General features: G+C 72.7%; 57 protein-coding genes. 14 read left to right on the top strand and 43 right to left on the bottom strand.

Translation table 11 applies throughout. The features are described from left to right. Nucleotides 1-306: 306 nt before the first annotated feature. From KBX63_RS16960 to KBX63_RS16940, 5 genes are all read right to left on the bottom strand, one after another. Entirely contained in the window at nt 307-3,498 is a 3,192-nt protein-coding gene (locus KBX63_RS16960) for a UvrD-helicase domain-containing protein (RefSeq protein WP_210912206.1), read from the bottom strand. Between the two features lie 61 nt (nt 3,499-3,559). Continuing rightward, nucleotides 3,560-4,804 (bottom strand): metallophosphoesterase, encoded by a 1,245-nt coding sequence (locus KBX63_RS16955; RefSeq protein ID WP_210912205.1) that lies wholly within the window; start codon nt 4,802-4,804, stop codon nt 3,560-3,562. 13 nt (nt 4,805-4,817) lie between these two features. After that, a complete protein-coding gene (locus KBX63_RS16950) occupies nt 4,818-5,072 on the bottom strand; it encodes a MoaD/ThiS family protein (protein ID WP_210912204.1) in 255 nt (84 codons plus the stop codon). Nucleotides 5,073-5,075: 3 nt separating this feature from the next. Continuing rightward, nucleotides 5,076-6,089, bottom strand: coding sequence for a GTP 3',8-cyclase MoaA (gene moaA, locus KBX63_RS16945; protein WP_210912203.1), 1,014 nt, complete (start codon nt 6,087-6,089; stop codon nt 5,076-5,078). Further along, complete coding sequence (locus KBX63_RS16940; RefSeq protein WP_210912202.1) at nt 6,086-7,000, bottom strand: fructosamine kinase family protein; 915 nt, start codon at nt 6,998-7,000, stop codon at nt 6,086-6,088. Before KBX63_RS16940 ends, moaA begins: the two co-directional genes overlap by 4 nt. Before the next feature lie 194 nt (nt 7,001-7,194). Between KBX63_RS16940 and KBX63_RS16935 the strand changes: the two genes are divergently transcribed. Continuing rightward, nucleotides 7,195-8,241: a DUF4192 domain-containing protein gene (locus KBX63_RS16935; protein WP_210912201.1), complete on the top strand. Its 1,047-nt coding sequence runs from the start codon at nt 7,195-7,197 to the stop codon at nt 8,239-8,241. A 122-nt stretch (nt 8,242-8,363) separates the two neighbouring features. Further along, nucleotides 8,364-9,071, top strand: coding sequence for a GAP family protein (locus KBX63_RS16930; RefSeq protein WP_210912200.1), 708 nt, complete (start codon nt 8,364-8,366; stop codon nt 9,069-9,071). Nucleotides 9,072-9,082: 11 nt separating this feature from the next. Here KBX63_RS16930 and fdhD read toward each other — a convergent pair whose 3' ends face one another. Continuing rightward, nucleotides 9,083-9,949, bottom strand: coding sequence for a formate dehydrogenase accessory sulfurtransferase FdhD (gene fdhD / locus KBX63_RS16925; RefSeq protein ID WP_210912199.1), 867 nt, complete (start codon nt 9,947-9,949; stop codon nt 9,083-9,085). 94 nt (nt 9,950-10,043) lie between these two features. On the opposite strand from fdhD, the gene KBX63_RS16920 reads away from it, so the two are divergent. The 3 genes from KBX63_RS16920 to KBX63_RS16910 all read left to right on the top strand — a co-directional run bounded on the left by KBX63_RS16920 (nt 10,044) and on the right by KBX63_RS16910 (nt 12,242). Then, the gene (locus KBX63_RS16920; protein WP_210912198.1) at nt 10,044-10,700 is read left to right on the top strand and encodes a molybdenum cofactor guanylyltransferase; all 657 of its coding nucleotides are present in this window, start codon (nt 10,044-10,046) and stop codon (nt 10,698-10,700) included. After that, nucleotides 10,697-10,963, top strand: a complete 267-nt coding sequence (locus KBX63_RS16915; protein WP_210912197.1) for a DUF6457 domain-containing protein — start codon at nt 10,697-10,699, stop codon at nt 10,961-10,963. The genes KBX63_RS16920 and KBX63_RS16915 overlap by 4 nt, the downstream gene beginning before the upstream one ends. Before the next feature lie 172 nt (nt 10,964-11,135). Beyond that, nucleotides 11,136-12,242, top strand: coding sequence for a hypothetical protein (locus KBX63_RS16910; protein WP_210912196.1), 1,107 nt, complete (start codon nt 11,136-11,138; stop codon nt 12,240-12,242). A gap of 8 nt (nt 12,243-12,250) precedes the next feature. Here the strand turns inward: KBX63_RS16910 and KBX63_RS16905 are convergent, their stop codons facing one another. Both KBX63_RS16905 and KBX63_RS16900 read right to left on the bottom strand, forming a co-directional pair. Next, entirely contained in the window at nt 12,251-13,207 is a 957-nt protein-coding gene (locus tag KBX63_RS16905; protein ID WP_210912195.1) for a zinc-binding dehydrogenase, read from the bottom strand. A gap of 266 nt (nt 13,208-13,473) precedes the next feature. Then, a complete protein-coding gene (locus tag KBX63_RS16900; protein WP_074315467.1) occupies nt 13,474-13,932 on the bottom strand; it encodes an Lrp/AsnC family transcriptional regulator in 459 nt (152 codons plus the stop codon). Nucleotides 13,933-13,991: 59 nt separating this feature from the next. Here KBX63_RS16900 and ddaH point away from each other — a divergent pair, with 59 nt between their 5' ends. Further along, complete coding sequence (gene ddaH, locus KBX63_RS16895) at nt 13,992-14,825, top strand: dimethylargininase (RefSeq protein WP_374102231.1); 834 nt, start codon at nt 13,992-13,994, stop codon at nt 14,823-14,825. 76 nt (nt 14,826-14,901) lie between these two features. Here ddaH and KBX63_RS16890 read toward each other — a convergent pair whose 3' ends face one another. Together KBX63_RS16890 and KBX63_RS16885 are read right to left on the bottom strand one after the other, a co-directional pair. Beyond that, nucleotides 14,902-16,089 (bottom strand): ABC transporter substrate-binding protein, encoded by a 1,188-nt coding sequence (locus KBX63_RS16890; RefSeq protein WP_210912194.1) that lies wholly within the window; start codon nt 16,087-16,089, stop codon nt 14,902-14,904. 80 nt (nt 16,090-16,169) lie between these two features. Next, the gene (locus KBX63_RS16885; RefSeq protein WP_210912193.1) at nt 16,170-16,967 is read right to left on the bottom strand and encodes a S9 family peptidase; all 798 of its coding nucleotides are present in this window, start codon (nt 16,965-16,967) and stop codon (nt 16,170-16,172) included. A gap of 84 nt (nt 16,968-17,051) precedes the next feature. On the opposite strand from KBX63_RS16885, the gene KBX63_RS16880 reads away from it, so the two are divergent. After that, a complete protein-coding gene (locus KBX63_RS16880; RefSeq protein ID WP_210912192.1) occupies nt 17,052-17,654 on the top strand; it encodes a bacterial proteasome activator family protein in 603 nt (200 codons plus the stop codon). Between the two features lie 10 nt (nt 17,655-17,664). On the opposite strand, the gene KBX63_RS16875 is transcribed toward KBX63_RS16880, so the two are convergent. The 3 genes from KBX63_RS16875 to KBX63_RS16865 all read right to left on the bottom strand — a co-directional run bounded on the left by KBX63_RS16875 (nt 17,665) and on the right by KBX63_RS16865 (nt 20,252). Further along, complete coding sequence (locus KBX63_RS16875; RefSeq protein ID WP_210912191.1) at nt 17,665-18,477, bottom strand: Cof-type HAD-IIB family hydrolase; 813 nt, start codon at nt 18,475-18,477, stop codon at nt 17,665-17,667. Continuing rightward, nucleotides 18,477-19,298 carry an HAD family hydrolase gene (locus tag KBX63_RS16870; protein WP_210912190.1) on the bottom strand — a complete coding sequence of 274 codons (822 nt, stop codon included), beginning with the start codon at nt 19,296-19,298 and terminating at the stop codon, nt 18,477-18,479. Before KBX63_RS16870 ends, KBX63_RS16875 begins: the two co-directional genes overlap by 1 nt. 210 nt (nt 19,299-19,508) lie before the next feature. Next, nucleotides 19,509-20,252: a hypothetical protein gene (locus KBX63_RS16865; protein ID WP_210912189.1), complete on the bottom strand. Its 744-nt coding sequence runs from the start codon at nt 20,250-20,252 to the stop codon at nt 19,509-19,511. Between the two features lie 131 nt (nt 20,253-20,383). Between KBX63_RS16865 and KBX63_RS16860 the strand changes: the two genes are divergently transcribed. The 3 genes from KBX63_RS16860 to KBX63_RS16850 all read left to right on the top strand — a co-directional run bounded on the left by KBX63_RS16860 (nt 20,384) and on the right by KBX63_RS16850 (nt 22,151). Beyond that, a complete protein-coding gene (locus KBX63_RS16860; protein WP_121656729.1) occupies nt 20,384-20,815 on the top strand; it encodes an OsmC family protein in 432 nt (143 codons plus the stop codon). 151 nt (nt 20,816-20,966) lie between these two features. Further along, entirely contained in the window at nt 20,967-21,314 is a 348-nt protein-coding gene (locus KBX63_RS16855) for a metallopeptidase family protein (RefSeq protein ID WP_210912280.1), read from the top strand. A gap of 114 nt (nt 21,315-21,428) precedes the next feature. Continuing rightward, a complete protein-coding gene (locus tag KBX63_RS16850; protein ID WP_210912188.1) occupies nt 21,429-22,151 on the top strand; it encodes an AIM24 family protein in 723 nt (240 codons plus the stop codon). Nucleotides 22,152-22,199: 48 nt separating this feature from the next. Here KBX63_RS16850 and pheA read toward each other — a convergent pair whose 3' ends face one another. The 5 genes from pheA to KBX63_RS16825 form a co-directional block, all read right to left on the bottom strand. Next, entirely contained in the window at nt 22,200-23,156 is a 957-nt protein-coding gene (gene pheA / locus KBX63_RS16845; RefSeq protein WP_210912187.1) for a prephenate dehydratase, read from the bottom strand. 10 nt (nt 23,157-23,166) lie between these two features. Continuing rightward, nucleotides 23,167-23,673 carry a hypothetical protein gene (locus KBX63_RS16840; RefSeq protein ID WP_210912279.1) on the bottom strand — a complete coding sequence of 169 codons (507 nt, stop codon included), beginning with the start codon at nt 23,671-23,673 and terminating at the stop codon, nt 23,167-23,169. A 193-nt stretch (nt 23,674-23,866) separates the two neighbouring features. Beyond that, complete coding sequence (locus tag KBX63_RS16835; RefSeq protein WP_210912186.1) at nt 23,867-24,256, bottom strand: ACT domain-containing protein; 390 nt, start codon at nt 24,254-24,256, stop codon at nt 23,867-23,869. A gap of 75 nt (nt 24,257-24,331) precedes the next feature. Continuing rightward, nucleotides 24,332-24,790, bottom strand: coding sequence for a hypothetical protein (locus KBX63_RS16830; RefSeq protein ID WP_210912185.1), 459 nt, complete (start codon nt 24,788-24,790; stop codon nt 24,332-24,334). 167 nt (nt 24,791-24,957) lie between these two features. After that, the gene (locus tag KBX63_RS16825) at nt 24,958-25,698 is read right to left on the bottom strand and encodes a hypothetical protein (RefSeq protein ID WP_210912184.1); all 741 of its coding nucleotides are present in this window, start codon (nt 25,696-25,698) and stop codon (nt 24,958-24,960) included. A 163-nt stretch (nt 25,699-25,861) separates the two neighbouring features. Here KBX63_RS16825 and KBX63_RS16820 point away from each other — a divergent pair, with 163 nt between their 5' ends. Continuing rightward, entirely contained in the window at nt 25,862-27,079 is a 1,218-nt protein-coding gene (locus KBX63_RS16820; RefSeq protein ID WP_210912183.1) for an arginine deiminase, read from the top strand. Nucleotides 27,080-27,094: 15 nt separating this feature from the next. Here the strand turns inward: KBX63_RS16820 and KBX63_RS16815 are convergent, their stop codons facing one another. From KBX63_RS16815 to KBX63_RS16715, 21 genes are all read right to left on the bottom strand, one after another. Continuing rightward, nucleotides 27,095-27,982 (bottom strand): DUF5926 family protein, encoded by an 888-nt coding sequence (locus KBX63_RS16815; RefSeq protein WP_210912182.1) that lies wholly within the window; start codon nt 27,980-27,982, stop codon nt 27,095-27,097. Nucleotides 27,983-28,043: 61 nt separating this feature from the next. Continuing rightward, nucleotides 28,044-28,487, bottom strand: a complete 444-nt coding sequence (locus KBX63_RS16810; protein WP_307871736.1) for an ATP-binding protein — start codon at nt 28,485-28,487, stop codon at nt 28,044-28,046. Nucleotides 28,488-28,515: 28 nt separating this feature from the next. Next, nucleotides 28,516-29,970, bottom strand: a complete 1,455-nt coding sequence (locus KBX63_RS16805; RefSeq protein ID WP_210912180.1) for a PAS domain-containing sensor histidine kinase — start codon at nt 29,968-29,970, stop codon at nt 28,516-28,518. Nucleotides 29,971-30,026: 56 nt separating this feature from the next. Beyond that, nucleotides 30,027-30,815: a glycerophosphodiester phosphodiesterase family protein gene (locus KBX63_RS16800; RefSeq protein ID WP_210912179.1), complete on the bottom strand. Its 789-nt coding sequence runs from the start codon at nt 30,813-30,815 to the stop codon at nt 30,027-30,029. Between the two features lie 11 nt (nt 30,816-30,826). Further along, nucleotides 30,827-31,162 carry a rhodanese-like domain-containing protein gene (locus tag KBX63_RS16795; RefSeq protein ID WP_210912178.1) on the bottom strand — a complete coding sequence of 112 codons (336 nt, stop codon included), beginning with the start codon at nt 31,160-31,162 and terminating at the stop codon, nt 30,827-30,829. A gap of 58 nt (nt 31,163-31,220) precedes the next feature. Then, entirely contained in the window at nt 31,221-32,183 is a 963-nt protein-coding gene (locus KBX63_RS16790) for an LCP family protein (RefSeq protein WP_210912278.1), read from the bottom strand. 213 nt (nt 32,184-32,396) lie between these two features. Further along, the gene (locus tag KBX63_RS16785) at nt 32,397-33,650 is read right to left on the bottom strand and encodes an LCP family protein (protein WP_210912177.1); all 1,254 of its coding nucleotides are present in this window, start codon (nt 33,648-33,650) and stop codon (nt 32,397-32,399) included. Between the two features lie 208 nt (nt 33,651-33,858). Continuing rightward, nucleotides 33,859-35,094, bottom strand: coding sequence for an LCP family protein (locus tag KBX63_RS16780; RefSeq protein WP_210912176.1), 1,236 nt, complete (start codon nt 35,092-35,094; stop codon nt 33,859-33,861). A 76-nt stretch (nt 35,095-35,170) separates the two neighbouring features. Continuing rightward, nucleotides 35,171-36,148, bottom strand: a complete 978-nt coding sequence (locus tag KBX63_RS16775; RefSeq protein WP_210912175.1) for an NAD-dependent epimerase/dehydratase family protein — start codon at nt 36,146-36,148, stop codon at nt 35,171-35,173. Nucleotides 36,149-36,240: 92 nt separating this feature from the next. Further along, nucleotides 36,241-37,932: a cation acetate symporter gene (locus KBX63_RS16770; RefSeq protein WP_210912174.1), complete on the bottom strand. Its 1,692-nt coding sequence runs from the start codon at nt 37,930-37,932 to the stop codon at nt 36,241-36,243. After that, on the bottom strand, nt 37,910-38,275 hold the full coding sequence (locus tag KBX63_RS16765) for a DUF485 domain-containing protein (protein WP_210912173.1): 366 nt from the start codon (nt 38,273-38,275) through the stop codon (nt 37,910-37,912). Before KBX63_RS16765 ends, KBX63_RS16770 begins: the two co-directional genes overlap by 23 nt. Nucleotides 38,276-38,460: 185 nt before the next feature. Next, nucleotides 38,461-38,994 (bottom strand): flavin reductase family protein, encoded by a 534-nt coding sequence (locus KBX63_RS16760; protein WP_210912172.1) that lies wholly within the window; start codon nt 38,992-38,994, stop codon nt 38,461-38,463. Next, nucleotides 38,975-39,262: an alpha/beta fold hydrolase gene (locus KBX63_RS16755; protein WP_210912171.1), complete on the bottom strand. Its 288-nt coding sequence runs from the start codon at nt 39,260-39,262 to the stop codon at nt 38,975-38,977. Before KBX63_RS16755 ends, KBX63_RS16760 begins: the two co-directional genes overlap by 20 nt. 190 nt (nt 39,263-39,452) lie before the next feature. Beyond that, the gene (locus tag KBX63_RS16750; RefSeq protein WP_210912277.1) at nt 39,453-41,144 is read right to left on the bottom strand and encodes an ABC transporter permease; all 1,692 of its coding nucleotides are present in this window, start codon (nt 41,142-41,144) and stop codon (nt 39,453-39,455) included. Then, on the bottom strand, nt 41,141-41,905 hold the full coding sequence (locus tag KBX63_RS16745; protein ID WP_210912170.1) for an ABC transporter ATP-binding protein: 765 nt from the start codon (nt 41,903-41,905) through the stop codon (nt 41,141-41,143). Before KBX63_RS16745 ends, KBX63_RS16750 begins: the two co-directional genes overlap by 4 nt. Before the next feature lie 193 nt (nt 41,906-42,098). Continuing rightward, complete coding sequence (locus KBX63_RS16740; RefSeq protein WP_210912169.1) at nt 42,099-43,739, bottom strand: cation acetate symporter; 1,641 nt, start codon at nt 43,737-43,739, stop codon at nt 42,099-42,101. 1 nt (nt 43,740) lies between these two features. Next, nucleotides 43,741-44,154 carry a hypothetical protein gene (locus KBX63_RS16735; protein ID WP_210912168.1) on the bottom strand — a complete coding sequence of 138 codons (414 nt, stop codon included), beginning with the start codon at nt 44,152-44,154 and terminating at the stop codon, nt 43,741-43,743. A 44-nt stretch (nt 44,155-44,198) separates the two neighbouring features. After that, the gene (locus tag KBX63_RS16730) at nt 44,199-45,947 is read right to left on the bottom strand and encodes a DUF4153 domain-containing protein (RefSeq protein WP_210912167.1); all 1,749 of its coding nucleotides are present in this window, start codon (nt 45,945-45,947) and stop codon (nt 44,199-44,201) included. Continuing rightward, nucleotides 45,944-47,026, bottom strand: coding sequence for a HAMP domain-containing sensor histidine kinase (locus tag KBX63_RS16725; RefSeq protein WP_210912166.1), 1,083 nt, complete (start codon nt 47,024-47,026; stop codon nt 45,944-45,946). The genes KBX63_RS16730 and KBX63_RS16725 overlap by 4 nt, the downstream gene beginning before the upstream one ends. Continuing rightward, nucleotides 47,023-47,700 (bottom strand): response regulator transcription factor, encoded by a 678-nt coding sequence (locus tag KBX63_RS16720; RefSeq protein ID WP_210912165.1) that lies wholly within the window; start codon nt 47,698-47,700, stop codon nt 47,023-47,025. Before KBX63_RS16720 ends, KBX63_RS16725 begins: the two co-directional genes overlap by 4 nt. 140 nt (nt 47,701-47,840) lie before the next feature. Further along, entirely contained in the window at nt 47,841-48,491 is a 651-nt protein-coding gene (locus tag KBX63_RS16715) for a DUF5701 family protein (protein ID WP_210912164.1), read from the bottom strand. Between the two features lie 138 nt (nt 48,492-48,629). Between KBX63_RS16715 and KBX63_RS16710 the strand changes: the two genes are divergently transcribed. Both KBX63_RS16710 and KBX63_RS16705 read left to right on the top strand, forming a co-directional pair. Further along, a complete protein-coding gene (locus tag KBX63_RS16710; RefSeq protein WP_307871735.1) occupies nt 48,630-49,121 on the top strand; it encodes a SigE family RNA polymerase sigma factor in 492 nt (163 codons plus the stop codon). Nucleotides 49,122-49,136: 15 nt separating this feature from the next. After that, complete coding sequence (locus KBX63_RS16705; RefSeq protein ID WP_210912162.1) at nt 49,137-49,970, top strand: hypothetical protein; 834 nt, start codon at nt 49,137-49,139, stop codon at nt 49,968-49,970. 54 nt (nt 49,971-50,024) lie between these two features. Here KBX63_RS16705 and KBX63_RS16700 read toward each other — a convergent pair whose 3' ends face one another. The 4 genes from KBX63_RS16700 to KBX63_RS16685 form a co-directional block, all read right to left on the bottom strand. Beyond that, nucleotides 50,025-50,786, bottom strand: a complete 762-nt coding sequence (locus tag KBX63_RS16700; protein WP_109815705.1) for a LytTR family DNA-binding domain-containing protein — start codon at nt 50,784-50,786, stop codon at nt 50,025-50,027. Nucleotides 50,787-50,817: 31 nt separating this feature from the next. Then, on the bottom strand, nt 50,818-52,044 hold the full coding sequence (locus tag KBX63_RS16695) for a sensor histidine kinase (RefSeq protein WP_210912161.1): 1,227 nt from the start codon (nt 52,042-52,044) through the stop codon (nt 50,818-50,820). A gap of 38 nt (nt 52,045-52,082) precedes the next feature. Continuing rightward, the gene (locus tag KBX63_RS16690; RefSeq protein ID WP_210912276.1) at nt 52,083-53,654 is read right to left on the bottom strand and encodes a sugar transferase; all 1,572 of its coding nucleotides are present in this window, start codon (nt 53,652-53,654) and stop codon (nt 52,083-52,085) included. Nucleotides 53,655-53,918: 264 nt separating this feature from the next. Then, complete coding sequence (locus KBX63_RS16685; protein WP_210912160.1) at nt 53,919-54,779, bottom strand: Fpg/Nei family DNA glycosylase; 861 nt, start codon at nt 54,777-54,779, stop codon at nt 53,919-53,921. Nucleotides 54,780-54,803: 24 nt separating this feature from the next. Between KBX63_RS16685 and KBX63_RS16680 the strand changes: the two genes are divergently transcribed. After that, entirely contained in the window at nt 54,804-56,075 is a 1,272-nt protein-coding gene (locus KBX63_RS16680) for a glycosyltransferase (RefSeq protein ID WP_210912159.1), read from the top strand. Nucleotides 56,076-56,100 lie beyond the last annotated feature (25 nt).

Raw genomic sequence — 56,100 nt, 5'->3', positions numbered from 1 at the left:
CCCGCGGCTGGCCTGCCGCTGGGCCACCGCGGACCGTCGCTGGGCCCCGCCCAGCTGCCAATCTCACTCGGGGTGACGCCACCAGCGGCACTCGCCTTGGATAGCGTTATACCTCAGAGTCATAAATATGACTCTGAGGTATAACGCTCATTGGACCTACCCGCCCTGACCGGCGCCGGGCGGATCGTCGCGGGACGTCGGTCGCCGCGCATCGCTGTCGCTGCGGGCCGTCGCCGCGTCGCCGCCTGGCCCGCCGCTGGTGTGGTCAGTGCGAGTCGCAGGTCGCCGTGACGGGAGCGGGGATCGTCAGATGAGGCGGAGCTGGCGGTCCTTCGGTCGGCGCGGCTCGGTTTCGCCGAACCGCTCGAACAGCCCCGGGTCGATCGCTCCGAGGAATGGCGACGGCGCACAGTCGCGCTCGACGCCGTGGCGGGTACGGCGGGCGGCGTGCGTGACGTACAGCCGGTCCTGGGCCCGGGTCAGGCCGACGAAGAGGAGCCGCCGCTCCTCGGCGACCGCGTCCTCATCGGGTGTCGAGCCCGGCCAGCGCAGCGGCAGCAGCCCGTCCTCGGCACCGACCAGGAAGACCACCGGGAACTCGAGGCCCTTCGCGGCGTGCAGCGTGAGCAGGGTGACGGCCTCCGCCCGCGGATCGAGCGCGTCCACCTCCGCGCCGGTGGCCAGCTGTGACAGGAACGTCTCCAGGTCGTCGCCGCACCGCCGGGCCAGCGGGGTGAGCAGATCCACCGCCGAGCGGACGTCCTCGGGACGGCCCGCGCCGGCACCGTCCAGGGTTGGCACGGCGAAGCGCTCGGCGACCACCTGGCCGGCCAGCCGCACCCGGGCGGCGAGCGAGCCGGCCAACCCGTCCGCGTGCCGCAGCTCGCGCGCGATGGCCGCCACCCCGGGCCGGTCCCGCAGCCGGTCGTGTGAGCGTTTCTGGACCGGGATGTTGGCCCGGGTCAGGGCGTCCACGATCGGTGCGGCCTGCGCGTCGGTGCGGTACAGCACGGCGATGTCGGAGAACGACAGCGAGGTGGACCGGCCGTCGATCCGACCCGAGTCCAGCGACCGGTGGGACAGGCCCCCGACCAGCTCGTCCACGGTACGGACCACGAAGTCGGCTTCCTCGGCGACGGAGGCTGCGGGGTAGCGACCGACCAGCGGTGCCTCCGGATCGAGCCGGGCCGGATCGAGCCGCCGGCCACGGACCAGCGAGGACGGAGCGATGGCCTGTACGGCGGCGGCCAGGATGGGTGCCGAGGAGCGGTAGTTGCGGTTGAGCCGGACCAGCCGGGCGTCGGTGAAGTCCTGGGAGAAGCGCAGGAAGTAGCCGACGTCCGCGCCCCGGAACGAGTAGATCGCCTGGTCCGGGTCGCCGATCGCGCAGAGGTTGCCGTCGGCCGGGCTGAGCAACCGCAGCAGCTCGTACTGCACCGCGTCGACGTCCTGGTACTCGTCGACGAAGATCCACCGCCAGCGGTCCCGGTACCGCCCGACCAGCGCCTGGTCGGCCCGCAGCACCTCCACCGGCAGGCTCACCAGCTCGTCCAGGTCGACCAGATCCTGCTTGCGCAGCAGCGCGGTGTAGCTGGACCGGTCGTTGCCGGCCTCCGACCGGGCCGCCGCCCGCTCGGCGTCGTCGGCGATCCGGAAGTCCACCGGCAGGCCCGCCGCGTCGGCGTTCTCCCGCAGGATGGTCAGCCCCAGCGCGTGGAAGGTGCCCACGGTGACGTCCTCGGCGACCGGCCCGAGCAGGCCGTCGAGGCGGTGCTGCAGCTCCTCGGCGGCCCGGCGGGTGAAGGTGATGGCCAGGCAGTGCTCGGGAAAGACGTTCAGCTCCGCGCAGAGGTATGCGATCCGGTGCGTCAGCGTCCGGGTCTTGCCGGTGCCCGGGCCGGCCACGATCAGCAGCGGGCCGCCGGGCGCGGACGCGGCGACCCGTTGCATCGCGTCCAACCGGTCCAGCAGGCCGGTGCCGACCTCCTCCATGCCCGCGAGCATCGGCTCGAACGGCTCGTGCGGTGACGGCGGCGATGCGATCGGTGGGGCGGGTGGTGGGGCCGTCCTGCGCTTCGGCTCCGCCTTCGCCGCTGCGGGACGCTTGGCCGCCGCCCGAGCTGCCGGCTCCGTGGGTCTACGCTGCGCCGGCACCGGTACGTCGAACAGCGTCTCCTGCGCCGTGCCGGCGCCGGCGCCCAGCTCCGCCGGGTCGAACAGGGTGATCACTCCGTACTCGCCGTCGTAGCCCGGCACGCGGCGCACGTCGCCGCGCCGCAGCCGCCCGACGCCCTCCGCGAGCAGCTCGCCGCCCGCCTGCGCGATGTCGGTCAGCGGCGTCGTGGTCAAGATCTCCAGCTCGGGGCCGAGCGCGGCGAGCAGCTCGTTGAGCCGCCCCTCGACCTTCTTCGACCGGGCGCCCACCCTGTTGATCTCGCCGAGGATCTCGGCCAGCGGCACCAGGTGGGTGACCTCCCGGGCATGCGCCGGCCGGTGCCCCTCCGCGCGGTCAGCCAGCTCCTCGACGCGACTGAGGACGCCCACGGTGAGCGGCTTGCCGCACTCGGGGCAGCGCCCGCCCGCGGCCCGGGTCCGCTCGGGGGACCAGTTGATCCCGCACAGCCGGTGCCCGTCCGCGTGGTACTTGCCCTCCTCCGGGAAGAACTCGATGGTGCCGGCCAGGCCGTCGCCGGTCCGCAGCGCCTCCCGGACGGCGAAGTAGTCCCGCTCGGCGGTCAGCACGGTCGCCTCCCGGCCCAGCGCGGGCGGGGAGTGCGCGTCCGAGTTGGACACCAGTTGGTAGCGGTCCAGGCTGCCGACCCGCCAGTTCATCGCCGGGTCGGAGGAGAGGCCGGTCTCCACGGCGAAGATGTGCTCGGCCAGGTCGGCGTAGCAGTCGGCGATCGCGTCGAAACCGGACTTCGAGCCCAGCGCGGAGAACCACGGCGTCCAGATGTGCGCCGGAACCAGATAGCCGTCCGGGCTCGCCTCCAGGGTGATCTCCAGCAGGTCGCGGGAGTCCAGGCCGAGGATCGGCCGGCCGTCGGAGCCGAGATTGCCGATCCGGCCGAGCGCGGCGTTGAACCGGGCCACCGCGTCCAGGTCAGGCAGGTAGATCAGGTGGTGCACCTTGCGGGTCCGGTCGTCCCGCTTGTAGATGGTGGAGATCTCCACGCTCAGCATGAACCGGACCGGGTCCGCCTCCGCCGTGCTGGCGAGTCGGGGTGGCAGCCGGTGGGCGATGTCCCGCTCCGCCTCCGGGTCGAGCCGGTAGAGCCCCGGCTCGGCCGGGCGCAGCGTCTCCCGTAGGTGGTCGTACCAGGCGGGGTGGGTGAAGTCTCCGGTGCCGAGCAGGGCGATGCCCTTGCGCCGGGCCCACCAGGCGAGGTTCGGCAGGGTGAGATCGCGGCTGCACGCGCGCGAGTACTTCGAGTGGATGTGCAGGTCCGCGACGAATGGCGAGAGGCCACCGGGGGGTACGGCGCTGAACGGGGGCACGCCGCATCCTGTCACGCTCGCCGCGCCGGCCGCCTGCCGCCACGCGCGGACGTGACGTCGGCTATGCCGAGCGCAGCTCGACCAGGGTGATCTGCGGTTCGGCCCCGACCCGCACCGGCGGACCCCAGAAACCGGCGCCGTTGGTCACGTAGACCTTGGTGCCGTCGACCTCGCCGAGCCCACTGACCACCGGCTGTTCGAGTCGGACGGCCAGGTTGAACGGCACTATCTGCCCGCCATGGGTGTGCCCGGACAGTTGCAGGTCGACGCCGTACCGCGCCGCCTCCTTCGCCGCCACCGGCTGATGCGCGAGCAGAACCACCGGTCGGCTCGGGTCGCGGTCACCGAGGGCGGCTGCGAAGTCCGGTCCGGCGGCGAGGCCGATGCCCGTGCCCGAAAGGTCGTTGACGCCGGCCAGGTCGAGCACGCCGCCCCGGGCCTGGATCTCCTGCCGCTGGTTCTGCAGCACCCGCAGGCCGAGCCGGTCCACCTCCTGGACCCACTCCTCGACCCCCGAGTAGTACTCGTGGTTGCCGGTGACGAAGAAGCTGCCGTACCGGGAGCGTAGGTCACGCAGCGGCGCGGCGGCCGACCCCAGCTCGGCGACCGAGCCGTCGACCAGGTCACCGACGACCGCGACCAGGTCCGCGTCGAGGCGGTTGATCGCGGCGACGATGCGCTCGGTGTGCGCCCGGCCGCGCAGCGGGCCGAGGTGGATGTCGGAGACGGTGGCGATGCGCAGGCCGTCCATGCTGCGCGGGAGCTTGCCGAGCGGGATCTGCACCCGGTCCAGCTGCGGCGGGCCGAGCGCGGTGCGTACCCCGTACCCCGTGATGCCGGTGGCGGTGAGGCCGGCGAAGATGGCCGCCCCGCGGGCCAGCAGCAGCCGGCGTGCCGGGTCGTGGTCGGGCGCCCGGACCGCGCTGGCGGCCGGCGGGTCGGTCGGCCCGGCGGCGCCGACCAGCACCGGCTCCGGTGCGGCGGTGGTGGGCTCGGCGGCGATGACCCGGCGGCGCAGCACCAGCCGGGTGACCAGCATCGGCACTTCCAGCACGGCGAGCAGGACCAGCAGGTAGAACATCAGCGCGAGCCAGAGGTAGCCCGGCCAGGCGAGCCAGTAGAGCCCGGCCTGCGTCCCGGTGAGGGTGGTCGGCACGAGCAGCGCCAACACCAGGGCCGCGATCGCGCCGATCCGCCGCCAGCGGCCCGGCGTGGTGGTGTCCCGGACCAGTCGCTTCCACAGGTAGAGGTGGATGAGACCGGTGACCAGCGCCAGGACGGCCACGAACCCCAGAACCGCCAACATCTGTGCGCCTCCCTCAGCCGCCCGCGAACGGGGGCAGGACATCGACCGTGGCCCCGCCTGGCAGGGGTGCCTGACGATCATGACAGGTGACGCCGTCCACGAGGAAACTCGCCACCCGCAGCACGGCGGCCATTCGGTCGCCGTGCCGGTGGGCCAGCTCGACGGCGAGGTCGTCGAGCGATCGGCCGGCGGCGGTGACCTCCTCGGAGCGGCCGGCGGCGGCGCGCGCGCCGGCGAAGTAGCGGATGATGAGTGGCGTCGGGTCCACGGCTCAGCCTCCGATCGCGGACATCGGCCGGGTCGGCTGGAGGAAGGTGGGGTCGTCGATGCCGTGCCCGGCGCGCTTACCCCACATCGCGGTGCGCCAGCGCCGGGCCAGGTCGTCGTCGTCCGCGCCGGCGCGTAGCGCGGCGCGCAGGTCCGACTCCTCGGTGGCGAAGAGGCAGGCACGGACCTGGCCGTCGGCGGTCAGCCGGGTGCGGTCGCAGTCGCCGCAGAAGGGGCGGGTGACGCTGGCGATGACACCGACCCGGGCCGGGCCGCCGTCGACCAACCAGGTCTCCGCCGGCGCCGCGCCGCGTTCGGCCGGGTCGGGGCTGAGGTCGAAGCGGGTAAGCAGGGAGGCGAGGATCTCCTCGGCGGTGACCATCGTGCTGCGGTCCCAGCCGTGCTGGGCGTCCAGTGGCATCTGCTCGATGATCCGCAGCTGGTAGTCGTGGTCGACAGCGAAGCGCAGCAGGGCCGGTGCCTCGTCTTCGTTGACGCCGCGCATCAACACAGAATTGATCTTCACGGGGTTGAGCCCGGCGTCGGCGGCCCCGGCGAGCCCGGCGAGCACCGAGTCCAGCCGGGCGCGGCGGGTGAGCTGGGTGAACCGGTCCGGGTCCAGGGTGTCCAGCGAGACGTTCACCCGGTCGAGGCCGGCCGTGCGCAGGGCCGGGGCGAGCCGGTCCAGGCCGATGCCGTTGGTGGTGAGCGAGATCCGCGGGCGGGGCTCCAGCGCCGCGACCGAGGCGACGATGCCGACCAGCCCGGGTCGGATCAGTGGCTCGCCGCCGGTGAACCGCACCTCGGTCACGCCGAGTCGCTCGACGGCCACCCGGACCAACCGGACGATCTCCGCGTCGGTGAGCAGCTCGGGACCGGCCAGCCAGGGCAGCCCTTCGGCCGGCATGCAGTAGGTGCACCGTAGGTTGCACTTGTCGGTGAGGGACACGCGCAGGTCCCGTGCGACCCGGCCGAACCGGTCGACTAGGACGCCGTCGGTCCGCGGGGCGATGCTCACCTGTCGACCGTAGCGCGCTCGGGCCCGTCCAGGGCGGCACGGGCGTTCTGGACGACCGCATCTCGGTATCCGCCGCCGAACAGCGCGGTGTGCACCAGCAGCAGGTGCAGTTGGTGCAGCGGCACCCGATCGCGCCAGCCGTCGGGGAGCGGCCAGGCCTCCTGATAGGCGGCCAGGACCCGGTCCAGGTATGGAATGCCGCCGAAGAGCGCCAGCTGGGCGAGATCCGTCTCCCGGTGCCCGCCGTGCGCCGCCGGGTCGACCAGCCAGGCCCGGTCGTCGGCGCCCCACAGCACGTTGCCCGGCCACAGGTCGCCGTGGATGCGGGCCGGCGGCTGATCCCCGCCGAACTCGCCGACCCGGCCGATCACCTGCTCGACCAGCGCGGCGTCGTCGCTGCTCAGCGCGCCGCCGTCGACCGAGCGCCGCAGGTAGGGAGCGAGTCGCCGCTGGGCGAACCACGTCGACCAGGGACCGTCGTCGGGGGTGTTGTCCTGCCCGAGCGCCCCGATGAAACCGGGCCAGGTCGCACCGAAGGCCGGTGCGCCGGCCCGGTGGAGGTCGGCCAACTCCCGGCCGAAGCGCTCGGCCGCCGCCGGCGTCGGCTCGCCGGGCTCCACCCAGTCGAGCGCCAGCAGGTCGGGCAACGCCACGATCACGTCGGGTACGGCGACCGCGCCGGCCTCCCGCAGCCAGCGCAACCCGGCCGCCTCGGCGGCGAAGAAGCCCTCCGGCACCGGCCGGCCGGCCCGCTCGGGCCACGACTTGGCGAAGACCGAGTGGCCGTCGTCCAGGGTGAGTCGGGCGGCGGCGCAGATGTCGCCACCGGCGACCGGCGTCTCCCTGATCCGCTGGTGGGTCAGGAACGTCGGCAGGTGTGCCGGGTGCGTGCGCAGATACGCCAGGTCCATCAGCGCACGGTAACCGCTCCCCACGACACAACGGCACCGCCCGAACACATCGGGTCGGCCACCGGTGCCACCGGTTCCTTTCCAGCACCTCGGGATGTGCCTTGACCAGGGACAACACGGGGAGTGACTGTGGATGAGCCGCGTGTCGTCCACAGGGGCGGCGAAGCCGGGCGAGCCCGTCGCAAGCTCGCGGCATGACCTCGACCGAACGCCCCCGGCTCGCCGTCCGCTCACCCGCCGACCTGCTCGCCGCCGTGCCGTACCTGCTCGGCTTCCACCCAGCCGACAGTGTGGTCGCGGTGGCGCTGCGCGGTCGGCGGATCATCTTCGCCGCCCGCGCCGACCTGCCCGACCCGTCAGCCGATCTGGTCGAGCGCGCCCGGCACCTGGCCGGGGTGATCCATCGCCAGGGCGCGGAGGCCGCGACCGTGGTCGGCTACGGGCCGCCCGACCGGGTGACGCCGAGCGTGGACGCGGTGCGCGCCGCCCTGGCCGGGGCCGGGTTGGAGGTGCTGGACGCGCTGCGGGTGACCGACGGTCGGTGGTGGTCCTATCTCTGCGCCGAGCCCGACTGCTGCCCGCCCGAAGGCCGGCGATATGACCCGGCGGCCAACCAGGTGACCGCCTCGGCGGTCTTCGCCGGCCAGGTCGCGCTCCCCGACCGGGCCGCCCTCGTGGCGCAGGTGTCACCGGTGGACGGCCCGGCGCGGGACGCGCTGCGCGCGGCCACCGTCCGGGCCGAGCGGCGACTGACCGAGCTGGTCGAGCGGGCACCCGCGAGCGACCTGCTCGGCGGCCGGGCTCTGCGCTCCGCCGGGGTGGCGGCGGTCCGTGAGGCGCAACGCCGGCAACGGCGCGGCGAACGGCTCGACGACGACGAGGTGGCCTGGCTGAGCCTCCTGCTGACGCACCTGCCGATCCGCGACCACGCCTGGGAACGCACCGACGGTCGGGACCGCGACATCGCCCTCTGGACCGACATGCTGCGCCGGGCCGAGTCGGAGCTGGCGGCCGCACCGGGTGCGCTGCTGGCGTTCGCGGCCTGGCGGGCGGGGCAGGGGGCGCTGGCGGCGGTCGCGCTGGAGCGCACGCTGAGCCTGCACCCCGACTACTCGCTCGCTCGGCTCCTGGACGACCTGCTCCGGCGGGGCGTGCCTCCGTCCGAGCTGGACGGCTGGCCGTCGATCGGTCTGCCCGGCGTGGTCCGCCGCCGCGGGAGGAGCCGACGTGGCCGCCGCTGACCGTCGATCGGGATGTTCGGTGTGGTCCGAACGATGTACCCGTTTCTCCTGTCTGCGGCCGACTCGGCAAAGCAGGCGCCACCGGACAATCATCAGGTGCTCCTACCCAACGAATGCCCCACATGAGCGTCGGACTGCTGTTGTCGCTCGCGGGCCTGGCCCTGGTCGACAGCACCAGCATCGGCACCCTCTTCATCCCGGTCTGGTTGCTGCTCGCGCCCGGGACGGTCAACGCCCGGCGGATCCTCGTCTACCTCGGCACGATCGCCGTCTTCTACTTCGCCGTGGGGCTGTTGCTCGCCGTGGGTGGCAGCCGGCTGGCCGACGTACTCGGCGGGGCGATTGACAACCGGCCGGTGCTCTGGGCGCAGCTCGTCCTGGGGGTCGGGCTGTTCGCGCTCAGCTTCCGGTACGACGGCAAACGACGCCCGCGCGGCGGCGGTGTGCTGCGCTGGCGGGACCGGGTCACCGCCGGCGACTCCTCGGCGCGATGGCTGGTGGGGTTGGCGCTACTCGCCGCGCTCGCGGAGGTGGCGACGATGCTGCCGTACCTCGGCGCGGTCGGCCTGCTGACCACCTCCGGGCTCGGCGCGGCGGAGATCGTGGGGCTGCTCGCCGGCTATTGCCTGGTCATGGTGCTGCCGGCGGTGCTGCTGCTGGGGGCTCGGATGGCGTGGCCGAGTCTGGTCGAGCCGGTGCTGGTCCGGCTCAACGCCTGGATCGTGCGGCACTCCGGCGGCATGCTCGGCTGGATCCTCGGCATCGCCGGGTTCCTGATCGCCCGTGACGCTGCCGTGCGGCTGGACCTGTTCGAGCTGTTCAGCCGCTGAGGAGAGGGGTTTCAGGCCGGCTGCTCGACCATGACCCGGTGCGGGCCGGCGTAGACGTTCATGGTCCGTCCGCGCAGGAAGCCGACCAGCGTCATCCCCGCCTCGTCGGCCAGCTCGGCGGCGAGGGTGCTGGGCGCGGAGACCGCGGCCAGCAGTGGCACCCCGGCCATCCACGCCTTCTGGGTCAGCTCGAAGCTGGCGCGGCCGGAGACCAGCAGCAGGTGCCCGGCCAGCGGCAGCCGCCGTTGCCGCACCGCCCAGCCGATCACCTTGTCCACGGCGTTGTGTCGGCCCACGTCCTCGCGGAGCACCACCAGCTCGCCGGCGGGCGTGAAGAGTCCCGCCGCGTGGAGCCCACCGGTCCGGTCGAAGCCGCGCTGGCCGGCGCGCAGCCGGTCGGGCAGCTCGGCGAGCAGGGCGGCCGGCACGGTGAGCGGGTCCGCCGCCACCGGAAACAGCGAACGGGTGCGGACCGCGTCGATGCTGGCCTTGCCGCAGACCCCGCAGGAGCTGGTCGTGTAGAAGTTCCGGGACGGGTCGGTGGTCGGTTCCGGCACCCCGGGGGCGAGCACCACGTCCACCACGTTGTACGTGTTCGGCGTCTCCGCGCCGGCGCAGAGCTGCGCGGTCTGCACGTCGTCGGTCGACCGGATCAGCCCCTCGGTCAGCAGGAAACCGATGGCCAGGTCCAGGTCGTCCCCGGGGGTGCGCATGGTGACCGCGAGCGGCCGCCGCCGGCCGGGACCGGCCGGGCCCACCCGGATCTCCAGCGGCTCCTCCACCGCCAGGTTGTCCGGCCGGCGGACGGGCCCGCGCCCGTCGGCCGCCGCGTCCAGGTCGATCCGGAGTACGCCCCGTCGGTCAGTCGCCCGTCCCATCCCGCCATCCTGCACCCCGCGTCGGTACGCCCGCACGGCCACCGGGCATTGGCGCCGGCCGTCGAACGGCTGGCGGCACGGCTACCGTGGCCGGATGGGGACGTACGCCGCGGTGGTGCTCGCCGGTGGGGCCGCCCGACGGATGGGCGGGGTGGACAAGCCCGCGCTCCCGGTGGGCGGCCGGTCGATGCGCGACCGGGTGCTGGCGGCTGTCGACGATGCCGCGCCGCGGGTGCTGGTCGGTCCGGCCGGCGCGGTTCCGCCCGGCGTACGGGTGACCCGGGAGGATCCGCCCGGCGGGGGACCGGTCGCCGCAGCGGCGGCCGGGCTGGCGCTGCTCGACCCGGCAACGGACCTGGTCGCGCTGCTCGCCGCCGACCTGCCGCTGCTCAGCCGCGCCGCGATCGGCGAGCTGCTGACCCACCTGGCCCCGCCCTGCCACACCGGGCCGGCCGTCCCGGCGAGCGGTTCCAGCCGCGTCGGGCCGGAGCGGCTATCCGATGGGGCGTGCTTCGTCGACGCGGATGGGCGGCGGCAGTCGCTCTGCGGGGTGTGGCGGGTTGACGCGCTGCGTGCCGGGCTGGACCGGCTGGCGGCCGAGCGGGGCGGTAGCCTCGCCGGGGCTCCGGTCCGGGCGCTGCTGGCCGGCCTCGTCGTGCGCGAGGTGCCCTGGTCCGGTGACGGCCCGCCGCCCTGGTTCGACTGCGACACTGACGAGGACGTACGCCGGGCGGAGGAGTGGGCGCGATGACGGTGATGGACGACTGGGTGACGACGGCCTGTGCCGAGCTGGGCCTGGGCCCGGCCCAGGTGCCCGTGCCGGTGGTGCTGGACCTGGCCCGCGACGTCGCCCACCAGGTGCTGCGACCGGGCGCGCCGGTCACCGCGTACCTGTTGGGGCTGGCGGTGGGCCGGGGCGCCGACCCGGCGGACGCCGCCGCCCGGCTCAGCGCCCTCGCGGCCACCTGGCCGGTCGAGCTGGGCGGCGATCCCGCCGAACCGTCGGCGGTCTGACCGCCGGGCGACCGTCGGGGCGGGGGGTGTGGAGCGCCCGGACCGGGCAGCCTCCGCACCGATGAGAACCGCCGCGGATCCGTGCCGGCCGGTGCGGTTGTCCGATCCCGGTCCGGGCTGATTCGACGTCCGGACGGCGTGGGTAGGGTGATCGTGACGGACGGAGGCGATCATGACGGCTGACCACCCCTCGGCGCCGAACAATGAGCTGCCCGGCGGTACGGCCGAGCCGGCGGAGTCGATCCTGCTCGACGAGCCGAGCACCACGGATCTGCGGGCCAAGGTGACGGAGGCGTGGCGGGAGTTCGCCCGCGCGCTCGCCGTCCGGCTGCGGGAGCTGCCCGCCGGCGCGCACCTCGAGCTGACCCTGGACCCCACCGCCTCCGGCACCGGGGACGCCGTCTACTCGATCAGCGTCGACGTGGCCGGCGACGGCGGGCTCTCCGCCCGGGCGGTCGGCAACGCCGCCCTGCCGGCGGGCTACCGGCTGGATCGCGCCGCGGTGGCGGACATGGTCGCGCTCGGTTGGTCCCCGCCCGGGGTGGTGGCCGGCTCCGGCGGCTCCTTCGGGTTGGACGGCACGACAGCGGAGGCGACCCGGATCGCGGCGCTGCTCTCCCGGACGCTGCGTGACGTCTACGGTGCCCCGCACCCGGCGTTCCTCGTCTACCTGGTGCAGGACGCCGAGGGCGAGCCGCTGACCGTGGAGGCGCTGGGCACCGCGCGTAGCGAGTTCGGTCCGGACGCCGACGTCGAGGCCGACCTGGAGGAGGCACTGGCCGAGGCGGCCGCCGCGCAGGTCGAGCGGGACGACGTGCTCGACCTGGCGGATCGGGTCCGCACCGTGGTCTCCACCATGTTGAAGTCCGACACCGACCGGTTGCAGATCGACTCGGACGGCGACATCACCATCCGCGCCGGTTCGGCGATGGTCTTCGTCCGGGTGCGGGACAACCCGCCCCTGGTGGACGTCTTCTCCCCGGTGCTCACCGAGGTGGAGCCGACCGAGCGGCTCTACGTCAAGCTCTCCGAGCTGACCAACCGGATGCCGATCGGCCGGCTCTACTGCGCCGACGACACCGTCTGGGCGTCCATTCCGGTCTTCGGCCGCAACTTCCAGGCCACCCACCTGATGTTGGCGGTGCAGGTGATGACCGGGCTCGCCGACGAGCTGGACGACCGGTTGCACGGCGAGTTCGGCGGGAAGCGGTTCTTCGGCGAGGGCGACAAGCCGGTCCGGCGCGACGAGTCCGAGCACCGCACCGGCATGTACCTCTGAGCACGGCTTCAGGAGACGACCAGCAGGGTCTTGCCGACTGTCGAGCGGGCCTCGATGGCGGCGTGCGCGTCGGCGGCGCGCTCCAGCGGGAAACGCTGCCCGATCAGGGGCCGCAGCCGGCCGGCCGCCGCCTCCGCCAGCGCCCGACCGGTGTACGCCCGCAGCCGCGCGGGCGGCACGTCCGGCCGGACCAGCGTGACCTGCCGTGTGATGGCGGCCTCCGCCGGCACCGGTGACCACTCGCCGCTGGCCAACCCGAAGCTGACCATGCGGCCACCCGGGGCCAGCAGGCCGAACGCCGTCTGGGCGACCGACCCGCCGACACCGTCGAACACCACGTCGATCCCGCCCACCGCGTCCCGGACCCGGTTCTCCCAGCCCGGCCCGCGGTAGTCGACCGCCAGATCGACACCCAGTCCGGGCAGCAGGTCCACCTTGCGTGGCCCACCGGCCAAGCCGATCACCCGCGCACCGGCCTGGGCCGCGAGCTGCACGAGCAGGCTGCCCACCCCGCCCGCCGCGGCCTCCACCAGTACCCGGTCGCCAGGGCGGACGCCGACCGCCTCGATCAGCATCGTGGCGGTACGTCCGTCGGCCAGCAGCGCGACCGCCGCGTCCAGCGCCAGCCCGGCCGGGACCTCGATCGGCGCGGACGCGTCCACCGCCGCGCGTTCGGCGTATCCGCCGGAGCCGCCCGTGGCGCTGACCACCCGTCGCCCGGTCAGTCCGGGGTCGACGTCCGGCCCGACGGCGGCGATCACCCCGCCGACACCGTTGCCGGGGATGAGCGGTGGGGTGACCCGGAACGGCCCGGGGCGACCGGCGCGCTGCTGCGTCTCGACGAAGGTGATGTTCGCGTACGCGATGTCGATCAGCACCTGGCCGGGGCCGGGCGCCGGGTCGGGTGCCGGGCCGGGCACGAGCACCTCGGGCCCGCCGAATTCACGTAACCAGACCGCTCGCATGGGATCCCCTCGGCCGCGGTGGGCGTGGTGCCCACGCTGTGCCGTCAGTTCATCTGCTCAACCGGGGTTGAGGTCAAGGGCGGGTGGGGCCCGGAAACCCCGAGAACCAGGCCCCACCCGCCGGGGAGGGAGGGTCATGCTGCGGTGGCCGGCCGTCGGGCAGGGGCCACTGCGGTTGGACGCGGCCCCGGTCGCTCCCGTTCCCGTCGGTCGTCCCGTTCCGAATTTCCGACCCGGGCCACCGTTGGCGGCCGAGGCGGATCCGGTCAGCGGGTGGAGGGACCGACGCCGGGGGACTCGACCAGCCGGGAGAGCACGATGGTGCTGCGGGTGGACGTCACGAAGGACTCGGCGCGTAGCCGCTCCAGCGCCGCCTCCAGGTGGGCGATGTCCGCGGCGCGCAGGTGCACCAGTGCGTCCGCCTCGCCGGAGACGGTGTACGCGCCGACCACCTCCGGGTGCCGGCGGGCCGCCACGCCGATCTGTGCCGGGGTGGTCCGGCCGGCACAGAACAGCTCGACGAACGCCTCGGTGGTCCAGCCGACGGCCGCCGGATCAACCACCGCCGTGAATCCCCTGATCACGCCGGTGGCGCGCAACCTGTCGACCCGGCGCTTGACCGCCGGGGCGGAGAGTGACACCCGGGTGCCGATGTCGGCGTACGACGCGCGGGCGTCGGCGACGAGCAACGCAATGATCCGCTGGTCTACCGCGTCTATCTGCAACGTTCCGCCTCTGGGAAGCAATGGTTGTGGCTGTTACCAAAGTTCAACGGTACCTACTCTTGGTGACCGTGAACCAGCAGCGAGTCCCGCGAAAGCGGACATATCTCATGTGCTCGCCCGAGCACTTCGCGGTGGAGTACGCGATCAATCCGTGGATGGACGTGACCACCCCGGTCGACCGGGAACTGGCCGTCAAGCAGTGGGACCGGCTGCGCGAGACGCTGGTCGGCCTCGGCCACGAGGTGCACCTGCTCACCCCCGAGCGTGGCCTGCCCGACATGGTGTACGCCGCCAACGGGGCCTTCATGGTCGACGGCAGTGTCTACGGCGCGCGGTTCAAGCACGAGCAGCGAGCCGCCGAGGCCGCTCTGCACCATGCCTTCCACGAGTCGCAGGGCTGGCGGTTCATCGCCCCGAGCGAGATCAATGAGGGCGAGGGTGACTTCGCGTACGTGCCGGAGGCGCACGGCGGGCTCATCCTGGCCGGGCACGGCTTCCGCACCGAGATCCCGGCGCACGCCGAGGCGCAGGAGGCGCTGGGCCGGCCGGTGGTGTCGCTGCGCCTGATCGACCCGCGCTTCTACCACCTGGACGTGGCGCTCGCCTCCATCGACGACTCGAACATCGTCTACTTCCCCGGCGCGTTCTCCGCGGCCAGCCAGCGGGTGCTCACCCAGCTCTTCCCGGACGCGGTGATCGCCGACGACGAGGACGCGATGGCCTTCGGGCTCAACCTGGTCAGCGACGGCGCGAACGTGGTGCTCAACAGCGAGGCCACCCGGCTGGCAGGCAAGCTCAAGGCCGTCGGCTACACCCCGGTCCCGGTCGAGCTGGCCGAGCTGAAGAAGGGCGGCGGCAGCGTGAAGTGCTGCATCGCCGAACTCCGGCACTGACCGGAACACCGCCCCGTACGGCAGGGGCCGGCCTCCCTTCCGGGAGACCGGCCCCTGACCTTGCTCCTGGTGGCGCTCAGCCCAGCGTGGCCAGCTCGTTGATCAGCACGTTCGACATGACCTGACCGTCGCGCTGCACCTCGCGCAGGTACCACTTCTGCTGCGGGGTGCGCGGCTGGTTGAACTGCCAGATGCCGCGCGGGCTGTCGATCTGGCCGATCTTGCCCAGCGCCAGGTTGACCTGCTGGGGGGTGGGTGACCCACCGGTCAGCTGGATCGCCTGGTCGAGCACCTGCGCCGCGTCGTACGACGCCATGGCGTAGGTGGTCGGGGTGACCTGGTACTTCTTGCGGTAGGCCGAGGCGAAGACCCGGTTGGACGTGTTGTTCAGGTCGGCCGAGTAGTTCAGCGCGGTCTGGATGCCGAGCGCGTCCCTGTCCATGCTCTCCAGCACGGTGCCCTCGGTGAGGAAGCCGGGTGCGTAAACCGGCCCGGAGAACTGGTCACGCAGCTGCTTGATGAACTCCACCGCCGCCGCGCCGGCGTAGAAGCAGACGACCGCGGTCGGCTTCTTGGTCAGCGCCTTGCGGATGTCCGCGACGTACGTGTTCTTCCCCGGGTTGGGGGTGGGGTTGGTGTTGGTCACCGGGTCGGCGATCCGCGGGTCGCTGGCGCCGAACTCCTGCCGGAAGCCGCGCACCACGTCCGGGCTGCCGACGTTCTCCGGCATGATCATCGCGATGCGGCCGTTCGACGGCAGCTGGTCGCGCAGGTAGCGACCCAGCGCCCGGCCGGCCTCGTCCAGCACGTAGGACGTCCGCCAGATGTAGAAGACGCTCTGCAGGCTGCTCGGCGAGGCGTTGGAGCCGATCAGCGGGACCCGGGCCTGCTCCACGGTGTCCCGGATGCCGACCATCACCGCCGAGTTGACCACCCCGGTGAGCGCCAGCGCGCCCTGCTTGAGCAGGTCTTCGACGGCGGCCTTGCCGGTCTTGGCGGTGTCACCCTCGTCGGCAGTCAGCAGCTCCACCGGGTGCCCGCCCAGCCGCTGGTCGTGCAGGTCGAGGAAGAGCTGGAAGCCGTTGGTGATGTCGTCACCGATGCTCTTGAAGCCGCCGGCCTGCGGCGTGATCAGACCGATCTTGATTGGGCCCCGGTCGGCGGTCGACTGGTCGTCGGTGTCGGAGCCGCACGCGGCGGCGAATCCGGTCGTACCGAGCGCGGCCAACAGTTGGAGCGCCCGCCTGCGATTCATCTGCGACACCGAGTTCCTTCCCAGGAGCGTTGCAGGGCAGAACATCGCCCCTCCGGCGTTCTACCTGCTCCGCGACGCTGCGTCAATGGCTAGTGATCATCGTGCAGGGACCGCAACATAACGAGGACCCGGGGCCAGGCCGGGGACTCCGGGTCGATCAGCCCGAAATGCTCGCATCCGGGCAGCTCAACAAGGGAGATATCGGATCCTGCGGCACGCGCCGCCGAGACGAAGGCCCGGCTCATCGTCACCGGCACCTGCTGGTCGGCCGAGCCGTGTATCACTACTGTCCGTGTCCGTATCGGCACCAATGACCGTGGATCGATCGCCGCGTACCGGTCCGGGACCTGCGCCGGACCGCCGCCGAGCAGCGCCGCCACCGCGCCCGAGTCCAGATTCTGCCGGTACGCCTCGGCCAGGTCGGCCACCGGGGCCAGGGCGAGCACGCCGCCCACCGTCGCGGGCGCGGTGGCCGCCGCGTACAGCGCCAGGTGGCCACCGGCGGAGTGACCGATGAGGATCGGGGCGGCGCGCGTCACCCGGCCGGGCAGCGCCTCGGCGGCCAGCCCGGGCAGCTCGGCGACCCCGGTCAGCACGTCGGTCATGGTGCCCGGCCACCCGCCGCCCGGCTGCCCGGTGCGCCGGTACTCCAACTGCGCGACCGGGTGGCCGGCGGCGGCGAGAGCCGCCGCCAGCGGCCCGGTGTGGCGCCGGTCGTACTCGGCCCGCCAGAAGCCGCCGTGCACCACGACGACCAACGGTCGTGCCGGGCCGGCCCCGGCCGGCTGCCGCAGGTCGGCCACCTGGTCGGGGTGGTCGCCGTATGCCACGGTCCGGTCGGGCTCCGGAGCGGGCCGGGTGAGCACGGCGCGCGGGTCGGCAGGCATGGCGCGACGGTAGCGCGCCCCGCCCGGGTGGTTCGGGCCCGGGAGTCGGTCCCGGGCGGCATGGGTTGCGCCCGCTGGGTAAAGATGGACCCCATGACCGAAGCGCACTCCGCTGCACAGAACGACGAGCCCGAAGGCGACGACTCCGGCCACTCCGGCACCGTGGTGGTGGTCGGCCCGGACGGCCGGCCGATCGGCACGGTGCAGACCGAGGAGGGGCAGGGCGAGGACCCGACCCGCCTGGTCGAGCAGCCGGCCAAGGTGATGCGGATCGGCAGCATGATCAAGCAGTTGCTGGAGGAGGTCAAGGCCGCTCCACTGGACGACGCCAGCCGCAACCGGATGCGCGAGATCCACGAGCGGTCCATCGTCGAGCTCAAGGACGGCCTCGCGCCCGAGCTGCGCGACGAGTTGGAGCGGATCTCGCTGCCCTTCACGGAGGACAAGGCCCCGAGCGAGAGCGAGCTGCGGATCGCGCACGCCCAGCTCGTCGGCTGGCTGGAGGGTCTGTTCCACGGCATCCAGGCGGCCCTGGTCGCCCAGCAGATGGCTGCCCGGGTCCAGCTGGAGCAGATGCGATCCGGCCGGCAGGCGCTGCCCAGCGGTCCCGGGGGGATCGTGCCCGGGATGCCGGGCATCGGCCAGCCGACCGGTGGCGAGGGGCACAACACCGGTCAGTACCTCTGACCCGGCCGGCTCAGCTCAACCCGAAGACCTTCTCCAGGTACGCCGCCACGCCGTCCTCGGAGTTCGCCGTGGTCACCTCGTCGGCGATCTCCAGGACGGCGCGGTGCGCGTTGGCCACGGCCACACCCCGCCCGGCCCAGGTGAGCATCGGCACGTCGTTGGGCATGTCACCGAAGGCCAGCACGTCCGCCGCGGCCACGCCGAGCCGGTCGCAGTACCAGTCGAGCCCGGCCGCCTTGGTCACCCCGGCCGCGGAGATCTCCACCAGGCCGGAGGACGACGAGTGCGTCGCCTCGGCCACGCCGGCCACCACCGCGCCGACCAGCGCCGCGAACGCGTCCGGGTCCTGCTCGCCGGCCCGCACGAGCAGCTTCACCGCCGGGACGGACAGTAACTCCTCCGGCGTCTCGACCAGCCGGATCGCCTCGTGATCGGCGTCCCAGCGCAGCGGATACAGCTTCTCGTGGCGCATCTCCCGACTGTCCAGGATCTCCACCGCGAAGGCGATCCCGGGCACCTCGGCGCGCAGCCGGCGGGCTACCTCGGCCAGGTGCTGCGGCGCGAGCGGGTCGGCCCGCAGCACCTCGTCCTCGAACGGGTCGTAGACCACGGCGCCGTTGGCGCAGACCGCCGGCAGCGGCTCGGCCAGTTGGTCGTACACCATCTTGAGCCAGCGGACGGGACGGCCGGTGACCAGCACGACCGGCGTGCCGCGCGCGGAGATCCGCGCGAGCACGTCGGCGGTGTGCGGGCTGACGGTGTGGTCGTCGCGGATCAACGTGCCGTCGATGTCGGTGGCGATGAGCCGCGGTGTCTCTCCCATCACCGGGACAGTAGCCGGTCCAGGTACACCGCCACTCCGTCGTCGTCGTTGCGGAGGGTCACCTCGTCGGCGGCGGCACGGACGGCGGGGTGCGCGTTGGCCACCGCCACCCGGGACCAGCCGGCCCACTCGAACATCGGCAGGTCGTTGGGCATGTCACCGAAGACCAGCACGTCGGCGGGGTCGACCCCGAGGGTCTGCGCGACCACCGTCAGCCCCGTCGCCTTGTCCACCCCGGGCGGGCAGATCTCGATGAAGCCGAGCCCGGCCTGGGTGAGTGTGGCGACCTGCGGCGGGACGATCCGGCGGGCCACGGCCAGCAGTTCGTCCACGTGGTGGTCGGCGGTCCGGGCGAAGGCCTTGATCACGTCACAGGAGAGGCACTCCGCGCGGGTGCGCGCCTCGAACCTGTCCTGGTAGGGCCAGCTCGCGTGGTAGTCGCCCCAGAGCGGGGCATCGTGCTCGTCGGAGGCCTCGACCATGACGGTCAGCGGGCCGACCTCGGCCTCCAGGTCGGCGAGCAGCCGGGCCAGCACCTCGCCGGCCAGTCGCTCCTCGCGGAGCACCACCGGGCCGGTCGGGTCGCTCTGGTCGACCACCCACCCGCCGCCGGCCATCACCAGGAAGTCGGCGGCCCGGATGTCGTTGCGGGTCAGCTCGGTCAACCGCGGTCCGCGCCCGGTCGCGCCGACCACCGGAATGCCGGCGGCCCGCACCCGGTCGAGCACCCCGTGGGTGTACGCGGAGACGGTGTCGTCGCTGCGAACCAGCGTCCCGTCAAGGTCGGTCGCGATCAGCTTGGGCAGTCCCGGGCGGGTCATCGTTCCTCCTTCGCCCGCCGCCGTCGCAGCCTGCCGTGCGGTACTGGTGCCGGGACCCGGCGTGACGGCGGGCAGCAACCGTACCTCGCGGAACAGGTCCCAACCATGGTTTCCAGGCGAATCGGGCGCCAACGGGCGGCGCATCGTGGTGCCCATGAATCGCAGGTCAGACGGTGCGGGCAGAGCACCCGACCGCGCTTCCGGCGCGGGTCAGGCCGGGGGTTCGGGGCGGGCGAACGGGACGGCCGAGGTGACGGTCAGGTCGGCCGGCGCGGGCGGGCCGTCCTCGTCGACCGGGTCGCGGTCCCGACGGCGGCGCCAGCCCCGTCCCGCCGCATCGTCCCCGCCCCGGTCGTCCGCCGCCGGCCCGGCCGGTGCGCCGATCGGAGCGGCCGCTGCCAACCGCAGCGCGAGACCGAGCAGCACGCAGGCGGTGAACGCCATCACCAGGCCGCGACCGTACTCGACCCCGAAACCGTCCTGGGGTGAGTAGTAGAGGCTGCGCTGACCGGGGTCGTCGAGCGTGCCCGTGGCGGCGGCCAGCAGCGCCAGCAGGGCACCGGTGAGGGTGAGCCCGGCCAACCGGGCGTTCGGCCGGACAGCCGCCGTGCCCCGCAGCGCCAGCGCGACGGTGCAGACCAGGCCGAGCAGCCCGACCAGGTAACCGACCCCCAGGCCGCCGACCTCGGAAACCCCGACGCGCACCTCGATCGTGCTGTTCCCCTCCGGGCCGCCGTTCGGCAGGGTCATCACCAGCCACTCCCCGACCAGCGACGCGACCCCGGCCACCGCGCCGAGCCCGGCGAGCAGCAGAGGCAGCCTTGGGTCCCGGGTGAGACCGGCCAGGGATCGGCCGAACCGGCGCGGCGGGGTCGGATCGTCGGCACCCCACTCGATCACGGCCGGGCCGTCGGACCGGTCACCTTGCCGGGGGATCGGCAGCTCCTCGGACATCGGCCATCCTTCCGCCGGTCACGGGCCTGCGTCGAATCATGGCACAGCAGACGCGTGGTGATGGGAATCGCAGGGCCGTTGTCCGTGCCGGTCGGTCGCTCCGCGGTCGCCTTTCCGCTAGCGTTCTGGTCATGCCTATCCGTACCGCTTCCGCACAATGGCAGGGCAATCTCACCGAGGGTTCCGGCACCGTCCGCACCGGTAAGGGCGGCCTGTCGGGCACCTACTCCTTCAAGTCGCGCTTCGAGGAGGGCGAGGGCACCAATCCCGAGGAGCTGATTGCCGCCGCGCACTCCGGCTGCTTCTCGATGGCGTTCTCGAAGGCTCTCGCCGACGCCGGCTCGACGCCCACCTCGGTCGAGACCACCGCCAAGGTCCACCTGGACAAGACCGACGCCGGGATGACCGTGACCCGGATCGACCTGGAGACCGTCGGCCAGGTGCCGGGCATCGACGACGCGGAGTTCCAGAAGCTCGCCGAGGCTGCCAAGGCCAACTGCCCGATCTCCCGTCTGCTCTCGCCGGGCGCCGAGATCACCCTCACCGCCCGCCTGGCCTCCTGAGCCGGCCGACCCGTACGCCGCACGTTCACGGACAGGGTCTCCGCCCGTACCCGGGCGGCCGCTCTCTCCGTGAACGCGCGGATCCCGGCCAGGGCCAGCTCATCGCGACCGGTCGGCCGGGACGGGGTCGGGCAGAATGGGTGGGGTGCCGGTGGAGATGACTCGCGAACGCTTCGAGGAGCTGGTCGGCGACGCCCTCGACGAGGTGCCCGAGGAACTGCTCGGCCTGATGAGCAACGTGGTGATCCTGGTCGAGGACGACCCGCCGCCGGGCGAGCCCGACCTGCTGGGCCTCTACGAGGGGCACGCGCTCACCGCCCGGGGCTGGGACTACTCGGGCGTGCTGCCGGACCGGATCTTCATCTACCGCCGCCCGATCCTGCGGATCTGCGACAACGACGAGGACGTCGTCGACGAGGTGGCGGTGACCGTGGTGCACGAGATCGCCCACCACTTCGGCATCGACGACGCGCGGCTGCACGCGCTGGGCTGGGGCTGAGCCCGGCCGGTCGCCGCCTGACCGATCCGCCGCGCCGCTCGGCCGATGGCCCGTGGTTGCCCTGGTCGCCTACCGTCGGTGCAGCGACCGCGACCTTTTCAGGAGGCACCTTTCATGCGCAGCGAGCTGTTCTCCACGGAGAATCTGGAGAAGGAGTCCGCACAGCCCGGCATGCGGCTGCAGAACTCCAAGATGTTGAAGATCGAGCTCAACGGCGAGGCGATGGCCCGGGTCGGGTCGATGGTCGCCTACCAGGGGCAGGTGCAGTTCCAGGCGCTGGGCTCGGGTGGGCTCGGCAAGTTCCTCAAGCAGAAGCTCACCGGCGAGGGTGTCCCGCTGATGAAGGTCTCCGGCCAGGGTGACGTCTTCCTCGCCGAGCTGGCCAAGGACGTGCACATCATCGACCTGGAGCCGGGCGACTCGCTCTCCATCAACGGCTCCAGCGTGCTCGCCTTCGACTCCACCCTCCAGTACGACATCCGAATGGTCGGCGGTGCCGGCATGGCCTCCTCGTCCGGCCTGTTCAACTGCGTGTTCAGCGGGTACGGCCGGATCGCCATCACCACCAGGGGCACCCCGGTGGTGCTGAACGTGGACGCCCCGACGTACGTCGACCCGCAGGCCGCGGTCTGCTGGTCGGCCAACCTCCAGACCGGCTACCACCGGGCCGAGCAGCTCGGCCTCGGCACGCTCCTCGGGCGACGCACCGGCGAGTCCTTCACGATGAGCTTCGCCGGCCAGGGCTTCGTGGTCGTACAGCCCTCCGAGGAGCCGCCGATCATGGGCAGCGGCGCGCAGCAGCAGGAGGGTGGCCTGCTCGGCGGTCTGCTCAGCTGACCACGAGGTGCCGGCGTTCCCGCTCCCGGGTGCGCCGGCGCCGTCCGATCAGCTCAGCTCGCCGCTGCGCAGCCGGGCCAGCCAGGCCGCCGCGTCGGCGTAGTCGACGTCGGAGAGGCCGGCCGGCGCCGGCACCGGCCGCTCGCCCGCCGCGTCCGCCCAGCGGTGCCGGGGGTACGAGCCCAGGAAGCGGACGTCGGCGCAGACCCGACGCAGGCCCTGCAACGCCTCGCCCAGCCGCACGTCGGCCACGTGCCCCGTGCAGTCCAGGAAGAAGACGTACCGGCCCAGCGCCTCGCCGGTCGGGCGGGACTCGATCCGGGTCAGGTTGACCCCTCGCACGGCCAGCTCCATCAGCACCGACAACAGCGCGCCGACCCGGTCATGGGCGATGTAGACCGCGAGCGAGGTGAGGTCGTCGCCGGTCGGCGGCGGGGGCGGCCCCGGGCGGGAGACGAGCACGAACCGGGTCACCGCGTCGGGATGGTCGGCGATCTTGTCGGCGAGCACCGCGAGGCGGTGCCGAGCCGCCCCGATCGGCGCACAGATCGCGGCGTCGTGCTCGCCCGCCCCGGCGCCGGCGGCGGCCGCACCGTTGGAGAGCACGTCGACCACCACCGCGTCGGGCAGGTGGTCGCGCAGCCAGCCCCGGCACTGGGTGGACGCCTGCGGGTGAGCCGCCACGGTGCGGACCGAGGTCAGCGAGGTGCCCGGCCGGGCACCGAGCACGAACTCCACCGGCAGGATCACCTCCCGGGTGATCACCAGCGGCTCGCCCTCGGCCATCTCGTCCAGGGTGACACCGACCGCGCCGCCGATCGAGTTTTCCAGCGGCACCAGCGCGGCGTCGGCGTCCCCGGCCCGGACGCTGTCCAGCGCCTCCCCGACGCTGCGGGCGGGCGTACGGTTGCCGCGCTCGGCGGCGGGAACGGTGCGCAGCGCCTGTTCGGCGAAGGTGCCCTCCGGGCCGAGGTAGACGAAGCGCGTCGGCGGTGTTCCTGGCATGCGGACCAGCCTACGCACCCGGCCCGACGACCGGCCCGGCGTCGCAGGCGAGCGTCCGGATCCCCACCGGACCGGTGGCACGTACCTCGATGGTGCACACGTCGGTGCCGGCGGTGACCAGCTCCGGCGCGGCGGCCCGACCCCGGGTCACGACCTGGAGTTCCTCGTGCCCGGTCACCTCCAGCACGGTGTACTGCCAGTCGGCGGCGCAGAGTGGCCCGGTGCGGACCCGGACCCGGACGTTGTCCGGAAGCACGGCGCCACGGCCGCGCACCAGCTGCACCACCCGCTGCCCGCTCGGTCCGTTCCGGCAGGCCGTCGCGACCAGCCCGGCGTCCGGGGTGGCCGTCGCGGTGCCGACCGGCGGGGTGGCGGGCGGGGTGCTCGGGGTGCCGGTCGGGCCGGGTGCCGTCGGGGCGCCGGTGCCGTTCGGGGGGCCGGACGGGTCCCGCAACTCGGGTGGGGCGCCGCAGCCCGTCAGCACGCCGACGGCGAGTAGCGCGAACGCTGCCCGCAGGACCCGGAGCGTGGGTAGCGCGCGGGTCGCCGGATCGTTGGTCGCCGGTGGGGCGTGGGTCGTCGCCCGCGGTGGGATGGACGCGCGGCGGGGCGGGGTGAACGGCACGGGCCGATCCTCGGGACATCGGAGAACGTCGTCGTGGCCGGGGTGGCCGAGCCCATCGTAGGGGGAGCGGCCGCGTGGGTGAAGCTCAGCCGAGGACGCGGTGCCCGGCACGCTCCAGCGCGGCCGTGCCCTCGGTCAGTCGCACGGCCGGCACCAGCAGGTAGTCGGTATCGAAGGTGGAGAACGTGACCACGCTGACCCGGGCCTCGGTGAGCGGGTCGACAAGCGCGGCCAGGGTGCCGGTGCCGACCGCGTCCACCGGGCTGACGACCCGTAGGCAGCGCCAGACGGTCTCCACCACGGCCTGAGCGGGCGCCCGTTCGGTCGGGCAGATCACCGAGATCCCGTCGGCCGTCCAGCTCACGGTGACCACGTCGGCGCAGCCCAGCCCGCTCGACAACGCGTACGGCAGGGTGGAGCCGGCGGCCAACCGGCACACGGCGTACTCCCCCGGCAGCAGAGCGATATCGAGCATGAGGGCACCTTACGGCCTTGGTGCGGGCCCACCCCAGCATCGCCGCGTGCGGCGAACGACACACTCCGTCGCAGGTCAGACCTCGGAGAAGAAGGTGAGCGAGCCGGCCACGGCACCGTCGGCGAGCACCGGGGTGGAGATCGCGTCCACGGTCGCGTCGGAGCTGTCCGCCGACGCCGCCTGCACCCGGAGCAGACCGCGGGCGAGCCGGCCGGACGAGAGCGCCAGCAGGGGCGGAATCTTGTCGGTCTCGGCCTCGGTCAGCTCGCCCCGGTTGGCGGTGAAGTCCAGCAGACGCAGCCCGCCGTCGAGCAGCGGCCGCCCGATCAGGCCGTCCGGCTCACCCAGGCAGAGCAGCTCGCAGCCGGCCGTGGAGATCGCCACCACCCGGGTTTCGGCGTCGATCAGCAGGCACGGCTCATCGGCCCGGCCGACCGTCGAGGACCACTGGCCGAAGTTGTCGGACTCCGGCTCTGTCGAGACCCGCGCCGTCGGCACGAACACTTCCGAGAGCGAGAGTTCGACGTGGGCCACCGAGCCTCCTATGTACACCGACGGACTGTCCACGCTAGCTGGTCGCCGCCGGAACCACCGAGCGCACCGGGCCGCCGGCCGCGCTGCCTGAGCCGGGGCGGCCAGTGACGGCGCGGGAGCCGGCGGGGTGGACGGGGGACCGGAGCCGCGTGGCGTCGCCGGTGACGTTACCGGCGGTTGGCCGGCTTGTCAGCGGCCGTTCGGCCCTCGTCATACCACCGGTAGTCGGCCGTTGGACGGTACGTGCCGTTCAGCCAGGTGCCGGGGTGCTGCGCGACCCGGGAAAGCTTCTCGGCCGTGGCGGGGCTGATTCGGCTGCCGCCGGCCACGAGGAGCCGGTCCAGCTCCCGGTGGGTGGCCATCAGACAGTCCTTCGGCAGGCCGTAGACGCTGATCACGCCGGAGCCGACGAAGGTCAGCACCGGCGTCACCGGCACGGGCAGCCCCACCGCGGTGGAGAGGGCCTTGCTGGCCCGCTTGGCGTCCCGGCGGGCCTCCGCCACGTACGGCGGTCGCTTGCCGTTGATCTGCACGACGTCCCCCGCGACGAGCACGCGGGCCCGGCCGTGGTCGGCGATGGTCACCGCGAACAGGCCGCTCGGACCGATGGCGAGGAACCCGGCGCGCTCGTCCTGGCCACGGTCGAGCAGGACGTCGGCCACGTCGGTGCGAGGCCACTCGATGACGTGCCAGGCCGGCCCGAGATGGTCGAGCTGGCCCAGGGCCCGTGCTCCGGCCGCCTCCAGCTTCCGGGCGCCCCGCTCGGCGCGACGACGGCGGGCCCATTCGAGCGGTGTCGGACGGACCGGTGCGAGAACCCCCGGCGACTCGACGCGGGGATGGGGCACCGCGACGGGCGGCAGTGCCCGGGCGGTCGGTACGGCTCGTCGTGCGGGAAAGACAGTCATCGCGACCTCCGGCAAAAGGTCCCTCGAAGTTATGTCCCCACTACCCTACGTTGACACTCCCCGTGTTCGGCAAGCCGGAACGCCGGAGTGACTGTGGATGAATGCCATATTCATCCACAGTTCTTTTCTCGGATGCCGCCAAACCCTGCCCTACGCTGCGGGGGTGACCCACTACGTCGACAGCGAAGTCGGCCGGCTCGGCACCGTACTGCTGCACCGGCCCGGCCCCGAACTGGCCCGGCTCACCCCCCGCAACAACGACTCACTCCTGTTCGACGCGATCCCCTGGGTCGGCCGCGCCCAGGAGGAGCACGACGCGTTCGCCGCCGCGCTGCGCGAGCGCGGCGTCGAGGTGCTCTACCTGGCCACCCTGCTGGCCGAGACGTTGGCCGTCGCGGACGCCCGGGCCGAACTCACCGAGCACGTGCTGCGCTCGCGCCGGCTCGGCGACACCCTGCGCGCCCGGGTCGCCGACCACCTCTCCTACCTGGACCCGGTCGCACTGGCCGACGTGCTCACCGCCGGGCTGGCGCACGAGGAACTGCGGATCAGCTCGGAACGGCCGGGCGGTCTGGTCTACACCCTGATGGACCGGCACGACTTCGTCATCGATCCGCTGCCCAACCTGCTCTTCACCCGGGACTCGTCGCTGTGGATCGGCGACCGGGTCGGAGTCACCAGCCTGGCCATGCCGGCCCGCCGCCGGGAGACCACCCTCACCGACGCCATCTACCGCCATCACCCGCGCTTCGCCGGCACCGACTTCGTCTACAACCCGCACCTCGAGCATCTGGAGGGCGGGGACGTGCTTCTGCTCGCCCCCGGGGTGCTGGCGGTCGGGGTGGGTGAGCGGACCACCCCGGCCGGAGCGGAACGCCTCGGCCGGCAGGTCTTCGCCGCCGGGCTGGCCCACACCATCCTGGTGGTGCCGATCGCCCAGGAGCGCGCCACCATGCACCTGGACACCGTCTGCACGATGGTCGACGTGGACGCCGTGCTGATGTATCCGAACGTCGCCAGCACGCTCTCCGCGTACACCGTGATCGCCGGCGCGGACGGCGAGGACCCGCGGGTGGACGGTCCCGCGCCCTTCCTGCGGGCCGCCGCCGACGCGATGGACCTCGACCAGCTCCGGGTCATCGACACCGGGCTCGACCCGGTCACCGCGGAACGCGAGCAGTGGGACGACGGCAACAACACCCTCGCCCTGGCACCCCGGCTCTGCGTCGGCTACGAGCGCAACACCGAGACCAACGCCCAGCTGGAGCGGGCCGGCATCGAGGTGATTCCGATCGCCGGCTCAGAGTTGGGCTCCGGCCGGGGCGGCCCGCGCTGCATGTCCTGCCCGATCACCCGCGACCCGCTGCCCGTCACCGGGTGAGCGGGCCAGCCGCGCTCAGCGCAGGGTGAGCTGGCGACCGAGCAGCCCCTGACGGGCCCGCCGACCGGCGGCGTCCAGCGGGTCGGTGGCGGCGAGTGCCTCGGCGTACCGCTTGGCGAACTGTGCCACCGGGTCCTCCCAGTCGGTCGCCGGAGTCTCCTCCGGCAGGTCCCAGACCGGCACCAGCCGACCGTGCGCGCGGAACATGCCGGCGAACCGGGTCTGCTCGCCGAGCGGCAGCGTGCCAGGCGCGCCGAGCCGGGCCAGCGCGTCGAGGGCGGCGTCCTCGTCGTCCGGCAGCACCCAGCGCACGTGTGCCTTCTCCGGGACCTGGCACCAGTACGCGGCCTTCGCCGCGGTCAGCCGCACCGTGGGGTAGATGGCCGCGTTCGCCCGCTCCAGCGACGCCTGCACGGTCGGGTCGTCGGTGGCGCCGGGGTCGAGCCAGAACTCGAACCCGTCGTGCATGCTGATCTCCAGTGGGCCGTCCACCAGGACGTCCTGCAGCCGGGGGCCGGGGCCGGGCAGCGGCGGCACGGCCACCTGGCCGCCCGCCTCGGTCCGCAACGCGCAGAGCAGCGCCTCGGCCAGGTCCCGGGAGACGTCGCCGGACTGCTGGTGACGTTGCAGACCGATCAGCACCCGGCCATCCGGCTTGCTGATGGCCGGGGCGGCCATCGGCAGCACCGTGGCCAGCGTGACCGGCCGGTCCCCGAACTCCTCGACAAGGGTGGGTGCCAGCCGCAGCGGCGCGGATGCGGCGGGCACCAGCTCGCGCAGCGCGATCCACTCGGGCTCGTCGACCAGCCCTTCGAACGGTCGGGGCACGAAGATGTCCCGCACCTTGTCCCGACGGGGGGCGGTGTCCGCGGCGGCGCGCTGGCTCTTTCGACGCTTGCTCACGGCGTCACAGCCTAGAGGCCCGACCGGCTCGTCGTGGGCGGGACCCGCCCTGAGACGTTGTTCAGCCGGCCGGCACCAGGTCGGGCCGGGGCGCGGGGGCCGGATCGAACTCCGCCCAGACGCGCTGGCCCAGACCGTCCCGCTCGACGCCCCACCGGGTGGCCAGACCGGCGACGATGTGCAGCCCTCGGCCATCCGCCGCGGCGGGGTTGACCGTCCGGATCCGTGGCCCGGTGCCCGCGCCGCCATCGGTCACCCTCAGTTGGACCCGCGGCCCGTCGGCGGAGGGCCGCAACCGCCAGGCCACCCGGACCACACCGCCGGGCAGCGGTCGGGCGTGCCGCACCGCATTGCCCACCAGTTCGGCGAGCACCGCGATCAGGTCCGCGAGGAGCGTCGGGGGTACGACGTCCGCCAGGTCGTCGGCGAGCCGGTGCCGGGCCACCCGTGCTCCGGTGGGATGGTGGGGGACCACGACGCACCATGCGCGTTCCTTCGCTGCCACCGTCGCCTCCACGTCACCCCACCGCCGGTCAACCGCGCGGTAGCCGCACCTCTGCGACCGTACCGCCGCCGGCCCTCGGACGTAGGGATACCCATCCATTCTGCTGTTCAACGATCCGGCGGACGAGATAGAGACCGAGCCCCGCGCCCGGGTAGCCGCGCCGGTCGCCGGACTCGCCCTGCCAGAACCGGTCGAACGCCCGCTCCACGTGCTCCGGGCGGATGCCGATGCCCCGGTCGCTGACCCGGAACGCCACCAGCTGACCGTCGACGGCAGCGGTGATCTCGATCGGCGCGGTCGGCGCCGAGTACTTGCCGGCGTTGGTCGCCAGCTCGGTCAGCACGGTGACCAGGCTGGGCCGGTGGCCGAGTGCCTTGGGCAGGTCGGCCGGGAGGCGGAGCACCAGTCGGTGGCGCAGCTCCGCCGGCAGGTCGACGACCGCGGCGCTCAGCGCCTCACCCAGGTCGAACGGGGTGGGCGGGTCGTCCCCCGGCCCCGATTCGGCCGCTGAGGAGAGCAATCGGTCGACCAGCCGGGCCAGCTCGTTGGCGCGCTGCCCGATCACCCGGGCGGCCTGCCGCCGGTCGGACTCGGTCAACGAATCCCAGTGGTCGGTGAGGGTGTCCGCGTACCCCTTGATCACGGTGACCGGGGTGCGCAGCTCATGGCTGGTCACCGCGACGAACAGCTCGCGGTCGTGGTCCCGGCGCTGCTGGTCGGTGATGTCGCGGAAGGTGACCACCCGTAGCGTGCCCGGGCCGGGCAGCTCGCCGGAGGTGATCCGCAGCCAGCGCCCGTCCGGCAGACGGTGGTCGCGGACCTGGCCGGACGGTGGCAGCGGGAACGGTAGCGGGCGGCTCAGGGCCTGCTCGGCCGTCCGGCCGGTGACCTGGGCGGCGGCCGGGTTCCAGAGTCGGACGTGCCCGTCCCGGTCGACCACGGCCAGCCCGTCGGCGAGCGCCGCCACCACCGGCCCGTCGCCGTGCACGGGCAGGCCGGTTTGGTCGCCGTACATGTGCGCTATGCAGGAGGCGAGGTAGGCGACCACCCCCTGCTGCTCGGCGTCCGGCTCCTCGTCGCCCTGGTAGAGCGCGTGCAGGCTGCCGACGGTGTGACCGCCGATCTCGGCCCGGGAGACGGCCATCCGGCGCAGGCCGCAGCCGGCCAGCTCGTCGGCGAGCTTGCCGCTGAGGTGGGCGACCCGGGCCTGGCGGACCCGGGGGCCGGAGAGCAGGCAGACAGTGTCCGGGTCGTCGGCCGCCAGCGGTCGGCCGAGGATCCACTCCGCCGCCCCTGTTGCGGCGATCACCCGACCACCGGTCGGGCCGAACTCGGCGAACGCCATGCCGGCCGCGCCGAGCGCCGGCTGGGCCACCCGGAGCAGCTGGGTGAGGACCGGCAGGCCGGCGTCGCCAGAGTTGATCATCTCGATCACGACGGTGTGGCCGGCGATGAGAGCGGGGAAGTCGATACGCTCCGGCATGTGCCGAGTGTGCCCCGCCGACCCGGATTTCGGCACCCCTGCCGGGTCGGTGCCGGTCAGCGATCCAGCCGGGCCAGGGCGTGTGCGGGCCGATCGGTGATGATCCCGTCCACCTCGGCGGCCAGGACCAGCTCCAAATCCGTCGGGTCGTTGACCGTCCAGACGTACACCTCGTTGCCGGCCGCACGCAGCGCGGGCAGCAGTTGCGGGCGAGCCCGGACCAGGCCGATGCCCGGCCCGGCGATGCGGGTACCGAACGGCAGCCGGCCCAGGGAGAGCCAGCGCGGCAGCACCTCCAGCAACAGCACCGTGGGCAGCGTCGGGGCCAGCTCGCGGACCCGCCGGACCGCCAGCGGCGAGAACGACATGACGGTGACCTGGACCGGGTCGTCCGGCGCCGGGTCGGCCAGCCCGTACCGGCGCAGCAGGTTGACCAGCCGCCGCTCCACGTTCGAGCCGTAACGCGACGGGTGCTTCGTCTCCACCAGCAGCCGGACCGGGCGGCCGGCGGCCAGCACCGCGTCCAGCAGCCGGGCCAGGGTCAGCAGCCGGGTGTGCGACTCGTCGGGCGGCACGTCACCGCTCGGCGCGCTGGCGGGATGCCACGAGCCGAAGTCCAGCATCTCCAGCTCGGCGAGCGTACGCGCGCTGACCAGGCCGCGACCGTTGCTGGTGCGGTCCAGTCGCCGGTCGTGCACGCAGACCAGGTGCCCGTCCCGGGTCAACCGGACGTCGCACTCCAGACCGTCGGCGCCCTCGTCGAGGGCACGCAGGTAGGCGGCGAGGGTGTGCTCCGGAAGGTCGTACGAGGCGCCGCGGTGCGCGAAGACCAGAGGTCCGCCCATCCCGGCCGCCTTCAGATGACCTGGCCGGGCTGCCCGTTGGCGTCGACCACCGGGCGGCCGACGGCGGCCCACTGGCGCATCCCGCCGTCGGCGTTGCGCACCTGCTCCCAGCCGTTGTTCACCAGGTAGGCGACGACCTGGGCGGAACGCCCGCCGGAGCGGCAGATGACCGCCACGTCCCGGTCGGTCGGCACCTCGGCCAGCCGCGCCGGCAGCTCCATCATCGGCAGGTGGTGGGCGCGGGGAGCGTGGCCGGCCGCCCACTCATCGTCTTCCCGCACATCCAGCAGGTAGGTGTCGTCGGCGATCTCGGTCACGGGCACGGTGGGAACCTGGGGTCCGAACACAGGTACCAACACTAGATCCTCATCGGCAGGATCGGCATCGACCCGGCCGTCGGCACCATCACAACCGGGTCACCCACCGTGGGTTGGCCTGAACCCAGGCCGGCACCCTGGTGCCGCGTACGGCCTCGAAGAGCCCGTTGCCGCCGTTGTCCAGCACCACGTACGAGACCTCGCCGATGGTCTGCGGGGACGAGGGCACCTGGACGCCCCGCAACCCGTCGGCCGGCAGCGCGTGCAGCGCGAGGAGCAGGTCCTCCAGGGGTACGCCGTTGGTGTCGACGGTCAACGAGCCGCCGACCGCCCGGAGGACCTGGTCCAGCTTGACCGGGTTGCTGCGCAGGTCGGCCTGGCTGGTGCGCTCCAGCATCGCCCGGAGCAGTTGCTGCTGGTGGTGCTGCCGGTCGTAGTCCCCGCCGGGCAGGCCGTAGCGCTGCCGCACGTAGTCCAGCGCCTCCGCTCCGTCCATCTGCTGGCAGCCGGTGGGGAAGACCCGGTTGGTGTGGATCGAGCGGACCTCGGTGTCCACGCACATCTGCACCCCACCGAGCAGGTCGATCACCTTCCGGAAGCCGGAGAAGTCGATCAGCGCGGCTCCGTCGAACCGGATACCGGTGAGTCGGGTCAGGGTGGCGGAGAGCAACCGCGTGCCGGCCTGCCCGCCGCCGCCGTGCTCGTACGCCGCATTGATCTTGTCCTGGCCGCCGGCGAAACCGTTCGTCGGCGGGATGGCGACCAGCAGGTCACGCGGGATGGAGACCAGGTACGCCTCCCGGTGCCCGGCGGGCACGTGCACGATGAGGATGGTGTCCGAGCGTTGGTCGGGCCCGGTGTCGCCGGGGCGGCGGTCGGAGCCGACCAGCAGGTAGTTGAGCGGCCCGTCCAGGTCGGTCCGATCGGTGCGGGCGTCGAGGTCGAGCAGTATCTCCTTGGCCACCGCGCGGTCGTACCGGTGGCTGAGCGTCTTGAGCCCGACCACGGCGAGCCCGGCCAGCAGGACGAGGGCCAGGCCGATGCCGAGCAGGATCCGCGAGCCACGGGCGCGGCGCGGACGGGCGGCTCGGGCCTCGTCAACCCGGTCCGCCGCGTTCCGCCCCGACCTGGACGTGACCGCCTCCCCGCAGCCGGTACCTGAAACTTGCTCACGTCAGGCTACGGGCAGTGACGGGGCGGTCGCCGGCTTTCCGGGACCTTCGGCCGACGGCCGCCTGCGGGCGACCTGGATCAGCCCCAGCCGTCACTTACGGCTGGACATCATCTCGGGGTGGGCGAAGACGAATTCGGCCAACTTGTCCTGCTTCATCGCCTGGAACATCTCCAACGTCTCGGCGTTCAACGCCTCGCGCTTGTTGGCGTTGCCGTTGAAGGTGCCGTTGTTGGTCTTGAGCATGGTCAGGTCGTTCGCGGTCACCCCGCGCATGGTGAAGATGAAGTCCTCGATCGGCACCCCACCGGTGTCCAGCACGAACGCCTTGCCGGCCGCCTTGATCAGCTGCTGGAGCTTCGCCGGGTTGGTCAGCGTGCCGCCCTCGGTGGCCTTGCGGGCCATCGCCTTGATCAGCTGCTGCTGGTTCTGCTGGCGGTCGTAGTCACCACCGGGCAGCCCGTAGCGTTGCCGGGCGTAGTCCAGGGCCGCCCAGCCCTCCATCTCCTGGCAGCCCTTCTTGTGCACCACCGTGGTCATCTGCTTGCCGGTCTTCTTGGCGTCGGCGTTCCACATCGGCTGGCCGTCGACCAACGACATGTGCTTCGACTTGACCTCGTGACTCACGCAGATCCGCACCGTGCCGAGGGTGTCGATGACGTTCTTGAAGCCACCGAAGTTGATGATCGCCGCACCGTCGAAGCTGACTCCGGTCAGCCGCTTGATCGTCTGCGCCATCAGCTGGGCGCCGCCCTCCCAGCCGCCGCCGTTGCGGGCGCCGGCCTGGAAGGCGGCATTGATCTTGTCGGTGCCACCAGCGAACTTGCTCGCCGGGAACGCCGGGATCTGCGCCTCGGTGTCCCGGGGGATGGAGATCAGGTACGCCTGGTCGTGGGAGGCCGGGATGTGCAGGATGATGATGCTGTCCGACCGGACGTCGTCCGCGGCCCACCGCTCCCGCGCGTCCACACCGAGCAGCAGCATGTCGATCGGCCCGTCCAGGCTCGCGCCGCCCTCGGAGTCGGACTTGCCGGCGTCACCGAGCAGGTTCCGCTGGGCGATGTCCCCGGTCGCCTGGCTGATCAGCACCTTGCTGCCGACGATGCCCACTCCACTGGTGAGCATCAGCACGGCACCGAAGATCACCGTCAGTCGGGCCCAGAGCGGGTCCCTACGCTTCGGGCGCTTCTTCGCCGGCCCGCCGCCCGACCGGCCACCGTCGCCGGGCGGGCGACCACCCGGTCCGCCGCCCGTGGGGCCCGGCTGGATCGGTATGGACGCGGCGATCCGGCCGCTGGGGGCGGCGGACCCGGTAGACGAAGGGCGACGGCTGGCCTGAACCGGCATGCGTGCTCCAGCTCGTGATCAGGAGGGGGGCGGCACCACTGTACGTACATCGATTCAACTTGGCGAGTTCATCCCGGGTCAATCCGGACGCCAATTTCGCCGGGGTCGGTCGATCGTCGACAACCGATGACCCGAACGGACCGCCACCTGTCCGACGGCCGGCCCGGTCGCCACGGGGCGTGCCGCCATCGGCGGTCGCCCGGCCGGGTCAGCCGCCCTCGGTGCCCTTGGGCTGGTTGGCCTTGACCCAGTCCGCCATGGTGTCCGCCGACATCGCCCGGTACATCGCCAGCGCCTTCTCCCGGTCGGAGACCACCACCGACTCGTCGTTGATCGTCTGGCTGCCCGAGTTCGGGCTGGTCACGAAGGTGAGGTTCTGGCCGCGCAGGTTGCGGAACTGCAGCGCCATGTCCGTCACCGAGAAACCCTCGTCGACGGTGGCGGCCGCGGTCACCGACTGGAGGAAGTCGTTGAGCTTCTTCGGGTTCGCCAGCGTGCCCGTGCTCGCCGCCTTGTCCAGCAGCGCCCGGAGGAACTCCTGCTGGTGCCGCATCCGGGCGAAGTCCCCGTCCGGGAACTGCTTGCGCTGGCGGATCCAGTCCAGCGCCTCCGCGCCGTCCATGTGGTTGGTGCCCTTGGTGAACGTCCGGTACGGCTTGTGGATCGAGGTGATGGTCCGCTCCACCTTCAGGTCGACCCCGCCGAGGGCGTCGGTGACCTGCTTGAAGCCGGCGAAGTCGATCGCCATCACGTGGTCGATCCGGACGTCGGTGAAGCACTCCACGGTGCGGACCGCGAGCGGCAGCCCGCCGAACGCGAAGGCCGCATTGATCTTCGCGCGCTGGCCGGAGCCGCAGTCCGCGCCGGCGCTCTGCGGGATCGGCACGTAGAGGTCACGAGGGATGGAGACCAGGTACGCCTCCTGGTGGTCGGCCGGGATGTGCATCACGATGATCGTGTCGGCCCGCCACTGGCTCTTCGTGTCGACCGGCGCGTCCGGGTCCCGGGAGTCGCTGCCGACCAGCAGGATGTTCAGCGCACCGTCGACGGTCTTGGCCGGTCGGCCACCGGTGATCTCCGCGAACGGATCGGTCCGGGCCAGGTCGCTGTCGAGATTGCGCGCGTACAGCCACGCGCCGATGCCGCCGAGCAGTGCCAGCACCAGCACCGCGATCCCGGCCACCAGGCCGATCCGACCCCAGCGCGGCCGTGGGCCGCGCCGGCCCGGCCCGCCTGCGCCACCCGGTCCGCCGGGCCCGCCGGGCCCGCGCGGCCCCTCCGGGCCGCCCGGCCGGGGCTGCTCCTCGCCGGGCGACGGGTACCAGCGTGCCTCGGTCGGACGGGCGCGTCCGGAGGCGCCCCGGTCGGGGCCGGGCACGGAGGCGCGCCCGGCACTGCGGTGCAGGTACGGGTGCGGAACGCCGGCAGACGAGGTCGCTGACATGCAACTCAGGGTACGTAGGGCGAGCCACTACCGCCCTCAGGCGGCACTCAGCGAGCGGCCGTGTATCGCCGGCCGGTTACCCTAGCCGCGCCCGGAAGTACTCGATCGTGCGTCGCAGGCCGTCTTCGGGCGCCACCGTCGGCTCATATCCGAGCAGTTCGCGGGCGAGGGTCAGGTCCGGGCGACGCATCTCCGGGTCATCCGAGCTTCGAGTGATGTAGGTCACTTCCGACGTGCTGTCGGAGAGCGACACGATCAACTCAGCCAGTTGCCGCATGGTGAGCTCGTGCTCGGTGCCGCAGTTGATCGGGCCGGTCTCGGTCGAGTCGAGCAGCAGCAGGATGCCTCGCACCAGGTCCTCGACGAAACAGATGGACCGGGTCTGGTTGCCGGTGCCGTGCACGGTGATCGGCTCGCCGCGCAGCGCCTGGGAGATGAAGGTCGGGATGGCCCGGCCGTCATCCGGGCGCATCCGCGGGCCGTACGTGTTGAAGATCCGGACGATCGCCGCGTCGAGCCCGCGGTAGCGGTGGTACGCCATGGTGGCCGCCTCGGAGAAGCGCTTCGCCTCGTCGTAGACGCTGCGCACCCCGATCGGGTTGACGTTGCCCCAGTAGGTCTCGCGCTGCGGGTGCTCCTTCGGGTCCCCGTACGCCTCGGAGGTGGAGGCCATCAGGAACCGGGCGCCATCGGCGACCGCGCGGTCCAGCAGGTGCAGGGTGCCCACCGAGCCGACCCGCATGATCTCCACCGGCAGTTGGGCGAAGTCGGTGGGGCTGGCCGGCGAGGCCATGTGCAGGATCGCGTCGAACCGCTCGGCCAGCGCCGGGTGGTGCGTCGGCAGACCTTCGGAGATGTCCGCCTCGACCAGGGTGAAGGTCGGCTGGTCGAGCAGGTGGGCGACGTTCTCCTTGGAACCGGTGACGAAGTTGTCCAGTGCCACCACCGTGCAGCCCCGGGCGACAAGGGCGTCCACCAGGTGCGACGGAACGAAACCGGCGCCGCCGGTGACGAGAATGCGGTGACCGGAACCGAAGCGCTCAGCAACCTTCATGCCGGTCAGCCTACCGACCCCCGGAATTAAGGAAGGGCCCCCTGTTAACGCCTGGCGTTGTACAGGGGGCCCTTCTTAACAAAGTGACGCGGTTAGTGGGCGCCGGCGCCGGTGAGGGCGCGGACCTCCAGCTCCGCGTACTTGTCCTCGTCGTGCTCCTTGGAGACGAGAGTGCCGATCCAGCCGCACAGGAAGCCGAACGGAATCGAGAGGATGCCCGGGTTGGACAGCGGGAACCACTGCCAGTCGTGCTCCGGGAACATCGACGTCGCCGCCCCGGAGACCACCGGCGAGAAGAACACCAGGAGTACGGCCGAGAGCAGCCCGCCGTAGATGGCCCACACCGCGCCGGAGGTGTTGAACCGCCGCCAGAACAGGCTGTAGAGGATCGCCGGCAGGTTGCCGGAGGCGGCCACCGCGAACGCCAGCGCCACCAGGAACGCCACGTTCAGGTTCTGCGCGAAGATGGACAAGGCGATCGAGACCGCGCCGATCACCAGGGCGGAGATCCGGGCGACCCGTACCTCCTGCCGCTCCGACGCCTCACCCTTCTTCACGACGTTCGCGTAGAAGTCGTGCGCCAGGCTGGACGAGGAGGCCAGGGTCAACCCGGCGACCACCGCCAGAATCGTGGCGAAGGCGACCGCCGCGATGATCGCCAGCAGGGCTGCTCCTCCCAGGTCGCCGCCGAGGAAGTCGATGCCGAGCGCCTCGGCCAGCTGCGGCGCCGCCGTGTTGCCCGCCTTGTCCTGGGCGGTGATCGCCTCGCTGCCGACCAGTGCCGCGGCGCCGAAGCCGAGAGCCAGGGTCAGCAGGTAGAAGGTGCCGATGATGCCGATCGCCCAGAGCACGCTCTTACGGGCCGCCTTCGCGGTCGGCACGGTGTAGAAGCGGATCAGGATGTGCGGCAGGCCGGCGGTGCCGAGCACCAGGGCGATGCCGAGCGAGAGCAGGTCGACCTTGTTGTAGAAGGTCTGTGTCGCGTTGCCGGCGACCTCGACGCCGTACCGCAACCCTGGTTCGAGGAACGCGCTGCCCTTGCCGGACGAGGCGGCGGCGTCACCGAGCAGCGACGACAGGTTGAACTTGTACTTGGCCAGCACCAGGAGGGTCATCACCAGCGCGCCGCCCATCAGCAGGAACGCCTTGACGATCTGCACGTAGGTGGTGCCCTTCATGCCGCCCACGGTGACGTAGATGATCATGAGAGCGCCGACCATGATGATGGTGGCCACCTTGGCGGTCGCCGCATCCATGCCGAGGAAGGTCGTCCCCGGCCGGATGCCGAGCAGCAGTGCCACCAGAGCGCCGGCGCCGACCATCTGGGCCAGCAGATAGAAGATCGACACCGTGATGGTGGAGACCGCCGCCGCCGTACGCACTGGACGCTGGCGCATCCGGAAGGCCAGCACGTCGGCCATCGTGTACCGGCCGGAGTTGCGTAGCAGCTCCGCGACCAGCAGCAGGGCCACCAGCCAGGCGACCAGGAAGCCGATCGAGTAGAGGAAGCCGTCGTAGCCGTAGAGGGCGATGAGGCCGGCGATGCCGAGGAACGAGGCGGCCGACATGTAGTCGCCACCGATTGCCATGCCGTTCTGGAAGCCCGAGAAGGACCGGCCGCCCGCGTAGAAGTCGGTGGCCGTCTTCGTCTGCCGGCTGGCCCAGATGGTGATGGCCAGGGTCACCGCCACGAAGACCAGGAAGAGGGTGATGGTCAGGTTGCGGGCGGTGTGGTTGCCCGCCTCCGCCGCGAGGAGCGGGTTAGCCGCGAGGACCGTGTTCATGGGTCACCTCCCCGATCTCGGCGCGGATCCGGTCGGCGACCGGATCGATCTTCCGGTCCGCGTACCGCGAGTAGAGCCAGGCGATCACGAACGTGGAGACGAACTGGAGCAGGCCGAAGACCAGGGCGATGTTGATGTTGCTGCCGAACAGCTTCGTGCCCATGAAGTCCCGGGCGTACGCGGAGAGAATGACGTAGAGCGCGTACCACAGGAAGAACGCGACGGTCATCGGGAAGACGAAGCCGCGCAGCGCGCGCCGCAGCCCGGCGAACTCGTCCGACCGTTGTACGGCCAGGTATCTGTCCGGCTGGGAAGCGGTCGGCGCGGGTGTGTCCGTGGACATCTGTGGATCACCACCTTCACAGGCGTTGGAGGAGTTTCGCGCACCGTAAAGAGCGCGCTCCCCGCCGGGGAAGGCCGCGATCGACGCCGGTCGGCGAGTGCGCCGAGCGGTTGGTTGGCTGCGCCGAGTGACCCAGATCACCCCGGTGACCGGTCGGTCGACGCACTGGCCGCCAGGACCCCCGTTCAGCCGGGCAGCTCGTGGTAGCGACCGCGGTAGTGCAGCAGCGGGCTGGTCTCCTCGGCCAGGTCGACCGCCTCGATCGTGGCCTCCACCAGCAGCGCCCAGCCGTACTCCCGGGCGGTGTCCAGTCGGCAGCCGACCCATCCGCCGGCGTCCGCCGGGATCGGCCCGTACGGGGTGTCGGTCCATGCCCCGCCGGCGAAGAGCCCACCCGGGGCGGGGAAGAGGCCGGCGAACCGGTCGGCGAGCTGCCGGTGCGGTGGGCCGAGCGGCGCCACCGCGAAGCGGCCCGCCTCCTCGATCGCCGCCCAGAGATCGGACTCCGCGTCGATCAGCCCGAGCAGCCGGTCGGGCTCGCCCTCGGCGACCAGAGTGGACGAGACGGTCAGCCCGGCCGGGCCCGGTGCGGTCCAGAGGGTCACCGGCGCGGCGAGCCGACCACGCAGCCGGCGGACCGGCGACCGTTGCCCGGTCGGCACCGCGAACGGGTCGGTGTGGTGGATCTCGGCGCCCGGCTCATGATTCACGTGAAACATTGTGACCCCACCGCCCCGCTTCGAGGACCCGACCGGCGAAGGTCCGGACCAGGGCGGCCACCTCGTCGGCCCGCGTGTCGAGCACGAAGTGCCCGCCGTCGAGCAGGTGCACCTCCGACTCGGGGACGTCGGACCGGTATGCCGTCGGTTCGGTGACCTCGAAGGACGTGTCGTACCGACCCCAGACGACCAGCAGTGGTGGCTGGGTCCGGCGCTGCCACTCCTGCCAGGAGGGGTACGAGGCGACGTTGGTCCGGTAGTCGTACATCAGGTCCAGCTGGATGTCGATCTCGCCTGGGCGACTGAGGAAGGCGTGCTCGTCGGCCCACAGGTCGGGGTCGTACCGCTCGGGGTCGGGATCGTCGCCGACGTGCCGGACACGGATCGACGCCAGCGAGAGGATGTTCTCCCGAATCCTCCTCGCCGACCGGGTCGGCGCCGAGGTCAGCGGGTCGTGCTCAGCGGCGCGGGGTGACCGTGGCCAGCAGCTCCGGCAGCCGCCGGTCCAGCACGTCGCCGGCCAGGTACGCGCCCAGCATCGCCGCGCCCAACCCGTACGCCGCGCCGACCGGCAGGGCCAACCAGAGCCAGGCGTCATCGAGCAGCGCCGCGGCCACCACCATCGGCACCGCGACGATCGCCGAGACGACCATGGCCAGCAGGGTGAGCAGGCCCTTCGCCAAGCCGGCGCCGCTGTTCATCGCGAACGGGTTGCTCGTCTCCGGCAGCGAGTACGCGCCGAGCACCGAGACGAAACTGTTCACCGCCAGCCCCGCACCGTAGGTGGCGGCCAGGCTGCCGGCGGTCAGCCCGATCCAGCCCGGGTGGCCGAGAAGCACCGACAGCACCACCGCGACGACCGTCAGCATCGGCAGCACGTACAACGAGAAGGCCGTCATCCGCGCGCGCAGCTCCACCCGGCCGGGCACCCCGGCCACCACGTTCGCGGCGTACGCGCTGCCGTCGAAGCCGAACTGGTTGGCCAGGGTGACCGAGGCGAGCACACCGACGAAGAGCATGGAGAGGGTGACCAGGACCGGTGAGCTGTCATTGGCACTCATCGTCATGCCCTGCTCGCCCTCGGCCGCGAAGCCCGCGCCACCGAGGTTGATCATCACCGGTACGAAGATGCCGACCACCGCGACCGTGATCAGGTTGGCCCGGCGGCGGGCGTCCCGCCACCAGTAGCGGGCCTCCCGGGCGACCAACGCACCGAACCGGTCCCGACGGAACCAGCCGGCGACCCGGGGAAACAGTTGGGCGACCGCACCACCGGTGGCGCCCCGCCGTACCGGAGCCCGGCCGGCGCTGACCGCTCCCACCATCGCCGACTCCAGGGACCGCGACCACCACACCAGCAGGGCACCGAGCGCGACCACCGTGATCAGCAGCTTGACCGGAGCGGCCCAGACCCGCCCCTGGGCCACGTCGATGCCGGCGGTCCACGGTGCGCCGAACGGCGTCCAGCCGATCACGGTCGCCACCCCGGTCAGCCGGTCCCAGTCCGTCTCGCGCAGCGCGGCCAGGCCGAAGATCTGCAACGGGCCGAGCAGCGCGGCGGCCACCGCCAGCAGGACGGCCGCCAGGTCACGCACCCGGCGCGACCGCAGCATGGAGGCGAAGGCGCTGGTCACCGCCCGGCTGGCGGCCACACAGAGCAGCAGCCCGGCGACCACGCCGACGGCGGCCACCAGACCGGCGGACCAGCCACCCAGCGCCCAGGCGGTGAGCACCAGCCCGAATGTGGCGATCAGCACCGCCAGCGCCGGCACGCTGGCCAGGGCCGCGGTGAACAGGCCGACGACCAGCGTGCGACGGGGCAGCGGCAGCAGCGCGAACCGGGCCGGGTCCAGCGTCTCGTCGACCCCGAAGAAGACCAGCGGCAGCAGCAGCCAGCCGAGCACCAGCAGCCCGCCACCGCCCGCCGCGACCAGCACCGCGTAGCGGCCGTTGCCCGTCATGCCCGGCACGGCGAAGAGGAAGAAGCCGCTGGCGGCGAACCAGAGCCCGAAAAGCGCACCGCCGATGAACAGCGCGATCCGCCAGCCCTGGCCCCGGAAGCTGTTGCCCATCACCCGTAGCTTCAGCCGCAGGAAGTGTCGGGCGGAGACGGCGCGGACCGGCCCGGCGGGCGTGGCGGCGGGGCTCACCGGGAAAGCCACGACAGCTCCTCACCGGTCGCGGTACGCCCGCCGACCACCTCGACGAAGACCTGCTCCAGTGAGCGGTCGCCGCGTACCTCCCCGATCGTGCCGACCCGCTTGATGGCGCCCCCGGCCAGAATCGCCACGTGCGAGCAGAGCCGCTCGACGACCTCCATCACGTGACTGGAGAAGACCACGGTGCCGCCGCCGGCCGCGTACCGGGTGAGGATGTCCCGGATCAGTGCGGCGGAGACCGGGTCGACCGCCTCGAACGGCTCGTCCAGCACCAGCACCCGGGGGCCGTGCAGCAGCGCGCAGGCCAGGCCGATCTTCTTCTTCATGCCCGCCGAGTAGTCCACCACCAGCGTCCGGCCGGCGTCGCCGAGCGCCAGCACGTCCAGCAGCTCCGCGGCCCGCTGGTCGACCACCGCCGGGTCCATTCCACGCAACAGCCCGTTGTACGCCAGCAGCTCCGCCCCGGTCAGCCGGTCGAACAGCCGGACCCCGTCGGGCATCACGCCGAGCAGCCGCTTGGCCGCGACCGGATCCCGCCACACGTCGTGCCCGAGCACCCAGGCCGAACCGGCATCGGGCCGCAACAACCCGACCGCCATCGACAGAGTGGTGGTCTTGCCGGCGCCATTCGGCCCGAGCAGGCCGTAGAAGGAGCCGGCGGGGACGTCCAGATCGACGCCGGCCACCGCGATGGTGCCGTCGAACCGCTTCGCCAGGCCGCGCAGCGCGAGCGCGGGATGCTCACCAGTCATGAGCCGACGTTATCCGTCGGCCACCACTTTCGCGCTCCGGCAGCAGGCGGACCCGTCGTCATCCCCAGGACGGACGTCCGGGACGTCCCGCTGGCGGTAACCGCCCATCCGAGACGGAACGGAGGTCTGCTGACCGGCCGGTTGTTAACAAGGGACCCCTGCTCTACCGCAGGCGTTAACAAGGTGCCCTTCCTTACATGCGGAGGGCCTCGGGGGTGTGGAGGCGGAGCATGGTGGCGGCGACGTCGGCGGGGGCCCGCCGGCGGGTCGCCATCGACACCGCGACCATCACGGTGAAGGCCAGGGGCACCGTCCAGGCGGCCGGCTGGGCGGTGAGCGTGGCCGGCCAGCCGGACAGCGGCGGGCCGAGCACGGTGACCAGCACCGCGCCGATCGCCGCGCCACCGCCGACCAGCACCCCGGCGGCGGCACCCAGGTCCGTCAGCCCGCGCCACCAGATGCCGAGCACCAGCAGCGGGCAGAAGCTCGACGCGGCGACCGCGAAGGCGAGCCCGACCACCTGCGACACGTCGAGCCCGGAGACGTTCAGCGCCAGCACCGCCGGCACGCCGCCGGCGATCACCGTGGCCAGCCGGAAGCCGCGCACCGAGCCCCGGCCGAGCACGTCCGTCGAGATCACCCCGGCGACGCTGGTCAGCAGCCCGGACGAGGTGGAGAGGAAGGCCGCGAACGCGCCCGCCGCGACCAGCGCGGCGAGCAGCCGCCCGACCAGCCCGTCCCCGAGGGCCGCGCCGGGCAGCAGCACCACCACCGCGTCGGTCTGCCCGCTGACCAGCAACTGCGGGGTGTAGATCCGACCGAGCACCCCGTACAGGGTGGGGAGCAGGTAGAAGGCGCCGACCAGCGCCAGTACGACCAGCGTGGTCCGGCGGGCCGCCGCGCCGTCGGGATTGGTGTAGAAGCGGACCAGCACGTGCGGCAGGCCCATGGTGCCCAGGAAGGTGGCCAGGATCAGCGAGTATGTGGCGAACAGGCCCCGGTCGTCGTCGCCGGCCGCGCTGGGCAGCAGCCAGTCGGCGGCGTCGGTGGCCACCCCGGACACCTCCGGCACCGGGTCGCCCGCGGCGAAGGTCAGCTCGTCGCCGGGGCGTACCTCCCGGACGTCGCCGTCGGGCAGGGTGAGGGTCGCGCGGTGCTCGACCACGACGGTGGTCGCGGCCCGGAACGTCGGCCCGTCGGGCGGTGTCACCGCCGGCCGGGCGTCGGCCTGCCACTGCAACGCCAGGAAGATCGCCGGTACGGCGAGCGCGGTCAGTTTGAGCCAGTACTGGAACGCCTGGACGAAGGTGATCGCCCGCATCCCGCCGAGCGCCACGTTCGCGGTGACCACGGCCGCCACCAGCAGGGCACCAACCGGGTACGGGGAGCCGGCCACCGTGGCCAGGGTGAGCCCCGCGCCCTGAAGCTGCGGCACCAGGTAGAGCCACCCGATGAAGATCACGAAGGCGGTGGCCAGGATGCGCAGCCGCCGCGATCCCAGCCGCAGCTCACAGAAGTCGGGCAGGGTGAACGCGCCGGACCGGCGCAGCGGCGCGGCCACGAAGAGCAGCAGGGCCAGGTAGCCGGCGGCGAACCCGACCGGGTACCAGAGCACGTCCACGCCGTACTTGAGGACCAGACCGGCGATGCCGAGGAAGCTCGCCGCCGACAGGTACTCCCCGCCGATGGCGGCGGCGTTCCAGGTCGGACTGATCGCCCGGGAGGCGACCAGGAAATCGGAGGTGGTCCGGGCCAGCCGCAGCCCGTAGAAGCCGATCCCGACGGTGACCAGGGTGACCGCGACGATGGCCGGGACCACGTAGTCGTTGCCCACCTCAGCGCTCCGGCCGCTGCACCAGGTCGGTGAAGTCCTGCTCGTTGCGCTCGGCCAGCCGCACGTACGCCCAGCCCACCCCGATCAGGAACGGGAAGGACGCCACACCCAGCAGCAGCCAGGGCAGGTTGACGCCGGCGACCGTCGTCCGGCCGAGCGACGGCGCGATGGCGAACAGCCAGGGCAGCCCGCCGAGCCCGATTGCCACCACGAGCGAGAGCCGCAGCGCCAGCGCGAGCTGGGCCCGGACCAGGCCGCGGACCAGCGCCTCGCCGACCTGCGTCTGTTGCGCCAGCTCGGTGCGGGTCCGCTCGGCGCGGCTGTCCTGCCGGGTGATGTCGGCCAGCACGATCCGGGTCCGCCGGGGCGGCGGTGCCGTACCGCCGGGCCCGACGTCAGGGAGTCGCTCGGCCACCCCGGCAGTCTCGCCCGCCCTGCCGGAATGTCAAGCGCTCGCGCTCACCAGCGCAGCGGACCGGGACAGTCCGTGGCGCTGGCCGCCGGGGTCACGCCCAGCTCCCGCCGGGCCCGCTCCCGGCCCAGGTTCGCCGCCCAGAGGCCGTCCCGGGGCAGCTCGTCGGCGATCTCCCGTAGCGCACACGCCCGCAGCGGCTCGGGCAGCCGATCCAGTGCCGGTACCGCGTCGGCGGAGAGCCGGGAGAGGTAACCGACGTCCAACCGGCCGGTCTCCAGATACCGGTCGACGTTCCGGTCGGCGATCAGCCGATCCGGGTTGACCAGGGCCAACCCGAGCAGCGCCAGCACCGCCGTGCCGATCACCAGCCGGGGCAACCAGTCGGCCCGCAGACGCGCCACGGCCGCCGCGACCAGGACGAAGAGCAGCCCGAGCCAGAGTTCGACGGTCGCCACGACGAGCCTGAGTCGGGTGGCGCCGTACGCGCCGGCGTAGACCTGCATCCGGTAGAGCGCGGAGGCGACGACGATCAGGCTGAGCACGGTGAGTGTGCCGAGTAGTGCGCGGACCATCAGCCGGTCGGCCCGGGTCGCCTTCGGCGCCCGACGGGCGGCGATCGCGATGACCAGCAGGGTGAGCGCGGTGACGGCGAGCAGTTGCCAGAAGCCGCCGCGGGCGTACTGGGCGTAGGTGAGCCCGGCCGTCCGGAGCACGTGCCCCGCGCCGCCGAAGAACACCGTCAACTGGACCAGCACGAACGCGGCGAACAGGGCGTTGAGCAGCGCCAGCGGCAGGGCCCACTCCAGCCGGTGCGCCGGTCGGGTCGGCGCCGGTCGCAGGCCCTCCAGGTCGGGCGGGCGGCTGACCAGGTACGCGCCGCCGAGCAGGCCCCCACCGATCAGCAGCAGGCGTGCGAGCCAGCCGATCACACCGCTCGCCGAGATGTCGGGCAGCAGGCCCGCGACCAGGTCGGCGAAGACCGCGTCGGCCGAGGAGAAGAGCAGACCGAACAGCGTCAGCAGCCCGGCCGAGACCGCGAGGCTGCTCAGGATGCGTCCGGCCCCGGCCCCGGCCGGGCGGGTGCGGCGCAGCCCGCGTACCGCCCAGGGGAGCGCCCGGACCGTCGCGGCCGGCGGCAGCGTCGCGGCCACCAGCATCCCGAACGGGCTCCGCCCGCCGGTCACCGCCAGCGTCGCGGTGACCGCGGCGGCTACCAGGCAGAGCGCGAAGAGCCAGCCGGCGGCCCGGACCGAGCCGACCGCGACCAGCGCGACGGTCGCGGCGGCCCAGACGGCCCGCGCCACCCGCCCCGGTGCCCCCGTGGCACCGGGACGGGCGGTGGCCGGCGCGGGGTCGGCTGCGCCGGGTGCGGCGTTCGTGGCCCGCGTCGCCGGGTCGCCCGGCGCGTAGGCGGTTCGGTCGGGGACATCCGTCGCCGGCGACAGCGTGGCGGGTCGAACGACGGTGGCCGTGACGAGGGCGGCCGCGGCGGCCAGCGCGGCCACCAGCCAGCCGACGCCCGGACGAACCACCGGTAGCGTCGAGGCGCCGACGACCGCCGCCGCAGCCAACGCGGCCAGCACCACCGGACGGGCGGCACCGAGCGGTCCGGGCCAGCGGCGTTCGAGCAGCGAGGGTGGCTTGGGCGTGGCCGGCGTCGGGGCCCATGGTTGAGGTCGACCGGCCACTGGCGGGAGCGCCGGGCCGGGGCCGACCCAGGGCTGGCCGGGCCGGCCGGGAGCGGTGGGCTGCGGGCCGGCGGCCGGGACGGGGGTGCTGGCAGGGCTGGTCATACGGCCTCTTCTCGGGGTGACCCGTCCATCGGGATGGTGACCTGGATGCGGCAGCCGGGACGGTCACCACGAGCCGGTCCGGCCGGATCGAGGACCCCGATCCGGCCGCCGTGCAGTTCGACGACCCACCGGGCGATGGCCAGGCCCAGTCCGGTGCCGCCGCCGGCCGACCGATCGCCGCGGGTGAACCGCTCGAACACCCGGGAGCGCTCCGCCGAGGGAATGCCCTGACCCTCGTCGCTCACCTCGAAGCGGAGCTGGCCGGCGTGTTCCTCGGCGCTCAACCGGACCGTGCCGCCCGGCGGGCTGTGCCGCGCCGCGTTGTCGAGCAGATTCGCGAACACCTGGTGCAACCGCCACGGGTCGGCCTGCACGGTCAGGGGCACCGCCAGCTCACGGAGCTGGAAGCGCACGTCCAGCCCCGCGCCGGTCGCACTCGCGGTGGCGTGCTCCACCGCCTCGTCGAGGAAGTCCCCCACGTCCATGCGGACCCGCCGGAGCGGGACCACCCCGGCGTCGAGTCGGGACAGGTCGAGCAGGTCGGCGACGAGGTGCCCGAGCCGCTCGGTCTGGGTCAGCGCCGAGCGCAGTGCCGCGGGTTCGGGCGCGGACACCCCGTCCACCATGTTCTCCAGCACGCCCTGCAACGCGGTGATCGGCGTGCGCAACTCGTGCGAGACGTTGGCGATCAGCTCGCGTCGGCGCTGGTCCGCGGCGTGCAGGTCCTCGGCCATCTTGTTGAACGCCTGGGCCAGCTCGCCGACCTCGTCCCGGGACGTGGCGCGTACCCGGCGGGTGTAGTCACCGCGGGCCATCGCCCCGGCGGCCGCCGTCATCTCCCGCAGCGGCGAGGTCATCCCGTGGGCCAGCACCTGCGAGGTGAGCAGGGCCACGGCGATGGCGGTCGCCGAGGTCACCGGTGGTGGCCAGCCGATGCCGTACGAGAAGTAGGCGAGCCCGGCCGCGCCGGAGGCGACCAGCAGCACGCCCAGTTTCAGCTTGATGGAGCGCACCGGGTCCAGCGGGCGGGGCAGCAGCTCCAGCACCCGGTCCAGGCGGGTGAGCAGGGTGGCGGTCATGACGGCACTTCCAGGGCGTAGCCGACTCCGTGCACAGTGCGGATGAGGTCGGCGCCCAGCTTGCGGCGCAGGGCCTTGACGTGGCTGTCCACGGTGCGGGTGCCGCTTCCCTCGGCCCACCCCCAGACGTCGGCGAGCAGCCGTTCCCGAGGGAGCACTGCCCGGGGCCGTCCGGCGAGGTGGACCAGCAGGTCGAACTCGGTCGGCGTGAGGTGCACGTCCGCACCGGCCCGGCGGACCCGCCGCTCGGGCTCGTTGATCTCGATGTCGCCGAGGCGGATGGCGGGCGGAGCAGGGGTGGCCGCCCGCTCCACCCGGCGCAGCAGGACGTGCACCCGGGCGGCCAGCTCCCGCATCGAGAACGGTTTGGTGAGGTAGTCGTCCGCGCCGACCGCGAGCCCCACCAGCAGGTCGGTCTCGTCGTCCCGGGCGGTGAGCATCAGCACCGGCACCGGCCGGACGGCCTGGATCCGCCGGCACACCTCCAGGCCGTCGAAGCCGGGCAGCATCACGTCGAGGACGACGAGATCCGGCTGCCCGGACCGGAACTGCTCGACCGCGCTGGGGCCGTCCGCAGCGATCTCCACCGCGAATCCCTCGGCGCGGAGTCGGGCGGCGACCGACTCGGCGATGGTCCGTTCGTCCTCGACCACCAGTACCCGGCGTTCCTTCATGGGGCCTGACTGTAGGGAGCCGGCGTGGAGATCAGTGGGTGGCGTTGTGAATAACCTGTGGAGAACGGGTCATCCCTGTGGATAACCCGGTGGGCATCGCCGGTGCGGGCCTCGCCTGACAGCCCACACCGGCGTCGCCCTCACTTCAGCCCGACGCGTTCCGGGCGGGCAGAGGCGGAGCCGAGCCAGGTGTGCGGGTTGCCGTACCAGCACCACCCCAGTTTCGGCGCGCCCTGGCTGATCCAGATCGCCGGCACCCGCTTGTCGCCGCATTGCGAGCCGATTAGCGAGAAGCACTTGTTCTTCGCCAGCGCCGCTGGATACAGGGTGACGAGGGCGAGCCCCTCGTCGATGGTGAGCGGCAGCCGGTCCTGGCCGGTGATCACCTCCATCGCCGACGCGGGGGCCAGGTTCAGCGTCTCCTCGCCGCGGTCCACGTCGAAGAGCAGGTACGCCGGACCCGCCGGCACGTCCAGTTCCTTGATCGGATCGAACTTCGGCAGGTCGTCCTCGCCGTAGTGCCGGTCGAGGAAGCCGGGCTTGCGCTTGCCGGCCAGCGTGGTGAGTGCCAGCCGCTGCTCGACCGGTGCCAGGTCGCGGGTGATGACCAGCAGGAACGGCACCCGACCCTCGGTCGGTGCGGGCAGCCCGGCCGCGCCCGCGATCGCCGCCGCGCGGAGCGGGGTGACCAGATCACGGAAGGCGTCCTCGGGCAGGTCGGCGAGCGCCGGGTATCCCAGCTCCACCAGGCGGTCGAGCTGGCGGTCGAATTCGGTGGCGGCGTCGAACACGGGCGGGCTCCATTCGTCGTTCGTCCGAGTACCGTACGACGTACGACAGCGCGGGGTTATTCCCGCTGCCTGATGCAACCCTCGTGGGCGACCGCTCCGTCGTACGACCGTGATGGTCAGCAGACGGGAGAGACCGCGGTGAGGCGGGCCGACGAGGACGACTTCCATGACTTCGTCGCGGACCGCATGGACCGCTGGCGACGGAGCGCATTCCTGCTCTGTCAGGACTGGCACGCCGCCGACGACGTCGTCTCGGTCACGGTGACGAAGCTCTACCGGAGCTGGCGCAGGGTGCGTCGGGCGGAGAACCGCGACGCGTACGCGCAGCGGGTCCTGACCCGATCCTGGCTCGACGAGCAGCGTCGGCCCTGGAGCAACCGGGAGCAGTCGTGGGCCGAGGTGCCGGACGTGGCCGGCGCCGTGCCAGAGACGGTGACCGATCGTGACGGGCTCGCCGCATTGCTGCGCTCGCTCGCCCCGAAGCAACGGACGGTGCTCGTCCTGCGCTTCTACCTCGACTACTCGGTCGAGGAGACCGCCCGGATGCTCGGCATCTCCGCCGGCACCGTCAAGAGCCAGTCCGCACGCGGGCTGGCGAACCTGCGCACCGCCGTCAACGGTCAGTACTGAGCGGGGAGGCACCAGATGAGTCACCAACTGTTCGACGAGTTGATCGGTACGCCCCCGCCGCCCCGGGTCGATGTGAAGGGCATCGTCCGGCGGGAGCGGCGGGCCAGGGCCGCCCGGCGGCTCGGCGGCTCGTTGGCCGCCGTGCTGGCTCTGGCGGTGGCCGGCGGCGTCAGCGTCGCCGTACGCCAGGGGGAGCCCGGGGCCGCGCCGGCCACGCCGCAGGCCGTTGCCTCCTCGCCCGCCACGGACACCCGGTTCCGTCTGGTCTTCGACACCGATGAGACGGCCGACGCCACCGCCAGGCGCCTCAGCCAGGAGCTGGACCGGGCGCTCCGGAAGGTGGCGCCCGGCGCGAAGTGGACCTGGATGCCCGACTACCTTGGCGAGCCTCGCAAGCCGGACGGGCAGCCGCCAGAGTTCACACACCGCGGCACCTCGGACTTCGTCGGTAGCTCCTCCGGCATTTCCTACCAGGGGCGCAAGGGTTCCCTGGGCGTGTCGATCACCCCGGACGTGTACCCCGACGCGTCCGCCGGACCGGCCGGGTTCCACTGGCCGTGCCAGCTGCCGCAGGGCATCCGGGAGGACAGCCGTTACCGCAGGGTGTGCGAGCCGGGCACGACCCCGAGCGGCGCGCGGATGAAGATCGAGACGCTGACCGGTAAGCGGCAGAAGAGCGTGCAGTACCTCATCGCGATCCAGTTGCCCGGCAACCGGGCGCTCCAGGCGGACGTGCTCAACATAGTCGGGGTGGACGAGTCCGCGGTTCCCGCGCAGCCGCAGGCTCCGCTGTCCGTGGAGCAGCTGAAGGCGATCGCACTGGCCATCGCCGACCAGGTCAAGGCCTGACGACCGCCGAGGCGGGGGCGGAGCCGACGAAGGTGAGAGGGGCTGGAGCCGGGGTCACCGGTTCCAGTCCTGCTTCGCTGCACGGACCAGCTTGTCCTTCAGCTCCCGGGTGTGCCGCCGGCTCACCGGCAGCTCCGTCCCGTCGATCACCACCACGTAACCGGAGTTGACCAGCCGCAGCTCCGCGATCAACTTCAACTGCACCAGGTACGACCGGTGCACCCGGACGAAACCGGCGTCGGCCCACCGCTCCGCGAGCGTGGCCAGCGAGACCCGGACCAGGTGCGACCCCTCCGCGGTGTGCAGCCGGGCGTAGTCCCCCTGGGCCTCCACCCAGCGCACCGCCGACCGGGGCAGCATCCGGGTGGTGCCGGCCAACTCGATCGGGATGGTCGGGTCCTCCTCAGCCCGGGCCAGCGCCGCCGGATGCGACGGCACCACCCGCGAGCCGATCACCCGGCGCAGCGACTCGGCCAGCCGCTCGGCGCGGACCGGTTTGCGCACGTAGTCGGTCGCCCCCAGGTCGAAGGCGTCCACCGCTCCGTCGTCGTACGCGGTGACGAAGACGATCGCCGGTGGCCGGGCGAACCGGCGCAGAACCCGGGCCAGTTCCATGCCGTCCAGGCCGGGCATCCGGATGTCCAGGAAGACCACGTCCACGTCACCGTCGCGGAGCAGCCGCAGCGCCTCGGTGGCGTCCCCCGCCGTGTGCAGGCGGGCCACCCGAGGGTCGGCCCGCAGGTGGTACGCCAGCTCGTCGAGCGCGGGCGGCTCGTCGTCCACCGCCAGCACCCGGAGGAACCCGGTCGCGCTCACTCAGTGGCCCCCGGTCGCTCGTCGCGCGCGCTCACGATCCGGCCCGCACTCCGGGGTGGAACTTCGGCACCCGCATGCTCACCCTGGTGCCCGAGCCGAGCCCGGTCTCGACGACCAAACCGAACCGGTCCCCGAAGACCGACCGCAGCCGCTCGTCGACGTTGGAGAGGCCGACGTGCTGGCCCGTGTCGTCACCCGGGTCGCCGGTGCTGTGGGCCAGCTCGGCGATGCCCGCGGTCAGCGTGGTCGGATCCATTCCCACCCCGTCGTCCTCCACGGTGATGTGGCATTCGGCGCCCGCGTCCCGGGCCTCGATGCTCACCATGCCTGTGCCCGGCTTGCGGGACAACCCGTGCCGAACCGCGTTCTCCACCAGCGGCTGCAGGCAGAGGAACGGCAGCGTCACCGGCAGCACCTCCGGCGCGATCTGCAACCGCACCTGCAACCGGTCGCCGAACCGGGCCCGCTCGATGGTCAGGTAGCGGTCGATCGACCGCAGCTCCTCGGCCAGCGTGGTGAACTCCCCGTGCGCCCGGAACGAGTACCGGGTGAACTCCGCGAACTCCAGGATCAGCTCGCGGGCCCGCTCCGGGTCGGTACGTACGAACGAGCCGATCGCGGTCAGCGCGTTGTAGATGAAGTGCGGGCTGATCTGCGCCCGCAGCGCCCGGATCTCAGCCCGCGCGAGCCGCTCCCGCGACGAGTCCAGCTCAGCCAGGGCGAGCTGGTTGCCGGCCCAGTGCGCGGTCTCCAGGGTGGCCTGCACCAGCCCGGGCGCCGGCGGGCTGTCGGCGATCGCCACCAGCGCGCCGACCACCCGGGCGTCCGCGCCCTGCAACGGCGCGACCACCGCACCCCGGATCGGGCAGTCGACCCGGTTGCAGTGCAGCTCGGATTCACCGAGCACCGTCGAGCGCCCGGTCTCCATCGTCCGGCGGGCCGCCGCGAGCAGTTGCTCGCCGTGATGCGCGCCGCGTCCGTCGAGGGCGAGCACCTCGTCGGCGTCAGTGAGCGCCAGCCCGACCGCACCCACCAGGGCCCGCAGATGACGTACGGCCTTCGCCGCTCCCGCCGCGCTCAGCCCCGCCCGCAGCGGTTCGGCGGCCAGCCCGGCGGTGTGCAGCACCTCGTAGGTGGCCCGCTGGGTGGCGGTGGCGATGCCCCGGCGGGCACGCAGCCGCAGCACCGCCAACAGGGCCGCGGTCAGCGCGGTGACCAGTGAGACGACGCCGACGACGGCGGAGAGGTTGCCACCCACGCAGCGATCCTGGCCCCTCCGGGCCGGCGAACCAACCCCTAGTACGCGCCCTTTCGGGCGAGCACCACGCCGATGGTGCGCCACAGGATGCTCAGGTCGTACGCCAGCGACCAGTTGTCGACGTAGTAGAGGTCCAGTCGGACGGACTCGTCCCAGGACAGGTCGGAGCGGCCGGAGACCTGCCACAGGCCGGTCATGCCGGGGCGGACCAGCAGCCGGCGGCGCACGTCGCCCAGGAAGTCGCCGTCGTCGGCCGGCAACGGGCGGGGCCCGACCAGCGACATCTCACCCCAGAGCACGTTGATCAGCTGCGGCAGCTCGTCCAGCGAGGAGGCCCGCAGGAAGCGACCCACCGGGAAGACCCGAGGGTCCTCCTTCATCTTGAACAGCATGCCGTCGGTCTCGTTCCGGTCGACCAGGCTGGCCAGTCGATCCTCGGCGTCGACGTACATGGTCCGGAACTTCCACACCCGGAACGTGCGCCCCTCGTGCCCCACCCGGGGCTGGCGGAAGAAGACCGGCCCGGGGTCGGAGATCCGGATCGCCACGGCGATGGAGAGGAAGAGCGGGATCAGCAGCAGCAGACCGAGGCCGGCGGCGACCCGGTCCAGCAGATTCTTGGCGAGCAGCGCCGGCCCGGAGAGGGTCGGCTCCTCGACGTGCAGCAGCGGCAGACCCTCGATTGGCCGGATGTGCACCCGGGGGCCGGCGATGTCGGTCAGCTGCGGGGCGACCACCAGGTCGACGCCGGAGCCCTCCAACTGCCAGGCCAGCCGGCGCAGCTCGCCCGGCTCGGCGCTGGCCGATCCGCAGACCGCGATGGTGTCGCCGCCGACCTCCCGGACCAGGGCCAGCACGTCCCGGCCGGCGTGCACCGGCACCGGGGTCGGCATCCCCCGGGCCGCGGCGTAGCCGTCGGTGATGTGGATGGCGACCGGCACCAGCCCGGCGTTGGGGCTGCGGGTGACCGCCGCGTAGACCTCCAGGCACTCGGGCAGGGTGCCGACCAGCACCATCCGGTGCGCGGCCTGGCCGGCCCGCCGGCGGATGTAGTGCAGGGCCCAGCGGGCCACGAAGCGGCCCCAGAGGATCAGCACGGTGGCGCCGACCAGCGCGGTGCCGACGGTGTACCGGGAGAGCTGGGTCACAGTGGCGAAGGCGAGGAAGGAGACGCTCGCCGCGACGGTCACCGAGGCCCGGATCACCCGCTTGAACTCGTCCGGCCCGAGACCCAGGTAACGCCGGTCATAGGCCCGGTTGCTCCAGAGGATGACCACCCAGCCGAGCGGGAGCAGGAGGAAGGAGACGGTGTGGAACCAGGTCGGGTCCTGCTTGGTGCCGGAGAAACCGGAGGCCGCCTGGTCGAAGAGCTGGATCGCGATCCAGCTGGCGAACGCCGCCGCCCCGAAATCGAGCACGAGCAGGATCGCCGTGTACGGGCGGTGCCAGCGGGAGACACGGCGTCGCGCCCTGGCCCATGCCGACCGGGGGACGCCGTTGTGCGTCGGCGGCGTCGGCGGCTGGATTTCGAAGCTGTCGACGTGCCGCACGAGTCTGCTCCGGCCTTCGTTGGTTACCGGGCGCTGGAGGCTTGCCGTCACCTCACCCATGTCCTCCCGCATGACACGTGCCGCTCACTCGCAGTGAGGGCCCGGGTCGCCCACCGTCCCAGTCTCCCACGCGGGCTCCGACCGGTCGCGGCCCCGGAAAGGATTGGCGACCGATGGTGCCGGCGGGATCTGGCCGGCTCCGCACCATTTCAGAAGCCGGGGACCGGGCCACTATACCGATGGATGCGCGTGTGGCGGGAACCGTGGACCGGAGCTTCTGCTCAGCCGGGTCGATTCCGCTCCGTAACCGCCGAGTGGGATTACTCACCGTACGAGGCGTGACAACCGTCGGTCAGCGAGCGGCTTGCCGCCGGTCTGGCATGTCGGGCAGTACTGGAGGCTGGAGTCGGCGAACGACACCTCCCGCACGGTGTCACCGCACACTGGGCAGGGCAGGCCGGTGCGGGCGTGCACCTTCAACCCGGAGCGCTTCTCGCCCTTCAGCTCCGCCGCCCGCTGCCCGAGGGACCGCTGGACAGCGCCGCCGAGCACCTGCCGGGTGGCCGCGTGCAGGGTGGCCAGCTGGTCGTCGGTGAGCCGGTCGGTGATCGCGAACGGGGACAGCTTGGCCGCGTGCAGGATCTCGTCGGAGTACGCGTTGCCCACGCCGGACAGCACCGCCTGATCGGTCAGCACCCCCTTGACCTGCCCGCGCCGGCTGCGCAGCCGTTCGGTGAAGGTGGGCAGGTCCGCGGCGAGCGCGTCCGGGCCCAGCTTGGCCACGCCGGGCACCGCCGACGGGTCGGTGACCAGGTACGCGGCCAGCTTCTTCTGCGTGCCGGCCTCGGTGAGGTCGAACCCGGAGCCGTCGTCGAGGCGGACCCGCAGCGCGATCGGGCCCTTGCCGGGGCGCAGCGGGGTGGTGGTCGGAAACGCCTCCCGGTAGTGCAGCCAACCCGCCCGGGCCAGGTGGACCACCAGGTGCAGGTCGCCGTCGACGAGCACGTCGAGGAACTTGCCGTGCCGGCGGGCGTCGACCACCGCCCGACCGGCCACCGCGGTCGGTGCCGGGTCGTACGTCTTCAGGGCGCTGATCGCGGCGACCTCGAGCCGGTCGACACGCCGCCCCACGGCGCGCTGCCGCAGGTAACCCGCGAGCGCCTCAACCTCCGGTAGTTCGGGCACCAGCCAACGGTAGCCTTCTTTCCCGTGAGAATCGTGGTGGCACACAACCGGTACCGGGAAGCCCAGCCGTCCGGTGAGAACACGATCGTCGACTCGGAGATCGCTCAGCTCACCGCCGCCGGCGTCGAGGTGCTGCCCTTCATCCGCAGCTCGGACGAGATCCCGTCGATGTCGAAGGTGGCGAAGGCGCTGCTGCCGATCTCACCGATCTGGGCTCCGCGCGCCCAGCACGACCTGAGTCGGCTGCTCACCGAGCACCGACCGGACGTTCTGCACCTGCACAACCCGTACCCGCTGCTCTCGCCGTGGGTGGTGCGGACCGCGCACCGGCACGGTGTGCCGGTGGTGCAGACGGTGCACAACTACCGGCAGGTCTGCTCGTCGGGGATCTACTTCCGCGACGGCGTGATCTGTCAGGACTGCAAGGGCCGGGTGCTGGGGGTGCCGGCCATCAAGCACCGCTGCTACCGCGACTCGGCGGCGCAGAGTGCGCTGATGGCGACCACCCTGGCCGTGCACCGGGGCACGTGGCGGTCGGTGGACCGGTACATCGCGCTCACCTCGGCGATCGCCGATCACCTCCGCGACTACGGCATTCCGGACGAACGCATCGTGGTGAAGCCGAACTCCGTACCCGACCCGGGTCGGCCGGCGCCGCTCGGTGACGGGTTCCTCTACATGGCCCGGCTCTCCCCGGAGAAGGGCGTCGACCTGCTGCTGGACGCCTGGCGTCGGCACCCGGTGGGTGCGCTGGGCACGCTGCGGGTGGCCGGCGACGGTGAGCTGCGCCCACTCGTGGAGGCAGCCGCCGCCGAGCGACCCGACGTGGTCTACCTCGGTCGGCTCGACCGGGCCGGTGTGCAGGCCGCGGTCGAGGCGAGCGCGGTGGTGATCGTCGCCGCGATGTGGCACGACGTGCTGCCCACCGTGATCATCGAGGCGTTGGCGAGCGGCCGGCCGGTGCTCGGTACGGCGCTGGGCGGCATTCCGTACCTGGTCGGGGCGGACGCCCCGCACGAGCCCGCCGGCACCGGGCCGGCCGAGGTCGCCTCCGCGGTCGCCGGGGGAGGTGGCGGGTCACCCATGCCGGCGGGGATCGGCCTGGGCGAGGCCGGTTGGGTGGTGGCCCCGGAGCCGGCCGCGCTCGCGGCCGCCCTGCCGGTCGCCCGCGCCGGTGCGTCCGGGCTGACCCAGGCCGCCCGCGCCCGCTACGAGCGCACCTTCCACCCCGACGTGGTCACCAAGCAGCTCATCGACATCTACGCGGGCCTGGCCCGCACCCCCAACCACGTCTGAGCCTCGTGCAGGGCGGCCCGCGCCG

It is taken from the genome of Micromonospora sp. U21, assembly GCF_018070045.1.
Taxonomy (GTDB): domain Bacteria; phylum Actinomycetota; class Actinomycetes; order Mycobacteriales; family Micromonosporaceae; genus Micromonospora.
Note: the sequence above shows the minus strand (reverse complement) of the source record. Positions and strands in the feature narration are given on the sequence as shown.

Bases quoted from the DNA above. Each gene is read 5' to 3' on its own strand.
- KBX63_RS16955 (WP_210912205.1), bottom strand. From the start codon at position 4,804: ATGTTGGCGGTTCTGGGGTTCGTGGCCGTCCTGGCGCTGGTCACCGGT.
- KBX63_RS16940 (WP_210912202.1), bottom strand. From the start codon at position 7,000: ATGGACCTGGCGTATCTGCGCACGCACCCGGCACACCTGCCGACGTTC.
- KBX63_RS16935 (WP_210912201.1), top strand. From the start codon at position 7,195: ATGACCTCGACCGAACGCCCCCGGCTCGCCGTCCGCTCACCCGCCGAC.
- KBX63_RS16930 (WP_210912200.1), top strand. From the start codon at position 8,364: ATGAGCGTCGGACTGCTGTTGTCGCTCGCGGGCCTGGCCCTGGTCGAC.
- fdhD (WP_210912199.1), bottom strand. From the start codon at position 9,949: ATGGGACGGGCGACTGACCGACGGGGCGTACTCCGGATCGACCTGGAC.
- KBX63_RS16920 (WP_210912198.1), top strand. From the start codon at position 10,044: ATGGGGACGTACGCCGCGGTGGTGCTCGCCGGTGGGGCCGCCCGACGG.
- KBX63_RS16915 (WP_210912197.1), top strand. From the start codon at position 10,697: ATGACGGTGATGGACGACTGGGTGACGACGGCCTGTGCCGAGCTGGGC.
- KBX63_RS16910 (WP_210912196.1), top strand. From the start codon at position 11,136: ATGACGGCTGACCACCCCTCGGCGCCGAACAATGAGCTGCCCGGCGGT.
- KBX63_RS16905 (WP_210912195.1), bottom strand. From the start codon at position 13,207: ATGCGAGCGGTCTGGTTACGTGAATTCGGCGGGCCCGAGGTGCTCGTG.
- KBX63_RS16885 (WP_210912193.1), bottom strand. From the start codon at position 16,967: ATGCCTGCCGACCCGCGCGCCGTGCTCACCCGGCCCGCTCCGGAGCCC.
- KBX63_RS16880 (WP_210912192.1), top strand. From the start codon at position 17,052: ATGGACCCCATGACCGAAGCGCACTCCGCTGCACAGAACGACGAGCCC.
- KBX63_RS16875 (WP_210912191.1), bottom strand. From the start codon at position 18,477: ATGGGAGAGACACCGCGGCTCATCGCCACCGACATCGACGGCACGTTG.
- KBX63_RS16870 (WP_210912190.1), bottom strand. From the start codon at position 19,298: ATGACCCGCCCGGGACTGCCCAAGCTGATCGCGACCGACCTTGACGGG.
- KBX63_RS16865 (WP_210912189.1), bottom strand. From the start codon at position 20,252: ATGTCCGAGGAGCTGCCGATCCCCCGGCAAGGTGACCGGTCCGACGGC.
- KBX63_RS16860 (WP_121656729.1), top strand. From the start codon at position 20,384: ATGCCTATCCGTACCGCTTCCGCACAATGGCAGGGCAATCTCACCGAG.
- KBX63_RS16850 (WP_210912188.1), top strand. From the start codon at position 21,429: ATGCGCAGCGAGCTGTTCTCCACGGAGAATCTGGAGAAGGAGTCCGCA.
- pheA (WP_210912187.1), bottom strand. From the start codon at position 23,156: ATGCCAGGAACACCGCCGACGCGCTTCGTCTACCTCGGCCCGGAGGGC.
- KBX63_RS16835 (WP_210912186.1), bottom strand. From the start codon at position 24,256: ATGCTCGATATCGCTCTGCTGCCGGGGGAGTACGCCGTGTGCCGGTTG.
- KBX63_RS16825 (WP_210912184.1), bottom strand. From the start codon at position 25,698: ATGACTGTCTTTCCCGCACGACGAGCCGTACCGACCGCCCGGGCACTG.
- KBX63_RS16805 (WP_210912180.1), bottom strand. From the start codon at position 29,970: ATGCCGGAGCGTATCGACTTCCCCGCTCTCATCGCCGGCCACACCGTC.
- KBX63_RS16800 (WP_210912179.1), bottom strand. From the start codon at position 30,815: ATGGGCGGACCTCTGGTCTTCGCGCACCGCGGCGCCTCGTACGACCTT.
- KBX63_RS16785 (WP_210912177.1), bottom strand. From the start codon at position 33,650: ATGCCGGTTCAGGCCAGCCGTCGCCCTTCGTCTACCGGGTCCGCCGCC.
- KBX63_RS16780 (WP_210912176.1), bottom strand. From the start codon at position 35,094: ATGTCAGCGACCTCGTCTGCCGGCGTTCCGCACCCGTACCTGCACCGC.
- KBX63_RS16775 (WP_210912175.1), bottom strand. From the start codon at position 36,148: ATGAAGGTTGCTGAGCGCTTCGGTTCCGGTCACCGCATTCTCGTCACC.
- KBX63_RS16770 (WP_210912174.1), bottom strand. From the start codon at position 37,932: ATGAACACGGTCCTCGCGGCTAACCCGCTCCTCGCGGCGGAGGCGGGC.
- KBX63_RS16765 (WP_210912173.1), bottom strand. From the start codon at position 38,275: ATGTCCACGGACACACCCGCGCCGACCGCTTCCCAGCCGGACAGATAC.
- KBX63_RS16760 (WP_210912172.1), bottom strand. From the start codon at position 38,994: ATGTTTCACGTGAATCATGAGCCGGGCGCCGAGATCCACCACACCGAC.
- KBX63_RS16755 (WP_210912171.1), bottom strand. From the start codon at position 39,262: ATGTACGACTACCGGACCAACGTCGCCTCGTACCCCTCCTGGCAGGAG.
- KBX63_RS16745 (WP_210912170.1), bottom strand. From the start codon at position 41,905: ATGACTGGTGAGCATCCCGCGCTCGCGCTGCGCGGCCTGGCGAAGCGG.
- KBX63_RS16730 (WP_210912167.1), bottom strand. From the start codon at position 45,947: ATGACCAGCCCTGCCAGCACCCCCGTCCCGGCCGCCGGCCCGCAGCCC.
- KBX63_RS16725 (WP_210912166.1), bottom strand. From the start codon at position 47,026: ATGACCGCCACCCTGCTCACCCGCCTGGACCGGGTGCTGGAGCTGCTG.
- KBX63_RS16720 (WP_210912165.1), bottom strand. From the start codon at position 47,700: ATGAAGGAACGCCGGGTACTGGTGGTCGAGGACGAACGGACCATCGCC.
- KBX63_RS16705 (WP_210912162.1), top strand. From the start codon at position 49,137: ATGAGTCACCAACTGTTCGACGAGTTGATCGGTACGCCCCCGCCGCCC.
- KBX63_RS16690 (WP_210912276.1), bottom strand. From the start codon at position 53,654: ATGGGTGAGGTGACGGCAAGCCTCCAGCGCCCGGTAACCAACGAAGGC.